Annotated in this window: 53 protein-coding genes (2 of these 53 only partly in view); 14 read left to right on the plus strand and 39 right to left on the minus strand. The window is 72.3% G+C overall.

The features are described from left to right. Window positions 1-502, plus strand: the 3' portion of a protein-coding gene (locus tag ACZ6TB_RS05400; protein WP_465550883.1) for an HD domain-containing protein. The gene continues 68 nt to the left of window position 1, outside the view; the window shows 502 of its 570 coding nt (coding positions 69-570); the start codon falls outside the window, past its left edge; it ends in the stop codon at window positions 500-502. A 433-nt stretch (window positions 503-935) separates the two neighbouring features. On the opposite strand, the gene ACZ6TB_RS05405 is transcribed toward ACZ6TB_RS05400, so the two are convergent. From ACZ6TB_RS05405 to ACZ6TB_RS05420, 4 genes are read right to left on the minus strand one after another with little or no spacing between them, the layout of a single operon-like run. After that, window positions 936-2,132, minus strand: a complete 1,197-nt coding sequence (locus ACZ6TB_RS05405) for an FAD-dependent oxidoreductase (RefSeq protein ID WP_465550885.1) — start codon at window positions 2,130-2,132, stop codon at window positions 936-938. Next, window positions 2,129-2,290: a hypothetical protein gene (locus ACZ6TB_RS05410; protein WP_465550887.1), complete on the minus strand. Its 162-nt coding sequence runs from the start codon at window positions 2,288-2,290 to the stop codon at window positions 2,129-2,131. The genes ACZ6TB_RS05405 and ACZ6TB_RS05410 overlap by 4 nt, the downstream gene beginning before the upstream one ends. Continuing rightward, window positions 2,284-3,087, minus strand: a complete 804-nt coding sequence (locus tag ACZ6TB_RS05415) for a fumarylacetoacetate hydrolase family protein (protein WP_465550889.1) — start codon at window positions 3,085-3,087, stop codon at window positions 2,284-2,286. The genes ACZ6TB_RS05410 and ACZ6TB_RS05415 overlap by 7 nt, the downstream gene beginning before the upstream one ends. Next, window positions 3,084-4,211 (minus strand): cupin domain-containing protein, encoded by a 1,128-nt coding sequence (locus tag ACZ6TB_RS05420; protein WP_465550891.1) that lies wholly within the window; start codon window positions 4,209-4,211, stop codon window positions 3,084-3,086. The genes ACZ6TB_RS05415 and ACZ6TB_RS05420 overlap by 4 nt, the downstream gene beginning before the upstream one ends. A gap of 48 nt (window positions 4,212-4,259) precedes the next feature. On the opposite strand from ACZ6TB_RS05420, the gene ACZ6TB_RS05425 reads away from it, so the two are divergent. Continuing rightward, on the plus strand, window positions 4,260-5,021 hold the full coding sequence (locus ACZ6TB_RS05425; protein ID WP_465550893.1) for an IclR family transcriptional regulator: 762 nt from the start codon (window positions 4,260-4,262) through the stop codon (window positions 5,019-5,021). On the opposite strand, the gene ACZ6TB_RS05430 is transcribed toward ACZ6TB_RS05425, so the two are convergent. Genes ACZ6TB_RS05430 through ACZ6TB_RS05475 form a run of 10 tightly spaced genes read right to left on the minus strand, consistent with a single transcriptional unit; the run spans window position 4,981 to window position 15,296 of the window. Next, window positions 4,981-6,015 (minus strand): NAD(P)/FAD-dependent oxidoreductase, encoded by a 1,035-nt coding sequence (locus ACZ6TB_RS05430; protein ID WP_465550895.1) that lies wholly within the window; start codon window positions 6,013-6,015, stop codon window positions 4,981-4,983. The genes ACZ6TB_RS05425 and ACZ6TB_RS05430 overlap by 41 nt on opposite strands. Further along, a complete protein-coding gene (locus ACZ6TB_RS05435) occupies window positions 6,012-6,200 on the minus strand; it encodes a ferredoxin (RefSeq protein ID WP_465550897.1) in 189 nt (62 codons plus the stop codon). The genes ACZ6TB_RS05430 and ACZ6TB_RS05435 overlap by 4 nt, the downstream gene beginning before the upstream one ends. Next, window positions 6,197-7,354: a cytochrome P450 gene (locus ACZ6TB_RS05440; RefSeq protein WP_465550899.1), complete on the minus strand. Its 1,158-nt coding sequence runs from the start codon at window positions 7,352-7,354 to the stop codon at window positions 6,197-6,199. The genes ACZ6TB_RS05435 and ACZ6TB_RS05440 overlap by 4 nt, the downstream gene beginning before the upstream one ends. Before the next feature lie 11 nt (window positions 7,355-7,365). Next, a complete protein-coding gene (locus ACZ6TB_RS05445) occupies window positions 7,366-9,033 on the minus strand; it encodes a CocE/NonD family hydrolase (protein ID WP_465550901.1) in 1,668 nt (555 codons plus the stop codon). Continuing rightward, complete coding sequence (locus ACZ6TB_RS05450) at window positions 9,030-9,890, minus strand: MBL fold metallo-hydrolase (RefSeq protein WP_465550904.1); 861 nt, start codon at window positions 9,888-9,890, stop codon at window positions 9,030-9,032. Before ACZ6TB_RS05450 ends, ACZ6TB_RS05445 begins: the two co-directional genes overlap by 4 nt. Further along, complete coding sequence (locus tag ACZ6TB_RS05455; protein ID WP_465550906.1) at window positions 9,887-10,660, minus strand: alpha/beta hydrolase; 774 nt, start codon at window positions 10,658-10,660, stop codon at window positions 9,887-9,889. Before ACZ6TB_RS05455 ends, ACZ6TB_RS05450 begins: the two co-directional genes overlap by 4 nt. 1 nt (window position 10,661) lies before the next feature. Beyond that, complete coding sequence (locus tag ACZ6TB_RS05460) at window positions 10,662-11,756, minus strand: FAD-dependent oxidoreductase (RefSeq protein WP_465550908.1); 1,095 nt, start codon at window positions 11,754-11,756, stop codon at window positions 10,662-10,664. An 11-nt stretch (window positions 11,757-11,767) separates the two neighbouring features. Beyond that, on the minus strand, window positions 11,768-12,721 hold the full coding sequence (locus tag ACZ6TB_RS05465) for a phosphotriesterase family protein (RefSeq protein WP_465550910.1): 954 nt from the start codon (window positions 12,719-12,721) through the stop codon (window positions 11,768-11,770). A 6-nt stretch (window positions 12,722-12,727) separates the two neighbouring features. After that, a complete protein-coding gene (locus tag ACZ6TB_RS05470; protein ID WP_465550913.1) occupies window positions 12,728-13,645 on the minus strand; it encodes a phosphotriesterase family protein in 918 nt (305 codons plus the stop codon). Between the two features lie 52 nt (window positions 13,646-13,697). Next, complete coding sequence (locus ACZ6TB_RS05475; protein WP_465550915.1) at window positions 13,698-15,296, minus strand: MFS transporter; 1,599 nt, start codon at window positions 15,294-15,296, stop codon at window positions 13,698-13,700. A 94-nt stretch (window positions 15,297-15,390) separates the two neighbouring features. Here ACZ6TB_RS05475 and ACZ6TB_RS05480 point away from each other — a divergent pair, with 94 nt between their 5' ends. After that, window positions 15,391-16,005, plus strand: coding sequence for a TetR/AcrR family transcriptional regulator (locus ACZ6TB_RS05480; protein ID WP_465550917.1), 615 nt, complete (start codon window positions 15,391-15,393; stop codon window positions 16,003-16,005). Here ACZ6TB_RS05480 and ACZ6TB_RS05485 read toward each other — a convergent pair. Both ACZ6TB_RS05485 and ACZ6TB_RS05490 read right to left on the minus strand, forming a co-directional pair. Then, window positions 15,967-18,165, minus strand: a complete 2,199-nt coding sequence (locus tag ACZ6TB_RS05485; protein ID WP_465551427.1) for a P-loop domain-containing protein — start codon at window positions 18,163-18,165, stop codon at window positions 15,967-15,969. The two genes, ACZ6TB_RS05480 and ACZ6TB_RS05485, sit on opposite strands and share 39 nt — an antisense overlap. Window positions 18,166-18,172: 7 nt before the next feature. Next, window positions 18,173-19,189, minus strand: coding sequence for a LacI family DNA-binding transcriptional regulator (locus tag ACZ6TB_RS05490; protein WP_465550919.1), 1,017 nt, complete (start codon window positions 19,187-19,189; stop codon window positions 18,173-18,175). A 130-nt stretch (window positions 19,190-19,319) separates the two neighbouring features. Between ACZ6TB_RS05490 and ACZ6TB_RS05495 the strand changes: the two genes are divergently transcribed. The 3 genes from ACZ6TB_RS05495 to ACZ6TB_RS05505 are packed head-to-tail and all read left to right on the plus strand — an operon-like array spanning window position 19,320 to window position 22,383. Further along, the gene (locus ACZ6TB_RS05495) at window positions 19,320-19,775 is read left to right on the plus strand and encodes a family 43 glycosylhydrolase (RefSeq protein ID WP_465550921.1); all 456 of its coding nucleotides are present in this window, start codon (window positions 19,320-19,322) and stop codon (window positions 19,773-19,775) included. Then, window positions 19,772-20,800 carry a glycoside hydrolase family 43 protein gene (locus ACZ6TB_RS05500; RefSeq protein WP_465550923.1) on the plus strand — a complete coding sequence of 343 codons (1,029 nt, stop codon included), beginning with the start codon at window positions 19,772-19,774 and terminating at the stop codon, window positions 20,798-20,800. The genes ACZ6TB_RS05495 and ACZ6TB_RS05500 overlap by 4 nt, the downstream gene beginning before the upstream one ends. Window positions 20,801-20,811: 11 nt before the next feature. Further along, complete coding sequence (locus ACZ6TB_RS05505) at window positions 20,812-22,383, plus strand: carbohydrate-binding domain-containing protein (RefSeq protein WP_465550925.1); 1,572 nt, start codon at window positions 20,812-20,814, stop codon at window positions 22,381-22,383. Window positions 22,384-22,448: 65 nt separating this feature from the next. Here ACZ6TB_RS05505 and ACZ6TB_RS05510 read toward each other — a convergent pair whose 3' ends face one another. From ACZ6TB_RS05510 to ACZ6TB_RS05525, 4 genes are read right to left on the minus strand one after another with little or no spacing between them, the layout of a single operon-like run. Beyond that, window positions 22,449-23,099: an SMI1/KNR4 family protein gene (locus ACZ6TB_RS05510; RefSeq protein WP_465550927.1), complete on the minus strand. Its 651-nt coding sequence runs from the start codon at window positions 23,097-23,099 to the stop codon at window positions 22,449-22,451. Window positions 23,100-23,110: 11 nt separating this feature from the next. Beyond that, window positions 23,111-23,776, minus strand: coding sequence for an SMI1/KNR4 family protein (locus ACZ6TB_RS05515; protein ID WP_465550929.1), 666 nt, complete (start codon window positions 23,774-23,776; stop codon window positions 23,111-23,113). Continuing rightward, window positions 23,773-24,615, minus strand: coding sequence for an ammonia-dependent NAD(+) synthetase (gene nadE, locus ACZ6TB_RS05520; RefSeq protein WP_465550931.1), 843 nt, complete (start codon window positions 24,613-24,615; stop codon window positions 23,773-23,775). Before nadE ends, ACZ6TB_RS05515 begins: the two co-directional genes overlap by 4 nt. Before the next feature lie 10 nt (window positions 24,616-24,625). Beyond that, window positions 24,626-25,225 (minus strand): hypothetical protein, encoded by a 600-nt coding sequence (locus tag ACZ6TB_RS05525; RefSeq protein ID WP_465550932.1) that lies wholly within the window; start codon window positions 25,223-25,225, stop codon window positions 24,626-24,628. 66 nt (window positions 25,226-25,291) lie between these two features. On the opposite strand from ACZ6TB_RS05525, the gene ACZ6TB_RS05530 reads away from it, so the two are divergent. Continuing rightward, window positions 25,292-26,050 carry a hypothetical protein gene (locus ACZ6TB_RS05530; protein WP_465550934.1) on the plus strand — a complete coding sequence of 253 codons (759 nt, stop codon included), beginning with the start codon at window positions 25,292-25,294 and terminating at the stop codon, window positions 26,048-26,050. Here the strand turns inward: ACZ6TB_RS05530 and ACZ6TB_RS05535 are convergent. The 7 genes from ACZ6TB_RS05535 to ACZ6TB_RS05565 form a co-directional block, all read right to left on the minus strand. After that, window positions 26,016-27,695: a caspase, EACC1-associated type gene (locus ACZ6TB_RS05535; protein WP_465550936.1), complete on the minus strand. Its 1,680-nt coding sequence runs from the start codon at window positions 27,693-27,695 to the stop codon at window positions 26,016-26,018. The two genes, ACZ6TB_RS05530 and ACZ6TB_RS05535, sit on opposite strands and share 35 nt — an antisense overlap. Beyond that, window positions 27,692-29,083: a hypothetical protein gene (locus tag ACZ6TB_RS05540; RefSeq protein WP_465550938.1), complete on the minus strand. Its 1,392-nt coding sequence runs from the start codon at window positions 29,081-29,083 to the stop codon at window positions 27,692-27,694. Before ACZ6TB_RS05540 ends, ACZ6TB_RS05535 begins: the two co-directional genes overlap by 4 nt. A 166-nt stretch (window positions 29,084-29,249) precedes the next feature. After that, on the minus strand, window positions 29,250-29,972 hold the full coding sequence (narI, locus tag ACZ6TB_RS05545) for a respiratory nitrate reductase subunit gamma (protein WP_465550940.1): 723 nt from the start codon (window positions 29,970-29,972) through the stop codon (window positions 29,250-29,252). Beyond that, window positions 29,969-30,565, minus strand: coding sequence for a nitrate reductase molybdenum cofactor assembly chaperone (narJ, locus tag ACZ6TB_RS05550; RefSeq protein WP_465550942.1), 597 nt, complete (start codon window positions 30,563-30,565; stop codon window positions 29,969-29,971). Before narJ ends, narI begins: the two co-directional genes overlap by 4 nt. Beyond that, window positions 30,562-32,217, minus strand: coding sequence for a nitrate reductase subunit beta (gene narH / locus ACZ6TB_RS05555; protein ID WP_465550944.1), 1,656 nt, complete (start codon window positions 32,215-32,217; stop codon window positions 30,562-30,564). The genes narJ and narH overlap by 4 nt, the downstream gene beginning before the upstream one ends. Then, window positions 32,217-35,852, minus strand: coding sequence for a nitrate reductase subunit alpha (locus ACZ6TB_RS05560; protein ID WP_465550946.1), 3,636 nt, complete (start codon window positions 35,850-35,852; stop codon window positions 32,217-32,219). Before ACZ6TB_RS05560 ends, narH begins: the two co-directional genes overlap by 1 nt. Further along, a complete protein-coding gene (locus tag ACZ6TB_RS05565) occupies window positions 35,852-37,051 on the minus strand; it encodes a nitrate/nitrite transporter (RefSeq protein ID WP_465550948.1) in 1,200 nt (399 codons plus the stop codon). The genes ACZ6TB_RS05560 and ACZ6TB_RS05565 overlap by 1 nt, the downstream gene beginning before the upstream one ends. Before the next feature lie 210 nt (window positions 37,052-37,261). Between ACZ6TB_RS05565 and ACZ6TB_RS05570 the strand changes: the two genes are divergently transcribed. The 5 genes from ACZ6TB_RS05570 to ACZ6TB_RS05590 all read left to right on the plus strand — a co-directional run bounded on the left by ACZ6TB_RS05570 (window position 37,262) and on the right by ACZ6TB_RS05590 (window position 42,206). After that, window positions 37,262-38,464 carry a chitinase gene (locus ACZ6TB_RS05570; RefSeq protein ID WP_465550950.1) on the plus strand — a complete coding sequence of 401 codons (1,203 nt, stop codon included), beginning with the start codon at window positions 37,262-37,264 and terminating at the stop codon, window positions 38,462-38,464. An 89-nt stretch (window positions 38,465-38,553) separates the two neighbouring features. Beyond that, window positions 38,554-39,120, plus strand: coding sequence for a TetR/AcrR family transcriptional regulator (locus ACZ6TB_RS05575; protein WP_465550952.1), 567 nt, complete (start codon window positions 38,554-38,556; stop codon window positions 39,118-39,120). A 102-nt stretch (window positions 39,121-39,222) separates the two neighbouring features. Then, window positions 39,223-40,800 carry an MDR family MFS transporter gene (locus ACZ6TB_RS05580; protein WP_465550954.1) on the plus strand — a complete coding sequence of 526 codons (1,578 nt, stop codon included), beginning with the start codon at window positions 39,223-39,225 and terminating at the stop codon, window positions 40,798-40,800. Between the two features lie 177 nt (window positions 40,801-40,977). Next, window positions 40,978-41,514 (plus strand): hypothetical protein, encoded by a 537-nt coding sequence (locus ACZ6TB_RS05585; RefSeq protein WP_465550956.1) that lies wholly within the window; start codon window positions 40,978-40,980, stop codon window positions 41,512-41,514. Between the two features lie 2 nt (window positions 41,515-41,516). After that, complete coding sequence (locus ACZ6TB_RS05590) at window positions 41,517-42,206, plus strand: hypothetical protein (protein WP_465550958.1); 690 nt, start codon at window positions 41,517-41,519, stop codon at window positions 42,204-42,206. A gap of 16 nt (window positions 42,207-42,222) precedes the next feature. On the opposite strand, the gene ACZ6TB_RS05595 is transcribed toward ACZ6TB_RS05590, so the two are convergent. From ACZ6TB_RS05595 to ACZ6TB_RS05630, 8 genes are all read right to left on the minus strand, one after another. Continuing rightward, entirely contained in the window at window positions 42,223-43,263 is a 1,041-nt protein-coding gene (locus ACZ6TB_RS05595; protein ID WP_465550960.1) for an LLM class flavin-dependent oxidoreductase, read from the minus strand. After that, window positions 43,260-44,549 carry an LLM class flavin-dependent oxidoreductase gene (locus ACZ6TB_RS05600; protein ID WP_465550962.1) on the minus strand — a complete coding sequence of 430 codons (1,290 nt, stop codon included), beginning with the start codon at window positions 44,547-44,549 and terminating at the stop codon, window positions 43,260-43,262. The genes ACZ6TB_RS05595 and ACZ6TB_RS05600 overlap by 4 nt, the downstream gene beginning before the upstream one ends. Then, complete coding sequence (locus tag ACZ6TB_RS05605) at window positions 44,546-45,241, minus strand: ABC transporter ATP-binding protein (RefSeq protein ID WP_465550964.1); 696 nt, start codon at window positions 45,239-45,241, stop codon at window positions 44,546-44,548. The genes ACZ6TB_RS05600 and ACZ6TB_RS05605 overlap by 4 nt, the downstream gene beginning before the upstream one ends. Further along, window positions 45,217-46,047, minus strand: coding sequence for an ABC transporter permease (locus ACZ6TB_RS05610; protein ID WP_465550966.1), 831 nt, complete (start codon window positions 46,045-46,047; stop codon window positions 45,217-45,219). The genes ACZ6TB_RS05605 and ACZ6TB_RS05610 overlap by 25 nt, the downstream gene beginning before the upstream one ends. Further along, window positions 46,044-47,090, minus strand: coding sequence for an ABC transporter substrate-binding protein (locus tag ACZ6TB_RS05615; protein ID WP_465550968.1), 1,047 nt, complete (start codon window positions 47,088-47,090; stop codon window positions 46,044-46,046). The genes ACZ6TB_RS05610 and ACZ6TB_RS05615 overlap by 4 nt, the downstream gene beginning before the upstream one ends. Before the next feature lie 10 nt (window positions 47,091-47,100). Next, on the minus strand, window positions 47,101-47,592 hold the full coding sequence (locus ACZ6TB_RS05620) for a flavin reductase family protein (protein WP_465550970.1): 492 nt from the start codon (window positions 47,590-47,592) through the stop codon (window positions 47,101-47,103). A 76-nt stretch (window positions 47,593-47,668) separates the two neighbouring features. Beyond that, window positions 47,669-48,907: an ROK family protein gene (locus ACZ6TB_RS05625; RefSeq protein ID WP_465550972.1), complete on the minus strand. Its 1,239-nt coding sequence runs from the start codon at window positions 48,905-48,907 to the stop codon at window positions 47,669-47,671. 74 nt (window positions 48,908-48,981) lie between these two features. Next, window positions 48,982-49,968 carry an aldo/keto reductase gene (locus ACZ6TB_RS05630; protein WP_465550974.1) on the minus strand — a complete coding sequence of 329 codons (987 nt, stop codon included), beginning with the start codon at window positions 49,966-49,968 and terminating at the stop codon, window positions 48,982-48,984. A gap of 102 nt (window positions 49,969-50,070) precedes the next feature. Between ACZ6TB_RS05630 and ACZ6TB_RS05635 the strand changes: the two genes are divergently transcribed. Next, the gene (locus ACZ6TB_RS05635; RefSeq protein WP_465550976.1) at window positions 50,071-50,913 is read left to right on the plus strand and encodes a helix-turn-helix transcriptional regulator; all 843 of its coding nucleotides are present in this window, start codon (window positions 50,071-50,073) and stop codon (window positions 50,911-50,913) included. Here ACZ6TB_RS05635 and ACZ6TB_RS05640 read toward each other — a convergent pair. From ACZ6TB_RS05640 to ACZ6TB_RS05655, 4 genes are all read right to left on the minus strand, one after another. Then, window positions 50,899-51,549: a hypothetical protein gene (locus tag ACZ6TB_RS05640; RefSeq protein ID WP_465550978.1), complete on the minus strand. Its 651-nt coding sequence runs from the start codon at window positions 51,547-51,549 to the stop codon at window positions 50,899-50,901. The genes ACZ6TB_RS05635 and ACZ6TB_RS05640 overlap by 15 nt on opposite strands. Window positions 51,550-51,620: 71 nt before the next feature. Continuing rightward, window positions 51,621-52,478: a tetratricopeptide repeat protein gene (locus tag ACZ6TB_RS05645; protein WP_465550980.1), complete on the minus strand. Its 858-nt coding sequence runs from the start codon at window positions 52,476-52,478 to the stop codon at window positions 51,621-51,623. Further along, window positions 52,475-52,906 (minus strand): hypothetical protein, encoded by a 432-nt coding sequence (locus ACZ6TB_RS05650; protein WP_465550982.1) that lies wholly within the window; start codon window positions 52,904-52,906, stop codon window positions 52,475-52,477. Before ACZ6TB_RS05650 ends, ACZ6TB_RS05645 begins: the two co-directional genes overlap by 4 nt. Continuing rightward, the gene (locus ACZ6TB_RS05655) at window positions 52,906-54,978 is read right to left on the minus strand and encodes an ATP-binding protein (RefSeq protein ID WP_465550984.1); all 2,073 of its coding nucleotides are present in this window, start codon (window positions 54,976-54,978) and stop codon (window positions 52,906-52,908) included. Before ACZ6TB_RS05655 ends, ACZ6TB_RS05650 begins: the two co-directional genes overlap by 1 nt. Before the next feature lie 166 nt (window positions 54,979-55,144). Here ACZ6TB_RS05655 and ACZ6TB_RS05660 point away from each other — a divergent pair, with 166 nt between their 5' ends. Beyond that, window positions 55,145-55,326, plus strand: the beginning of a protein-coding gene (locus tag ACZ6TB_RS05660; protein ID WP_465550985.1) for a carboxymuconolactone decarboxylase family protein. Its footprint extends 277 nt past the window's final position; the window shows 182 of its 459 coding nt (coding positions 1-182); it begins with the start codon at window positions 55,145-55,147; the stop codon falls past the right edge of the window.

Consider the following 55,326-nt stretch of genomic DNA (forward strand, 5'->3'; position numbering starts at 1 on the left):
CGAGCTCGTGCTCACCCACTGCGAGATCGTGGCCGGCATCGCGGCGCAGCTGCTGCGGCCGGGGCTGGACGCGGCGCTGGTGCGGGCCGGCTGCCTGCTGCACGACATCGGGGTATATCGGCTGCGGCCCGGGGACCCGTACATCCGGCATGGGATTCTCGGCCATGAGCTGCTCCGTGGGCTCGGTTATCCGGAGGAGCTCGCCCGCTTCTGCTCGTGCCACACCGGCGTCGGCATCACCCGCGACGACATCGAGCGGCAGGGGCTTCCGCTGCCGCCGGGCGACTACGTGCCGCGGACCGGCGAGGAACGCCTCGTCATGTATGCCGACAAGTTCCACAGCAAGACCACGCCGCCGGCGTTTCTCACCGCGGCGACCTACCGGGCCGAGGTGGGCCGGTTCGGAGCGGACAAGGCGGCCGCCTTCGCGGCCATGACCGAGGGCTACGGGGAGCCCGATCTCACCGCGCTGGCGGCGGCCAGTGGGCACCTCATCCGGTGATTGCGGCCGTACGCCCGACCACGAGATCCCGGCCCTGCTCGCCACCTGGCGGCTACCGTCTCCGGGATGTTCTAGGGCTCCCGCTGGCCGGCCATCCCGGTCCGGCGGCGGTGGCCGCGCCGCCCGCCGACGCGAAGGAAGCCCGGCCGGCAGCCCAGCGCGGGGTGCTCGAGCCCACGGGTCGCGAGGTGGCGGTGCCAGCCCACGGGCGCGGCTGACCGCCCGCAGCCCGGCGTGGTGCCGGGTGGCGTCGCTGGACAAGGACGGCTACCCGCGAATCGACCTGATCCGGCCCGACGGCGCCGACCGTCGCGAGCACGGTGGAGATCAGCCCCGACGCGACCAACGTCTTCTACCGCAACGGCGTCCTCTCCTGGGTCACCGGCACGACCGACGAGGACTTCGTGCGCCACGCCCTGGACCTGCGCACGGTCTAGGCCGGTCGGCCCGGGAACATCGGCGGTTCCTCGGCGGGGGTGCGGGCGGTCGGGCCGAACAGCCAGTCCACGTACGTGTAGTCGTAGACGTCGCGGGTGCGCAGGACCTCGTTTCGCCAGTCGCGCTTGTCGCCGGTGTGGTGCCACAGCTCGCCCCAGGAGCGGGCCGTGGTCAGGACGCGGCGGCAGTGCTCCGGGCGTACGGCGTTGTAGGCCGCGAGCATCGCGTCCCAGCCCTCGCCGGCGTGGGAGGCGAGCACCCAGGCGTCCTCGATCGCCATGATGGCGCCCTGGGCCAGGTACTGCAGCGGCGGGTGCGCGGCGTCGCCGGCCAATGCGATCCGGCCCCGGACCCAGTTCATCAGGGGATCGCGGTCGAACATGCGCCACCAACGATCCCGCCACATCAGCGGCAGGCCCGAGCGCACCTGGGCGCACGTGTCCTCGAAGGCGGCGTCCAGCTCGTCGGGGGTGCCCCAGTCGTCGAGGCCGGCAACCGCCTTCGGCGACTCGAAGACGGCCACCTGGTTGAACATCTCGCCGTGGCGCAGCGGGTACTGCACCAGATGGCAGCGCGGTCCGATGTAGACGACCACGTCCTTGAGGTGCACGTCGAGCTCGGCCACCCGGTCGATCGGCACGGCGCCGCGGTAGGCCACGTAGGCCGAGCTGACCGGCCGGTCGTCGCTGAACAGCTGGCGGGCGGTGGAGTGCAGGCCGTCGGCGGCGATGACGACGTGGCCGAACGAGGAGCCGCCCGCGTGCACCGCCACCGCGCCGTCGGGGGCCTGCTCGTAGCCGGTGACCTGCGCGTCGGTAACCAGCGAGACGCCCGCCCGCCGGCACGCCCGCAGCAGCGTGCCGTGCAGGTCGCTGCGATGGATGACCAGGTAGGGGAAGCCGTAGCGCCGTTCCACGTCCTGGAGGTCGAGGCTGCTCAGCACGCCGCCGTCGACGGCGTCCTTCATGACGATGCGCTGCGGCAGCACGCCGAGCGAGCGCACCTCGTCGAGCAGGCCCCACTCGTGCAGGATCCGGGTGCAGTTGGGGGCGATCTGCATGCCGGCGCCGACCTCGCCGAAGCGCGACGCCTGCTCGAGCACCTCGACCCGCAGTCCCCGGCGGGTCAGGGCGAGCGCGGCGGCCAGGCCGCCGATTCCGCCCCCGACCACGACGACGTCGGAAGTTGTCATGACAGTCCCTTCAGAGCCGGCGGGGAGGAGCAGGGGCGTTGACGGCGCCGCGCGTCGGCCGCGTGGATCATCACCTCGCGGGCCCGCAGCCAGGCGATCTCCGCGGCCGGCACGACGCGGCCGTGCGCAGTACTCACATGGGCCAGCAGACTCAGCATGCCTTGACTTCCGAGCGGCCGAGGCCCTCGATCTCGGTGACCAGCACGCTGCCGGCGGTCAGGTAGCGGGCCGGCTTGCGGGCGTGCCCGACTCCCCCGGGCGTGCCGGTGGCGATGACGTCGCCGGGGCGAAGCGTGAGGATCGTCGAGATGTAGCGCACCAGCGCGACCGGATCGAAGACCAGATCGGCGGTGCTCGCGCGCTGCACCACCTCGCCGTCGACCGAGGCGCTCAGCGTCAGCCGCGGCCGTACGCCGCCGGGCAGCTCGTCCGGCGTGACCAGGTACGGCCCGAACGGCGTGCTCGCCTCCCAGGTCTTGCCCTGCAACCACATCGGGGTGCGGTACTGCCAGTCGCGCATGGTCACGTCGTTGAGCACGGCGAACCCGGCGATGGCGGCCGCGGCCTCGTCCGGCGAGGCGCGCCGCACCGGCTTGCCGATGACCACCGCGAGCTCGGCCTCCCAGTCCACCGCGTCGGACTCCGGGGGCAGGACAATGTCGTCGTACGCCCCGACGAGCGCCTCCGGGTACTTGGCGAACAACGTCGGGTACTCCGGCAGCGGCCGCCCCATCTCGAGGATGTGGTTGCGGTAGTTCAGGCCGACGCAGACGATCTTGCCCGGGTTCGGGATGACCGGCGCGTAGCCGGCGGCCTCGACCACCGGGCCGTCCATCGATGAGGACGAGGCCAGCACGGCCCCGACGTCGGGCACGCCGAGGTCGATCAGGGTGTCGCCCTCGACCCGCACCGCCCGGGTCTCGCCGGAGTGCGTGCGAACGGTGGCCAGCTTCATGCGTCGGTTCCCTCGATCTGCGTACGGTCGAGGCCCAGCGCCTCGAAGATCGGTGCATCGCCGAACGTGAACAGGTCGAGCCCGCCGGCTTCGGCAAGAACCGAGAACGGCTCCCACGACGGCACCACGAACAGGTCGCCCCGCGCCACCGACCAGCTCCGGTCCCCCACCGTCACCCGGCCGCCGCCGTCGAACACCTGGTAGACCGACGATCCGGTCTGCCGGCGCGGCGCGGTCGAGACCCCGGCGCGGATCCGGTGCATCTCGGCCCGGATCGTCGGCAGCACGTCCCCGCCCGTGGTCGGGTTCGTGTAGCGGACCGCGGCGTGGCCCGGCTCGACGACGCCGGGATGGCCCTCGTCGTCCAGTGCGAGCTGGTCCGCCAGCGCCCGGTCGGTGTCCGCCCAGGCGTACCGCAGCAGCGGTGTTCCGTTTTGCGAGCCGGCAAAGGCGACCGGTCGCAGGCCCGGGTGTGCCCACAGGCGCTCGGATCGCGACCGGGACGGCGTGCCGTGCTCCTCGGGGCTGATGACGTCCCGGCCGAACTCGAAGAACTGCGCCTCGTTCGAGTACTGGAACGGGATGTCGAGGCCGTCGATCCAGGCCATCGGGCGGTCGGCGGCGTTGTGGTGGGCGTGCCAGTTCCAGCCGGCCTGGGGCAGGAAGTCGCCGCGGCTCATCGGCACCGGGTCGCGCCCGACCACGGTCCAGACGCCCTCGCCCTCGACGACGAAGCGGAACGCGTGCTGGGTGTGCCGGTGCTCGGGCGCGTCCTCGCCCGGCATCAGGTACTGGATCGCCGCCCACAGCGTCGGGGTGGCGAAGGGGCGGCCGCCGAGCGACGGGTTGGCCAGGGCGATGGCGCGGCGCTCGCCGCCGCGGCCGACCGGCACCAGATGCCCGGCGCGATCGGCCAGCCGCACCAGGTTGTCCCAGCGCCACAGGTGCGGCCGGGCCTTCGAGCGCGGGTGCGGCGGCATGAGGTCGCCGATCTCGGTCCACAGCGGCACGAGCAGCTCGCGCTCGAAGCCCCGGTACAGCTCGGCCAGGTCGTCGGAGGGTGCGGGCTGGCCGGGCGCGTCGACCATGCCGAGCCGGACCGGGCCGTCAGCGAGTTCAGACATGCTTCCAGCTTGTAGGCTGGGTGTGGAAATAGAACAGGAGATTCTGTTGTGAAGAATCCACCGAACTATTCGATCCGCAGCGTCGACCACGCCCTCCAGCTCGCGGTGCTGCTGCAGGTGGAGGGTCCGCTCAGCGTGGCCGAGGCGGCTGACCGGCTGGCGGTGGCGCCGTCGACCGCGCACCGGCTGCTGGCGATGCTGGTCTACCGGGATTTCGCGGTGCAGCGGGAGGATCGGCGTTATGCGGCCGGCCCGGTGCTCTCGCTGAGCGCGAGCTCGCAGTCGCGCACGGCGCTGCTGCGGACGGTCGCGATGCCGCACCTCGCGGCCCTGGTCGAGCGGCTGCGGGAGAGCGCGAACCTGCAGATCCTGAGCGGCGACCACGTGCGGTTCATCGGCTCGGTGGAGTGCACGCAGGCGCTGCGCGTGGGCAACCGCGAGGGCATGGTGTTCCCGGCGCACCTGGCGTCGGGCGGGAAGGTCCTGCTGGCCGGGCTGCCGCCGGAGAGCCTGGCCGCGCTCTACACGGACGAGCGGTGGGCCGGCCGCGAGGAACAGCGGCCGGCCCTCGCCTCGCTGCGGCGGGAGCTGCGAAACGTACGGGAACGCGGGTTTGCCATCAACGCCGGCAAGACCGAGTCGGGGGTGACCGCGGTGGGCCGTGCGATCCACGATGAGCAGGGCCGGGTCGAGGCCGCGGTCTCGGTGTCGATGCCGACCGCGCGCTTCTCGCAGCACCGCCTGCCCGAGATAGTCGCGGCCCTGGCCCTCACGGCCCGGGATGTGGAGGAGCAGATGCGGCCGCGCTGAGCTTGCGCAGGCGCGGGATCGGGATGCGGTAGTTGACCGCCGCGACCGTGCCCGATTCCCACCGCAGCAGGCCGTCACCGTCGAGCCGCGCCGGCGGACCGGCGGCCGGCAGCGGTCCGACCACCTTGATCGACAGCCCGAACTGCTCGGTCCAGAAGTACGGCCGGTGCTCGAACCTCGGGGCGGCGTCACCACGCAGCAGCGCCGTGGCCGCCACCCGGCTCTGCTCGATCGCGCTGGTCCACAACGGAATCCGGCGCACGCCGCCGGGAGTGGGCACGGCCGCGACATCGCCGGCGGCCACGATGCCGGGCGCCAGCCGACCCCGGTCGTCGACCTCGAGCGGCCCGGTCCGGCCGAGCCACTCGACGTTCGGGAGGTCGCCGACGGCCGCGACGACCAGGCCGGGCTCGGCCGGCACGGTGGTGGCGATGCGCAGGCCGCGTTCCCGGGCCGCCGCCACGACCAGGTCGGACAGATGGTCCCCGAGCTGCGCGAGCAGCGGGCGGCCACGCGCCACGAGGGTGACCTCGCAGCCGGCGGCCAGGCAGCCCGAGGCGATCTCCATGCCGAGCGGTCCCCCGCCCACGACCGTCACCGCGGGCCGCTCGGCGATCCGTTCGCGCAGGCGCAGGGCGTCGTCGAGGCCGCGCAGGGTCAGACCGCGGCCGAGCCGCCGGGCCCGGCACCCGGTCGCGACGACCAACCCGTCGTACGGCAGCCGGGTTGCGTCGTCGAGGTCGACCAGCCGCCGGTCGGCGTCGAGGCCGGTCGCCCGGACGCCGAGCAGCTCGGTCGCGTCGTGGGTCGGGGGCGGCAGCCGGTGGGCGTCCGGGTCGTCGCGCAGCAGCGCCTTGGAGAGCGCGGGCCGGCTGTAGGCGGCATGCGGCTCGTCCCCGACCAGCGTCAGCTCGCCGTCGAAACCCTGCGCCCGTAGCGTGTCGGCGGCGGTGAGACCGGCGATGCCGTTGCCGACGACGACGATCCGTCTCATTGCAGTCGCAGCGCGGCGACCGGGCAGACCCGCACCGCGGCGTTGGCGGCGGCCACCTCGTCGTCGCCGACCTCGTCCCGGTCGAGCACCAGCTCGCCGTCGTCGTCGAGGTGCATGAGCCGCGGCGCCGCCTCCTCGCACAGGCCGTGGCCCTCGCAGCGCGGCCGATCCAGCGTGATCCTCATGCCGGCACCACCTCCAGGACCGGGAGCCGGTCGATGCCGCGGGTGATGTTGGCGGGCAGCCGGGTCTCGGGGCCGACCACCAGCCGCTCGACCCGGCGGGCCAGCGCCCCGATGACGGCGTGCGCCTCGAGCCGGGCCAGGCCCTGACCGGCGCAGCCGTGCGGCCCGTAGCCGAACGACAGGTGGTCGACCGGGTTGCGCTCGACCCGGAAGGTGTCGGGGTCCTCGTAGTGGCGGGGGTCGCGGTTGCCGGCGCCGAAGAGGATGGCCACCTGGCTGCCGGCCGGCACCGTGACGCCGTCGATCTCGACGTCCCGGGTCACCCGCCGTCCCCAGGCGTGCACCGGCGCCCAGAAGCGCAGCACCTCGTTGAACGCGGCGGGCACGAGCGCGGGGTCGGCACGGACCCGGGCGAGCTGGTCGGGGTGGGCCGCGAACAGGGCGATGACGTTGCCGACGGCGGCGACGGTGGTGTCGAGGCCGGCGCCGAGGTACTGGTGGATGATGTGCCCGGCGGTGCCCGCGGGGATGTCGCCGCGGCCCTCGGCGTCGAAGATGCCCCGGCCCACCGACCCGGGCGCGAGGTCGGCGGCGGTGACGGTCGAGCACCAGCCGTAGAGCTCGCCGGCGATCGGGAAGTTCTCGGCCGTGCGCCGGTTCATCGGGCCGATCACCTCCATCGCGGCCTGGCCCCAGCGCAGCATGTTGGACCGGGCGTGGCCGGTGAAGCCGATGAGGTCGGCGACCACCTCCAGCGGCAGCGCGCGGGCCAGCGCGTCGATCGCCTCGAAGGATCCCCCGGCGACCAGACCGGCGACGAGAGCGTCGGCCTTGGCGTCGATCCCGGCCTTCATGCCGCGCAGCGCGCGCGGCGAGAGGTTCTCGGTGAGGGCGGCGCGCAGCCGGGTGTGGTCGGGCGGGTCGGAGGCGAGCGAGGTGCCGGTCAGCGCCTCGTTGACCGCCGGGTTGAAGCCGATCGACGCCGAGGAGAACGTCTCCCAGTCGGCGAGGGCGTCTCGGATGACGTCGTAACGGGTCAGCGCGTAGACGTCGTTCTTCGGCAGGTGGACCACGCGGGCCGTCTCGCGCAGCTCGGCGAAGGCCGGGTACGGGTCGAGCAGGACGTCGTCGGCGAACAGATCGAGGTCGGACATGGGCTCTCTCCCTACGGCCGGGTGGTGAAGGGCAGCACGAGCCGGGACGGGTGGGTCGCGTCCCGGTAGATCTTGTGGGTGACCGGGCGGCCCACCGGCAGGTGGAAGGCGTCCGGCGGGAGCAGCGCGTTGTGCGCGTCGGCGAGGGGCTCGTCGTTGGACAGCTCGACGACCAGGCGGTGCCCGGGCCGGAAGCTGGTGGCGAAGGGGTAGAGCCGGACGACGTACTCCTCGATCTTGCCGGGCTCGACCGGCACCGCCCGGGTGTGCGGGTGGTACGGGTTGCCCTCGGTCGTGCGGTCGTCGAGCTCGCGGTGCGAGGCCTTGAGGAAGCCGGTGGTGACGAGTTGCCGCTTCCCGTCCGGCGCGGCGTCCCAGAGCCGCAGGATGAGGTTGGTGTCCTCCTGGTCGATCTCGACGAACAGGTGCGCGGCGCCGGCCCCGATGAGCTCGGTGGCCCGCTCGAACGGCTCGCTGCTCCAGCTCACGACCTGGACGGTGTCGGTCACCGTCAGCGGCGCCTGGTAGAAGCCGTCGGGCGCGACGTCCATCAGCTCGGGAGACGGCGAGAGCTTGTGCCGCGGGCGGAGGTAGAGCGGCCGGTGGTCGACGGGACGGGGTGGCCACTGCGCGCCGGTCACCAGCGAGCGCGAGCCCTCGACGAAGACGCGTACGGCGGGCTCGTCCATGACGCCGTTGTCGATGCCCTTGAGCCAGTACTCGTACCAGCGGAACATCTTGTCGTGCTCCTCGACCCAGGGGCGCGACTGCATCGGCGGGTACGGGCCGATGTCCAGCTTCTTGGGGCCCGTCAGCACGTCGAACAGCTCGATGTGGCCGTCGACCGTCCATCCTCGACCCTGGTCGATCTGGAGGTAGACCGGGACGTCGATGTTCCGCGCCAGCGTGATCGGGTTGCGTTCCTCGTACCAGTCGCCGTCCAGCTCGTTCAGGACGATGTCGAACCAGAGCTCGCGGTTCTTCGGGTAGCGCAGCACGTGCACGAGGTTCGGCCAGGCCGCCACGTCCGGGTCCGCCAGCCGCCGGTCGACCAGCTCCTTCAGCACCTCCGGCGGATACTCGGCGACCATCCGGGATTTCACGTCGGTGTGGGCGATGCCGGAGTCGCCGCCTCGCCCCTCGCGAGCCGCGCGCGGCATGAACCAGAGGACGCCGCCGTGGTAGGTGGTCTCGTAGAAGTCGAAATGGCCGCCGCTCACGAAGATGGCCTTCAGGTGCGGCGGGCGCTCGGCGGCGGCGAGCACCTGCATCGACCCGAAGTAGGAGATGCCGATCATGCCGACGTTGCCGTCGCACCACGGCTGCGCGGCCACCCATTCGATGACGTCGTGCAGGTCCTGCCCCTGGGACACGCCGCCGAAGTTGTAGTTGCCGACCATCTCGCCGCCGGAGTCGCCGGTGCCCCGCATGTCGCCGATGACGTGGACGTAGCCCTCGGCGACCACGCGGGCGATGTCACCGGCTTCGATGCAGCCGTCCCACATCGGGCTCGGGCGGCGCTGCGGCGGCGTCGTGAGGGCCAGGGCCTGCAACTCTTTCCCGTACGCGCTCATGGCGACCAGTGCGGGACAGGGCTTCGCCTCTTCGCCGTGATAGGCGTCCACCACGAGCTCGACGCCGTCCCGCATCGGCACCCGCAGGTCCTTGCGGATCTTCATGCCCTGTCCTTCCGGTAGCCGTGCACGGTGGTGTAGAACGGCGACGGCTCCAGCGCCGGGTCGCCCCGGTAACCGAGGTCCGCGCCGGTCGCGACGGCGCCGGCGATCCGGGCCTCGATGTCGAGGCTCTCCTGGAGGGCCTGGCGCGCCTGGCCGGCATCAAGCTCGACGCCGTACGACTCGCCGTCCGCCCGCCGATAGGGATGGCCGAGGAAGAGCCGCCGCGGCCGGATGTCCCGCAGATACCGCAGGCTCGCCCGGTAGGCCGCGGGGTCCTCGTAGCCGGGAAAGCCGTTGGCCGCGCCGTGCATCTGCACGGCGTCCCCCACGAAGACGTCGTCCTGCCCCTCGACGACATAGGCGACGGATCCCTTGGTGTGGCCCGGAATCGCGTGCACCCCGACGGCGACGCCGCCGCCGAGCGACAGCGTCTCGCCGCCGCGCACGAGCCGGGTCGGCTCCATCTCGCCGGAGATGACCGCCGCCGCGGTGGCCGTCTGTTTCGCCTCGCCGTCGGGGTCGTTCAGGTAGCGGCCGCGCCCGTCGAGGTACTCGTCCACGTGCGCGCGCCGCGAGCGCAGCATCGGCGCGTCGGCCTCGTGGATGACGACCTCGGCGCGGCGGCCGGTGAGCTCCCACAGCGCGTACGCGCCGCCGACGTGGTCGATGTGGCCGTGGGTCAGCAGAATCCAGCGCACGTCCTCGATGCGGCGGCCGAGGGCGGCGAGCGCGGGCGCCATCCCCTCGGCCGGCGAGGTGGCGATGCCGGTGTCGACGATGGCCGGCTCGGGCGCGTCGAGGAAGAAGCTGTACAGCCCGAACCGGCCCCAGGGCGAGAACAGCGGGTGGACGTTCATGCGAGGAACTCCGCCGTCTCCGCGAACACCCTCTGGTACTCCGGAATCGACGAGAAGTGCTGCACGAATCCGTGGCCCGCGCCCGCGTACCGGCTCAGGGAAACCCGGACGCCCGCCTCGCGCAACCGCCGCCCGTAGCTCTCGCCCTCGTCGCGCAGCGGATCGAGCTCGGCGGTGACGATGAGCGCCGGCGGCAGGCCGGTGAGGTCGGCCCGTTTGATCGGCGAGACGCGGGGATCGGCCGGGTCGGCGCCGCTTTCGAGGTAGAAGGCGTTGAACGGCTTGAGCCCGGCCGTCTCCAGGCCGTGGCCGACGGCGTTCTCCCGCAGCGACGGGTAGCGGTCCTCGTCGAAGTCGAGGTCGAGCGACGGGTAGTAGAGAACCTGGTGGGAGACGAGTTCCGGCATGGTTGCCGCGATGACGGCGGCGAAGTTCCCGCCCGAGCTGTCCCCCGCGACCGCGACCGGGCCGTCCGCGGCCGCCCATCGCGCGACGCGGAAACAGTCGTCGAGGCCGGCCGGGAAGGCGTGTTCCGGAGCGAGCCGGTAGCCGACGGCGATGACCTGCCGGCCGGTGGCCTCGGCCAGGGACCGGCAGACGTGGTCGTGGGTGTTGAGGCTGCCGAGGAAGAACGCGCCGCCGTGGAGGTAGACGAGCTTGCGGCTCGACACACCGTAGGTGCGGATGGGGACGCCGCCGACGGTCGTGTCCAGGGGTCCCTCGGCGGCGCGCATCGCCACCGGATCGAGCGTTTCGGGGTGCAGCGACATGTCAGCCTCGCCTCTGGCCGGTTTTCTGGCCCGGGAAGACGTCGTCGAGCTCGGCCTCGGTCCAGCCGTGCCGCGAGATGCGCTGGAGCTCGTCGGTGACCGGCTTGCGGGCGGCCTGGAACGCGGCCAGCGCGGCCGGCACGGAATCGGCCTCCCGCAACGCGTCGGCCAGCGCGCCGGCGTCGAGGATCGCGGAGTTCGCGCCCTGTCCCTGGTGATGCAGCATCGAATGGGCCGCATCGCCGACCAGGACGACGGCATCCGAGTGCCAGCGGTCGACCGGGTCGATGTCGTAGACCGCGCGGACGTTCACCGCGTCGAGGTCGAGGTCGCGGGTGATGCGGACGATCCGCTCGTCGAAGCCCTCGACGGTGGCGAGCAGGTCGTCCCTGGCGACCCGCGGCGCCCAGGTCGGGTCCGGGCAGAGGGCGGTGATGTCGAACGAGACCTGGTCGCGGTGGCGCAGCGGGAGCAGGTAGACCTTGGTGCCGCGGCCGATGTACATGCGCAGGTTGTCGTCGACGCACAGCCCGTAGGCGGCGTCGGCGTCGATGACCGCGCGGTAGGCGTGCTCGCCGGCGAAGACCGGCTCGTTCGCCGAGAACAGCGCCCGGCGGACGACCGACTTGATGCCGTCGGCGCCGACGACCAGGTCGGCTTTGACGGTCCGGCCGCCGGCGAAGGTGAGCACGCCGTCGTCGTCGACGCTCTCCAGCTTGTGGCCGAGCCGCACCATGCCCGCGGGCAGCTCGCCGACGAGGGCCTCGATGAAGTCGCCGCGGTGGATGAGGTGGGTCTTCGCGCCGTACGCGTCGATCTCCGGCCAGGCCTCCTTGGCGATCGGCTCGCCGGTCGCGGTCAGGATCTCGAAGTAGTCGCTCGGCGAGCTCACCCGCGCGATCGCGTCGAAGATGCCCCACTGGCGAAATCGGTCCATCGTGGACGGCCGGAGGCCGATGCCGGCGCCCACCTCGCGGATCCGGGTCGCCTGCTCGTAGACCGTGACGTCGGCGCCGAGCCGGCCGAGGGCCTTGGCCGCCGCCGCGCCGCCGTATCCCGCACCGACGATGGCGATTCTCAGGCCGTTGATGTCCATGGTCGCTTCTCTCAGTTCTGGATGGTCAGGAAGGCGGCGGGGTTGCCGACGAAGATGGTGTCGATCGCGGCGTCGTCGAGGCCGGCCGCGCGCAGGTCCGGGATGAGGTCGGTGAACAGGTAGCTGACCGTGTGCCCCCGCACGCCCGGCCAGCCGAGCGGGCTGCAGTTGGCGTCGGCCGACGCGAGCACCTGGTGGAGGCGGCCCCCGCCGATGAAGCGCAGGAAGTGGTCGAGCCGCTCCTTGCGCGGCCGGGCCCAGAACGGCGGGTCGGGCAGCTCGGTCTCGTAGCCGAAGGTGTCGAAGCCGATTCGGCCGCCCTGCTCGGCGATCCACGTGTCGCGGGTCTTGTCCGCGTTGACGCCGTCGTCCACGTGCCCGAACAGCACGCGGTCGAGCGGCAGCCCCTCCTCGCGGAAGATGGCGATCGCGTTCTCGGCGTCGATGGCGAGGTGGGTCAGCACCGGCACGCCGGTCCGCAAGGCGGCCCGCGCGGCGGCCCGGTAGATGCGCTTGTCGAGCTCGGTCATCCGGCCGCCGCGGCTCACGCCGACCTTGATGATGCCGGCCCGGCCGCCGGAGCTGCCGATGCCGGCGGTGATCTCGTGGACGAAATGCCGGGCCAGGTAGTCGACGGTGGCCCGGGCGAAGAACGGGAGCGCGGTGTCGCCGCCGACGAATCCCGTGCTGGCCACGATGTGGACGCCGGTCTTGGCCGACAGCGAGCGGTAGTAGTCGATGTCGCGGCCGTTGCAGATGCCGGTCGCGTCGACGAACGTGCCGCCACCGTGCTCGCGGAAGTCACGCAGCTTCGGGACGGTTTCCGCGTACCGCTGCTCGGGGGTCTTCCACCATTTGTCGTCGAGCTCCGAGCCCGGCATGCCGTAGCCGATGTGCTCGTGCACCGCGACGAATCCCAGTTCCTCGGGCGCGATCGGGCCGAGGACGGTGTTCACCTTCGCCACGACGTTCTATCCCTTCACGGTCAGCAGGTCGCGCGGGTTCTCCACCAGGAGCTGCCGCTGGGGGAAGACCGCGAGCACGTGCTCGAACGGCAGCTCGCGCGCCGGATGTCCCTTGGCCACGCCGATCGCGTTGCCGGACACCAGAACCCGGTTCCCGAGCCCCTTCCCGGCGAGGTCGGCCACCAGGTCGGCGCGCTCCGGGTCGGTCAGGTAGGCGTCGTCGTCGTTCCACCCGACGTGGTCGAGCGCGACGTAGGCGCCACGCCGGGCGATCTCCTCGGCGTTCGCGCCCCGGCGGTCCAACCCGCCGACGACCACCCGTTCCGGCGGAAGGCCTTCTTCGACAACGACTTCCAGCTCCCGTACGGCGTCCTTGCCGTACCGGAGAGAGAGCGGGACCCCGGTGTTCAGCGCGGCCCGCGCGGCGCCCCGGAACAGGCTCTCGTCGGTGGCCGTCAGGCCGGCGCGGGTCGCGGCGGTGGCGATCAGGCCGGCCGGGCCGCGGCGCTCGAGGCGCGGGACGACCATGCCGTCGGTGACCTCCCGGGCGAACAGGCCGAGGAACCTCTCGGCCGGCCACGGCGTCGGCGGGTTGGTCTGCGGCGTCAGGAAGTAGCCGCCGAGCATCTCCTCCGGGCCCATGCCGGTCGACGCCACGATGTGCACGCCGGTCGACCGGGAGAGCGCCTCGTAGAGCCGCACATCGCGCCCGTGGAACATGCCGGCACTGTCGACGATCGTGCCGCCGCCCGCGTCGCGGAAGGCCGTCAGCTTCCCGGCCAGGGTCTCGAAGATCTCGGCCCGGTCGATCGCGATGTCGTACGCGTGCTCGGCGCCCGGGACCACCGACAGCAGCGCCTCGTGCACCGCGACGACGCCCAGCTCATCGGCCGGAACCGGCCCGAGGACGGTGTTGACGGTCATGTGGCCTCCTTCGCTTTACAGTGTGTCAAGCAAATAGCCAGAATGTAAAGAGTCAGGCCGTCGCCGGTTCCGGCTCGCCGCTCTCCACCCGAGCCGACGGCTCGCGGTGGCCGACCAGGCCGACCAGCGTGAGCAGGGCGGCGGCGGCCGCGCAGACGCCCGCGACCAGGAACGCCGTGTTGCAGGCGCTGCCCAGCGACTCGAACGCGAGCTGGTGCAGCGCGGCCGGCATCGGCACCGGCGGCATGGCCGGGCCGGCGCCCGGCACGACCGGCATCGAGTTGATCGCCATGGCGCCACCGTCGTGCGCGATGCCGGCGGCGATCTGCGAGTACGGGGGCTGGAGCGCCGCGGTGGCCGGACCGAGCTTGCCGAGCATCGCGTCGTTGGCCCGGGTGATGGCCAGCGCGCCGATCAGCACCGGGCCGAGCGCGAAGCCGAAGTCGCGCAGCAGGTTGGTCGTGGCGCTGGCCATGCCGGCCAGCCGCACCGGGACCGTGTTGATCGCCACGGCGGTGATCGAGCCGACGGTCAGCGCGAAGCCGCAGCCGAAGATGAGCATCGGGAGCATGAACCGCGTCCAGCTCGGGTCGTTGATGTCGAACGTCGAGCACCAGATCCCGGCGACGGCCATGAGCGCGAAGCCACCGGTCAGGATCCGGCGCGCGGGCACCGTACGGATCAAATGGGAAACGACCGGCGCGAGCACGAAGGCCGGACCCTGGATGAAGACGAACAGCACGCCGATCTTGAGGGCGCTCTGGTGCTGGACCGCGCCGAGCCAGATGCTCATCGAGTAGCAGATCGCGAGGAACGCGAACATGCCGACGACGGTGGCGATCGCGACGACGGCGTAGGCGCGGTTCGCGAACAGGCGCAGGTGCAGCAGCGGCACCTCGGTGCGCAGCTCGATCACGACGAACGCGGCGAGCAGCACGACGCCGGTCACGAACGCGCCGATGATCTCGGGTTGGCCGAAGCCGGCCTCCGAGCCCTGGGTGGCGGCGTACAGGATCGCGATCAGGCCGAGGGCGAGCGTGATCTGGCCGGGGATGTCGAGCTTGCGGCCCTCGGGCGCGGACGAGTCGGTGGCCCGGGTGGTGATCACGATCGAGACGAGGGCGGCGGCGATCACCACGGCGTACGCGCCGCGCCAGCTGCCGCCCGCGGCGAAGGCGCCGCCGAGCAGCGGCGAGATGGCCGCGCCGATGGAGAGGAAGCCGGCCCAGAGGGCGATCGCCCGGGCGCGGGCCTCGGTGGTCGGGGCGAGCGCCGCGATCATCGCGAGTGAGATCGGGTAGAGGATCGCGGCGCCGAGGCCGGCCACGACCTGACCGACCCACAGCACCTGGACGGTGCCGGCGACGCAGCAGATCAGCGAGCCGGCGACGGTGAGGACGGCGCCGGCCTGGAGCAGCCGCTTGCGGCCGAAGAGGTCGCCGATCACGCCGGTGGTCAGCTCGAAGACCACCATCGGGATGGCGAACGCGGCGGTGATCCAGGTCAGCTGCGCGCCGGTGGTCTGGAACTCCTGCTGGAACGTGCCGTTGAGCGCGCCCGGCAGCGAATACGCCACCTGCGCGAGGAGGACGGCGAAGCAGCCGGCCACCACCGTCGCCGTGTAGCCGGCGGGCTTTCGTACGGGGGTCATCTGCACTCCCTCTCGATCGGGGTGTGCAACGTGTCACGTCGGTTAACATGGTGTCAAGAGTTTGAACCTCATGTACGGTGAGTATGGTGAGCGGGTGGCGAGCCTGCGTGAAGCACAGAAGGAGATGACCCGGCGCCTGCTTCTCGAGGCCGGGTTGAGCCTGTTCACCGAGAAGGGCTACGCCGCGACGACCGTCGACGACATAGCCACGGCCGCCGGCACGACGCGGGTGACCTTCTACGCGTACTTCCCGTCCCGCGGCGAGCTGATGAAGGCGCTGATCGACGAGAAGCTGAACGAGCGTCTCCAGCGGATCCGCTCCCCCGAGCACGGTTCCACGGCCCTGTCGCTGGTGGCCGTGGTCGCCGACGGCACGCCGGCGGCCATCGGCGCCTGGATCCGCGAGACGGCCGAGCGCTGGCCCGACATCCGCCCGATAATCCAGATCGGCCGCGACGCGGCGGCCGTCGAGCCCGACCTGCGCAACCTGGTCGAGCTGTGGCTCGACGAGGCGATCAGCGACGTCGAGGACGGCCTCAACCGGGCGGGTCGTTTCGCCCCCGAAGTACGCCATTTCCGCGGCGTGCTGGCGATGGCCGAGCTCGACTACGTGGCCCAGCACTGGGGCGACCGGGACTGGAAGCTCGACCAGGACCGCATGCTGGACGAGCTATCCGCCAGTTGGTCCCGCCTGCTCGGCGCCTCCTGAGTCACGCCCGAGGAAATCGCGCAACGACTCGTGAAAGAGGCGGACGCGCCCGTCCTCCTCGCGGATCAGGTCGGCGGCGGCGGTCAGGTTCGCGTCGACGGTGGCGGCATCGGTGTCGACGATCTCGGCGAGTTCCGCCCTGGTCAAACCGTTCTGCGGTCCCACGGCCAGCGCGCGCAGCAGCGGACGGGCCTGCGGGGAGAGCCGCGATTCGTAGTACTCGCCCAGGCTGGTGGCGAGCGGCGCCTCCAGGCTTCGCGGGCTCAGCCCTCCCGCCAGTAGTTGCCGCACCACGAAGGTCGCGTAGAGCGGATTCCCCTCCGACCGGTCGGCGATGACTCTGGCCCAGTCGCCGACCGGCGCCACCCCGGCGTCTCGCAAGCGCGCGGTGACGAACTCCTCGATGTCGGCGCGCGATGCCGGACCGTCGGCGTCCAGATCCATGACCGTGACGTCTACGGCCGAGAACCGCCACGGCCCGGCCCGAGTGGTGGCGATGACCCGAGCATCGGTCATGCGGTGGACCCGGTCCATGACCGCGCGCGGATCGTGCGCCTCGTCGATCCCGTCGACCACGATGAAGGCCGGGCGGGCGTCGCCGACGGGCCGGATGTCGTCGTCCCGCCATGCGCCACGGGCCGACGCGAAGGCGATGGCAGCGGGCGTGAACGGGCTCTCGCCCGCCGCGATCATGCGGGTCAGCCGGGCCACGAGCGTCGACTTGCCGCTTCCCGGCGCCCCGGTGTAGAGGAGAACGTGCTGGTCGGCACGTTCGAACCAGTCGGCGGCCACGCTGATGGCCCGCGCCTGGCCGACGGCGCCCCGGGCCCGGTCGGCCAGTTCGGCGGCCAGGCGGAAGACTGGATCGTTCCAGGGCTCGACCGCCAGATGGCCCTCGGTCACGTGCAACCGGATCGCCGACAGCACCCGCTCGGGCGCGGCCAGCCACCGGCCGTCCCACCGGTCCAGCAGGTAGCGGGCCACCCGGGCGTGCTGCGGGGCGGCCTCGAGCCAGTAGTCCTCGGCCCGCGACTCGTCGACCAGCAGATCGGCGAACGAGCGGTGGAAGAAGCTGTAGCGAGGCGGTTCCCCGGCGAATTCGAGCAACTGGGCCGTACGGGCGAGGATGCGGCGCGTCTGCGGCCGGCTCACCCCGGAGATCGCCGCGAGCTCCTCCTCGGTCAGGCCGAACTGGGCCACGGTCAGCGCGCCGAGGACCGGCTCGTAGACGTCCGCCCATTTGGTGCGGTCGTTGTCGACGAAGCGGTCGAGGTAGGTGCGGTACAACGCGTCCAGTCCGCGCGGGAATCGGTCCAGGACCTCCGGGGTGAGGGGACCGGGCTCGTCCCCCAGCATGGCGACGAGATAGCGGAGGTAGAGGAAGTTGCCCTCGCTCTTGCGCGCGGCCGCCCGGGCCAGCGACGGCGACGGCAGCTCGCGCTCGGCGTACTCCTCGAGGTCCTCGGACTCGTCGGCGAGGTCGAACCGTAATGGGCCGTAGGAGTCGAACTGCCGCAGCACGGCCTGGTCGGGCCGGGTGGTCAGCAGCAGGCGCACGCCGGCCGGCAGCTCGTCGGCCCGCGCCAGCAGGCCGACGATGGTGGGCGGCCGCGGGCCCATGGCCTCGTCGAGCGCGTCGACCGCGATCAGCACCGGCTCGCCGGGTGGGGCGTCGCGGAACACAGCCTCCAGCGGCTCGCGGACGGCCTGGCCGAACGCCTCCTCGCCGCTCACACCGCGGATGGTGACGGCGACCCCGATGACCTCCCCGGCCGCCTGCCCGATCTGCTGGGTGACGGTGATGGTGGGCGGCGCATTGCCGGCGCGCCGGGCGGCCTGGGCGCGGAGGGCCTCGCCGAAGGCCGGATAGCGGCCGGCGAGCTGCGTCGACAGGGACTCGGCGAAGGCAACGGGGTCGATCCGGCGGAGGTCGGACCAGCGGCAGAAGTGCACGGCGGCGGGTCGTACGGCCTCGGTGAGGTGGGCCAGCGCGACCGTCTTGCCGCTGCCGGGCTCGCCGGTGACGAGGAAGGCGCGGGAGCCGCCGGGGTCGGCCAGCCACCGGTCGACCGCCCGCGAGAGCCGGCGGCGGCCGACGAAACTGACGGGCCTCGGATTGTCGATGGCTCGAGTCTGGCACGCCGGGGCCCCGCCCGGCAGGGTGGGCTCAACGACTCGGCGGCGCCGTGCTCTCCCGGACGACCAGCTCGGTGGCCAGCTCGATGCGGGTCGATTCCAGGCGCTCGCCGTTGATGAGCCGCAGCAGCGTGCGCGCCGCCGCCACGCCCATCTCGTGCAGCGGCTGGCGGACCGTGGTCAGCGGCGGCGCCGTCCACTCGGCGAAGTTCAGCCCGTCGAAGCCGACCACGCTGATGTCGGCCGGGATCGCCAGACCGGCCTGCCGCACCGCCTCGTAGACGCCGGTGGCCTGCTGGTCGCTGCCGGCGAAGATGGCCGTCGGCGGCTCGGCCAGGGCCAGCAGCGAGGCGGCCGCGCGCAGCCCGCCGTCGTGCTGGAAGTTGCTGTGCCGCACCAGGCCGCGGTCGGCGGGCAGGCCCGCCGAGTCGAGCGCGGCGCGGTAGCCGGCGATGCGGGCGCGCGTGCACTGCAACGGCTCGGGGCCGCCGATGGCGCCGATCCGGCGGTGTCCCAGCTGGATCAGGTGCTCGGTCGCCGCGTACCCACCGGAGAAGTTCGTCGTGCCGATCGACGGAACGTCCGGCGGAGGCTGGCTCACGCCGTCGACCACGACGAACGGGAGGTCCCGCCGGGTGAGGTCGGCCCGCTGCTGCTCGGTGAGCTCGGAGAGAACCAGGATCGCGCCGGCCGAGCCGCGCGCGGGCAGCGACTCGAGCCAGCGCCGGGTGAGCGAGTGCCGGTTGTGGGTCGAGGACACCACGAGGCTGAAGCCGGCCTCCTCGAGCACGTCCTCGACGCCGGTCAGGATCGACAGGCCCCAGACGCTGTCGAGCTGGTTGAACACCAGGTCGATCAGGTCGGTGCGGCGGGTCGCGCGCCGGCCGCCGGGCGGGCGCCGGTAGCCGCGCTCGGCCAGCAGCCGCTCGATGGCGCGGCGGGTCGACGCCGAGATGTCGGTGTGCCCGTTCAGCACCTTGGAGACCGTCGAGACCGCGACGTTCGCCTCGCGGGCGATCTCGGTGAGCGTGGGCCGATCGCCGGTCATGGCCCACCCCATGTTTCGAAAAGTGTTGCCCCGGACCGATCCATGGCTTGTGATCGGCACGCTACACCGCCGCACCTGGCCCGACCAGAACGCGATCCGAAAGGTTTTCGAAAATGCGCGGATCCGGCTCGTGAGCGCGGGCGTCATCCGGAACCCCGTCCTGCCCGGCTTCCATCCGGACCCGTCGATCCTGCGGGTGGACGCGGACTACTACCTGGCGACCTCCACGTTCGAGTGGTACCCGGGCGTCCGCCTGCACCACTCGCGGGATCTGGTGCATTGGCGGCCGCTGGGCGGCGCGCTGACGGCCGGGCTCGACCTGACCGGGAACCCGGACTCCGGCGGGGTGTGGGCGCCGTGCCTGTCCTACGTGGACGGCCTGTTCCACCTCGTCTACACCGACGTGAAGTCGTACGCCGGCGGCTTCTGGGACGTGCCGAACCATCTCGTGACGGCGCCGTCGGTCGAGGGACCGTGGTCGGATCCGGTGCCGCTGCACGCCCGCGGTTTCGACCCGTCGCTGTTCCACGACGACGACGGCGCCAGCTGGCTGCTCACCAACCGCACGGACTGGCGGCCGGGATGACCGAGGGTCCCCGCCTCTACCGGCGCGACGGCTGGTACTACCTGGTCACGGCCGAGGGCGGCACCGAGTGGTTCCACCAGGTGACCGTGGCCCGGTCGCGGTCGCTGCTCGGGCCGTACACATCCGCGCCGGCGCCGCTGCTCACCTCGGTCGGGCGGCCGGACCTGGCGCTCCAGAAGGCCGGGCACGGCAGCCTGGTCGCGACGCCGGACGGGGAATGGTTCCTGGCGCATCTCGCCGCGCGGCCGCTGGGCACACGCGGACGGTGTGTTCTCGGGCGGGAGACGGCGATCCAGCGGGTCACGTGGACGGCGGACGGGTGGCCGTCGATTGCCGGCGGAGTGCCGCACGACACCGTCGACGGGCCGGCCCTGCCCGCGCATCCGTGGCCGTCGCCGCCCGAGACCGACGACTTCGCGACGACCGACGACTTCGCGACGCTCGGCCCGGAGTGGAGCTTCCTGCGCCGGCCGCCGTCACCGTCCTGGGTCTCGGTCGCCGAGCGGCCGGGGCACCTGCGGATCCGGGGCGGGCGGTCGGCCGGGGCCCGGTCGGGGCAGAGCCTCGTGGGGCGCCGGGTCCAGCACCGGCGGGCGACCTTCGAGGCGACCGTCGACTTCCGGCCCGGATCGTTCCAGCAGATGGCCGGGATCACGGCCTATTACAACGGGCGCAACTGGTATCTGCTGCGGGTCGGATGGGACGAGGAGCGCGGGGCCGGCATCGATGTCGTGTCGTGCGACCGGGGTCGCGTACGGCTGCATGGGCCCTTTGTTCCGCTTTCCGGGCCGGCGCGGTTGCGTTTCGAGTTGGACGGCGGGCTGCTGCGGGCGTCATTCGGCGAGACCGAGTGGGAGCCGCTGGACGCGAGCATCCTGTCCGACGAATACGCCGCGGAGTCCGACGGGGGCATTCCGCGGATCTGGGGATTCACTGGGGCCTTCTTCGGCCTCTGGGTGCAGGACCTCACGGGGCAGGAACTGGCGGCCGACTTCTCGGCCGTCACCTACAAACCGCACAACTGAAGGGAGCTGACATGTTCCTCCGCCTTTCTTTGATGGCCGCGGTGGCCACCGTGGTCGTCGTCGGCGTGGCGGGCGCTCCGGCCTCGGCCGCCCGCGGGCCGGATGCCCGGAACCTTCCCGCGGACGGCCGGGTGCTGTTCTATCTCGGGCAGGACAGCACGACGCTCAACGATTTCCGGAACGACGTGCACGGCTTTCCCGAGCCGGCCGGCGTCACCCTTTACACCAATCTCGTCGGGGCGCCGATGAGCGGCATGTTCCAGCCGACCGACTACGGCGCCGGCGAGAACGACTTCCCGGCCACCATCAACCAATACGGCGGCGGGCTGGCGGTGGGGCTCTACCTCTCCGACCCGGCGCAGACCCCGCTCAAGGCGTACGCCGGCACGGCCGACGCGGCCACGGTGGCGCGCTATCGCCAATGGCTCGACGAGTTCATCACGTATCTTTCGGCGACCGGGCGGGACGTCTTCGTCCGGATCGGATACGAGTTCGACGGGTCGTGGAACGCGTACGATCAGGCGCTCTACAAGGAGGCGTACCGGTACATCGCCCGGCGCATTCACAGCGTCGGCTCGCGGCGCATCGCCACCGTTTGGCAGACCGCCGCCTGGCCGCGGGTCGAGAATGCGCCGTACGCCGCGACCGCCCCCGGCCACTGGGATGATTGGTATCCCGGCGACGCCTACGTCGACTGGGCGGGCATGTCCTACTTCTACGGAACGAACTTCCGGAAGTACCAATGGTCGTGTGAGCAGCCGTCGAACATCGCCGCCACGGCCACGCAGGTGCAGAACTCGTTCCTCGATTTCGCGCGGGCGCACCGCAAGCCGGTCTTCGTCTCGGAGTCGGCGCCGCAGGGCTTCGACAACGGCGCGCTGACCGCGAAATGCATCTTCGCGGGCGGCCCCGCCGCCGTTCCGGTCACCGCGCAGCAGATCTGGGACACCTGGTACGCGCCCTATTTCCGCTTCATCGCCACCAACCGCGACATCATCCGCGGGGTCTCGTACATCAACACCAACTGGAACAGCCAGTCGATGTGGAACTGCACGGCGGCCGCCTGCCCGAACGGCTATTGGGGCGACAGCCGCATCCAGGCCAACCCACTGATCATGGCCAGGTTCAAGGCCGAGATCACCAAGCGGATGTACGCCCACGGCCCGCGCCGCCCGGCGTGCGGCTTCGAGCCGCCCGACTTCTCCGGCCCCGGCCGCTCCGAGGGCGAGTTCGCCGACCTGCCCCAGGGCGGCACCACCGGCATCGCCATCGCCGACCCGACCGCCTCCGACAACCGAACCGCCCTGGTCTACGCCAACGGCGCCGCGCTGGAGTTCGACCACGTGGCCGCGGGCCGCTCGCTGGGCCTGCGCTACGCCACCACGACCGGCAACGTCCGGCTGACCGTCCTCATCGACGGAAAGCCCGCACCGACGGTCGCCCTGCCGAACCAGGGCAGCGCGACCGCCTGGGCCGACGCCACCGTGCCCGTCGCCGTCCCCCGCAACGCCCGGGTGACCCTCCGCCTGGACAGCGGTGACGTGGTCTGGATCGACTACATAACGCCCGGCCAGTCCCGCTGAGAACCGCACGGCCCGTGGCGCCGCTACGCCGCGGGCCGTGCGCGCCCCTGGCGCACGCGCCGCGATCAGGCGTCGCGGAGCCAGGCCGGGCGCACTCCCCACAACTCCGGGGAGGTGCCCCACTCGCACGCCGGGCCCGAGCCCTCCTCGATCTCGACCGCCGAGCGCTCCAGATCGTCCGCGTAGCGGTTCAGCAGGGCGGTCCACGAGGGGGCCAGCACCTCCCACGTGCCGCACTCGATGTCGGCCCGCACCACCTGGCCGGGGGTTCCGCCGGGCGGCGGGTCGAGGTCGAGCAACCAGTGCACGTCGCCGTTCATGTCGCCCACGACCAGCGTGCTCGGGAGGCCGACCACCGGGCGCACCGGGCCGCCCAGGAGCAGGTGCTGGGAGTCGACCAGGGCCGCCCAGGAATCCGGCGCGTCGTCGGGGTCGTCGTAGTAGTTGTCGCGCCACATGCGGGTGTACTCGACCAACTGGGCCGTCTCGTAGAGCCAGTGCAGCGGCACGGGACTGGGGTCGCCCCACTTGGTGCCGTCGTGCAATCGCAGACTCGCGCGGAAGTCGGGGGGCAGCTTCAGGCCCAGCGCGGCCTCGGCCGCGTCGATGGCGGCCGGCGACGCCGGGCCGGCCAGAAGCGGCAGGGACTCCGGCAACACCCGGCTCAGCGCGCCCTCGACCCGGGACCACGCCGCCGCGACCAACTCGTCCGTCACGCCGCCGGAGTCTAGGCGAAGCGGGCCTCGTAGATGGGGCAGCGGATCTCGTGCGCGAGCAGCGTCGTGCGCCCGGCGGCCAGCAGCTGCTCGGCCGCGTCGAGCCAGTCGAGGTAGAGGTCGGTGAAGGTGGCGGGGGTGCCGTCGGAGCGCAGCAGCGGGATGATCGACTCGGTGGTCGGGCGGCGGTCGAACCAGACGTTGCCCCGCTCGGGGCCGGAGACGACGAGCAGCAGCGAGAAGTTGTGGCCCTCGGCGCCGAGGAACACGACGCCCTGGGTCTGCTCGCGCAGCAGCTCCTCCTCGCGGTCGAACCAGGCGGCCTCCGCATGCGACTCCGGCGACTCGTAGAGCGCCTCGAAGCGCGAGTCGCACGTCATCTGGTCGGGGAACGGCCGGTCCAGCGCCGCCAGCTCGGTGTCGCGGTCGTCCTGCCAGCCCCAGCCGTCCTCGCCGCGGGTCAGGCGCCGGAGGAACACCGGGCCGGGACCGCCCGAGTCGACCTCGGTGAGGAACTCCCGGTAGCCGGCGGGCAGGGTCACGCCGAACTGCGCCTCGGCCTCGGCGAGAGACGCGTGCGGCAGCGGCGAGAGCGGCTCGCCGGCCCCGGCGGCGCGGACCCGCAGCGTACGCGAGCGGATGTCGGCCCAATCGAGGGAGCGCGAAGGGGAGGTCATGTCCGCCACCACGAATCCAGCGGGGTCACCGGTAGGGCTCGCTTGTGGCGGGTGGCGAGGAAGACCGACTCGACCCTCCCGGCCAGGGCCGGCGTGACCTCCACCCCCTCGAGGTAGTCGTCGATCTCGCGGTAGGTCAGGCCCAGCGCCACCTCGTCGGGAAGCGCCGGGCGCTCGTCCTCGAGGTCGGCCGTGGGCACCTTCTCCCAGACGCTGGCGGGGGCGCCCAGCTCCCGCAGCAGGGCGGCGCCCTGGCGCTTGGTCAGGCCGGTGAGCGGGGTGATGTCCACGCCGCCGTCGCCGTACTTGGTGAAGAAGCCGGTCACCGCCTCGGCCGCGTGATCGGTGCCGGCCACCAGCAGGTTGAGCTGGCCGGCGATCGAGTACTGGATCACCATGCGCTCGCGGGCCTTGATGTTGCCGCGCACGAAATCACGCAGGTGCGGCTCGCCGCCGAGCAGCTCCTGCAGGCCCAGGGCGGACTCGGCCGCGACCGCGTCGGCGCTGGGCTTCACGTTGACCGCGACGGCGCGATCGGGACGGATGAAATCCAGCGCCGTCCGGGCATCGGCCTCGTCGGCCTGCACCCCGTACGGCAGCCGCACCGCAACGAAGATCGAAGCGCGACCCTCCGCGCGCAGTTCCTCCACCGCGAGCTGGCACAGCTTGCCGGCCAGCGTGCTGTCCTGGCCACCGCTGATGCCGAGCACATAGCCCTCGGCCCCGGACGCCCGCAGGTAGTCCTTCAGGAAGTCGACGCGGTGGCGGATCTCCGCCTTGGGCTCGATGCGCGGGTTGACGCCGAGCTCGGCGAGGATCCGCTGCCGTAGGTCCGTCATGTCCCGCACTTTATCCGGCATGGGTGCATTGCTCGTCCTGGTCGGCCAGGGTGAGCAGGATGATCTGCACCTTGGCCGGCTGCGGACCGCCGCCGCCGAGCAGGTGGAAGATGAAGATGTACTTGGCCTTCGCGTTGCCGGGCACCGGCGCCGAAAGGTAGCCGATAAGTCGTTCCTGCTCCTCGGGCGTGCCCAATTCGGAGTGCCGCACGCCGGGATAGGCGGCGGCCACCTGCGCGACGCTCGCGCCCATCCCGATGCCCTCGGGCGTCCACGCGTCCTTCGCCACCGTGATGACGGCGAGGCCGTGGTCACGCGAGAAGTGGACGCTTGTCCCCCGGTCGAGGGACATGATCGAGCACGTCGAGGTGCTCTTCTTCTGCCAGCCGGGCGTGATGCTGACCTGACCGGTGGCGTTGGCCTCCTCCTCGGTCATCCCGAGCCGCAGCTTTCCGATCCCCTGCGGGCCGAGGACGAGCCGGCCGCCGAGGCTCTCGAGCTTGGCCGGGCCGGTCCGGGGCGCGGTCTGGTTACGGTACGCGCTGTAGCCGAGGACGCCGAGCAGCACGACGAGCGCGACCTGCAGGCCTCGGATGAGAATCGTTCGCATTGACCGGCATCGTAATCAGCAAGAGGCACTTCCGATAAACGGACATATCTGTCATATCGTGGCCCGATGCATCTCGTGCTCGCCGCCGCCCTCGTCGCGGCCACGCTCCCGGCGCCGACCGGGCTCACCTCGACCGGCGCCGGCCTGGTGAAACAGACGGTGAGTGTGGACGTGCCGGCCGGCTGGCGGATGACCCTCGACGGCCGGGATCCGCGCTACGCCGAGACGGTGCTGGTGCCGCAGGGCTTCTACAGCCGCGACGCGCCCGGCGAGGTCACCTTCACCCCGAAGCTCGGTTTCGTCGGCGCGGCCTCCCCGGTGACGATCCGGCTGGCCGGCCCACAGGATCAAACACGATTGCTGACGTACGCGGCGACGGTCACCCGCCCGGCCGCACCGGGCGCGCCGGACATCGCCTCGACCGGCCCCCGCGGCGCTCAACAGTCGGTGACGTTCACCGTGCCGGCCGGCGGCACGATCGGCTACCTCGATCCCCCGGAGACGCCGCGGGGCACGTTCGCCCTGGCGATGGCCTCGTCGATCGCGATCATGCCGGGCCACCCGCAGGACGACACCCTGATCGGCGTCAGCGGCACGGTGTTCTTCACGCCGGCGCGCGGCGTCTCGGGCCCGATCCCGCCGATCCGCTACCGCGTCACCGACGCGTACGGCCAGACCTCGGTGGGCCACTACGCGCCGGTCGTCGCCGGCTACCGCGAACGGGAGCCGGCGTTCCCGGCCAGGAACCGGCCGAGCGCGGCGGTCCCGCTCATCACCGCGCCGACCGGCCTCAGGGCAGGACCGGGGCGACCAAGGCGAGGCTGAACAGACCGCCCGCCGCGACCGACAGCAGGCCGCCGAGGCCGCGAGGGACGAGACATTGCTCGTACGTGTTGTCGCCCCACGCGTGGACGATGCCGTCGCGGCCGAGGGCCAGGCAGTGCGACTCCCCCGCGGACAGCCACGCGGCGCCGCCGGGCAGCCCGCGAGGCGCCCCGGCCGGCGCCCGGCCCCAGGAGAGGACCGTCCCGTCCCCGCGGACCGCCACGCTGTACGAGGCGCCGGCCGCGATCGCCACCACCCCCACCGCCTCGCGCGGCACGGTCGACTGCCCGTAGTCGTCGCGGCCCCACGCCGAGACCATCCCGCCGGCCTGCAGGGCCAGGCTGTGCGCGTCCCCGGCGGCGATCGCCATGACCTCGCGCAGGCCGCGCGGAACTCGAGCCTGGCCGTAGCGGTCGTCACCCCAGGCCGCGACCGTTCCGTCCGGGAGCAGCGCGAGGCTGTGCCACCCGCCCGCCGCCACCGCGAGGGCCCCGATCGGCCCCTTCGGCGGCCGCGCCTGGCCGTCGTTGTTGTTGCCCCACCCGGCGATCGAGCCGTCGTCGCGGATCGCCAGGCTGTGCGCGCCGCCCGCCGCGACGGCCCGTGCCCGGCCGAGACGCCGCGGCACGCGGGATTGGCCGAACGCGTTGTCGCCCCACGCGATGACCTCGCCGCCGGCGGTGCGCGCGAGCCCGTGGCGGTCGCCGGCCGCGATCTCCCGCACGCCGGAGAGCCCGGCCGGCACCGCCAGGCGGCCGAAGTCGACGGCCGACGCGAGCGCGAGCGCGATGCTCGGGTTGCGGCCGCCCCACCCGACGACGGTGCCGGAGGTGGGCACGGGCGGCGAGGGTGGCGGCGCGGGGACGGGCATCGGCACGTACGGCGGCGGGGCCGGCCGCGTCCGGGGCGTGGTCGCCGTGCGCGCGAGCCAGATCTGCCCCTCGACGCCGTAGCTCCACTGTTGCGGGGTCTGGTTGACGTCGTGCCGGCGGACGAAGTCGCACGCATAGCGGAAGGCGTCGTCGACCGAGATGCGCCCCGCGCCGTGCACATCCGCCGCGCCCGAGCGGATGCCGTCGATCAGCCCGGCCGTGAACACCGAGCCGGCGATGGCCGCGCCCGGCACCGCCCGGCCTTCGAACGAGTATTCGGTGGCGCGCGAGGCGGTCAGGACCACGCGGCCGCGGCCGGACAGCTCGGCCAGGCTGGCCGACACGTCCTCGCCGCCGCCCTTCGCCCCGTACGCGAACGCGCCGCTGTAGCAGCAGTCGAGCACCACCACCTGCTGCCGGGCCCGGCACTCCTCGAGCCGGTCCAGCAGCCAGGCCGCCTCGACGCCGGTCGCGGCGAGACGCGCGTGCATGGTGTCCGCGACCGCGAAGTGGAGCCGCCCCCGGGCGTCCCGCACCCCGTGACCCGAGAGGTAGACGACCAGCGTGTCGAGGCCGGGCCGGGCCAGGTGCTCATCGATGGCGAGCTTGCATTCCGGGCCGGTCGGGTCGGTGACCGACGTGACTTCGAAGCCGCCGATCGCGGGGTCGCCCAGCACCGCGGCCAGTTCGGTCGCGTCCCGGCCGGGCGACCGCAGGCGCCGGAAGCTCACGTCCCGGTACGCCGACGTGGCGACGATGAGGGCCGACCTCATGGGACGGCCGGCGCCGCCGCGAACCTCGTGCGCAGCCGGCGGCCCACGACGATCAGGGCGATCAGCGCCGTGCAGCCGATCGTCGCGACGCCGACGTGGTACATGCCGTACCCGAGCCAGCCGAGCGCCCCGAACAGCCAGCCGCCGAGGAAGACGCCGACCAGCGCGACGGCCAGCGTGTGCGAGGTGAGGTCGACGACGGTCTCGGCCAGCTCGGCGACCCGGAACGCGGACAGGGCCGTCCAGGCGAGCGTCAGCAGCCCGTACGCCACCGCGGCGTAGCCGGCCAGCCGCCCGAGGCCGGCGAGCGATCCGGCCTCCACGTAATCGACCTGCGCGCCGGAGAACCGCAGCACCAGCACCGCCCCGAGGAGCAGGCCGGCCGCCGGCGCAAGGATCATGCGCGTCGCGTTGAGGACGGACCGGAACAGCAACCGGGCCGCCCGCCGCGCGATTCCCCGAATGGCCGCGAACCACTTGATCAACCAATTCGCGATCGCGACCAGGATTCGCAGCGTCCAGTAGTAGAGCACATAGATCAATAAATCCGCGACGGTGAGAACGAGTTGCGTGGCGGTGTGCGAGAGGCCGTCGAGAAGGCGGTCGAGGGCCGACCGGCTGTGCGCCGTGGAACGGCCGCGATTGTCCCAGGAGGCCATTCTCGCCGGTCGCGCCGGCGGCCGGATCAGCCGGGACGCACGGTTCGACCAGCGCTCGGTGCCGAGGACGGCGGCGAACCCGCCCAGCGCGAGGGCGGCGAGGATGACGGCGAGCCCGGCGATCCAGGCCAGCGGCGTCGCGAGCCCGTGCGGGAGGCGCATCTCAGGGTGACCGCCGTACCCGGAGGCGGCGAGCCGGAGAACGCCGGTCGCGGCCGCGACGCCGAGCAGCGTCGCGATCAGGGCCGCCCCGCCGACGCCGCCCCCGGAGTCGGCCTTGCGGTTGGTCTCGGCCGCGAACCGCCCGAGCCGCACCGCCCAGCCCAGCGCCACCAGCAGCGCGAGGGCGGTGACGACCGGCTGGAAGGCGCCGCCGTGCGGGTGGTTCAGGACGAAGGCCAGCGCGCACGAGACGACCCAGCCCGCGGCGGCCGACCGCCCGGCAACCGGGAACGACCGCAGCGGCAGGACGACGACGGCCAGCCCGGCGGCGGCGAGCACCAGGAAGATCGGCAGCGGGCTGTCGAGCGAAGGGGCGACGAAGAAGCCGAGCGCCGTCACCACGCAGATCGCGGCCCCGAGAAGGTAGCGCGAACGGGGCGGGAGGCCGGCGAGGACGAGCAGTGCGCCGTGCGTACGGCAGAGCACACCGACGCCGGCGATCTTCGAAGTGTCGCAGTCGTCGCGGCCGCAGCCGCGCGTTTCCCGGGGGAAAGAAGAGGCGGTCATGGATTCCACCACCGATCAGGGGTGATTCGTAATGCGCCTCACTGTCCCAGCGGTTCGGTACCCGAGGTACGCCCATTCGGCCGAGCGTCCACAATCGATCGGCCGACCCCGGAGAGCGATGAAGGCAGCCATTCACCCGTTGGAGTGAATGGCCGCGAGAAAGGGACTATCGGATGCGTTCCCAGCCGCGGCGGGCGGGGCGGGCGCCGAGTTGGGCGTCGCGGCTGCGGTAGACGATGTAGGGGCGGGTCAGGTAGCCGAGCGGGGCCGAGAAGACGTGGACGAGGCGGCTGAACGGCCAGAAGGCGAAGAGCGCCCAGGCGGCCAGGACGTGCAGCCGGAAGCCGATCGGGGCGGCCTCGATGAGGCTCGTGTCGGGGCGCAGGTAGAAGATCGAGCGGAACCACGGCGCCACCGTCAGGCGGTAGTCGTGCGGATGGCCGGTGAGGTTGCCGAGGACGGTGGTGCCGAGGCCGAGCAGGATCGTGCCGATCAGCAGGACGTACATCGCCTTGTCGTTGGTGGTGGTCGCGGAGAAGACCGGGCCGACCGTGCGCCGGCGGTAGATCAGAATGGCGGCGCCGGCCAGGGTGCAGAAGCCGGCCACGGTGCCGAGCGTGACGGCGACGGCGTGGTACGCGGTCTCGCTGATCCCCACGGCATCGGTCCACGACTCGGGGATGAGCAGGCCGCCGACGTGGCCGAGGGCGACCAGCAGGATGCCGAAGTGGAACAGCGGGCTGCCGACCCGCAGCAGGCGGCGCTCGTAGAGCTGGGACGAGCGGGTGGTCCAGCCGAACTTGTCGTAGCGGTACCGCCAGATGTGACCGCCGATGAAGATCGCGATGCTCAGGTACGGGACGACGACGAACAGCAGCGTGGAGGTCACCGTGACGCTCCTTGGGAGTAGGGGGCCAGGCCGACCTTCTCGGCGGGCGGGCCCTGGGCGGCGAGCCGGGCCACGGCCGTGCGCTGGTCGCCGGCCAGGGCCGGGAGCGTTGCCGCGACCGAGTCGATGACGGCGGCCCACGGCGAGGCGGCGTCGTGCAGGGCCAGCCGCAGCAGTTCCAGCCCGGCCCGGTGCTCGGCCAGCAGCTGGGCGCCCGAGGCCGGGACGGCGGCGGCGTATTCGAGGACGACGGCGAGGTGATCGGGAAGCTCGTCGTCGGTGAGGGACAGGCCGGCCGCCGCGTACGTCTGCTTCAGCCCCAGCAGCGCCATGCCCCGATTGCGGGTGTCGCCGTGTGCGTAGTACGTGAGGAAGAGGCAGCAGCGCTTGCGATGGTCGAAAGTGGACACGTAGTCGGCGGTCAGCCGGGCCGCCGGCGTGGCCCGGGCGTGCGCGATGAAACGCAGCAGCGGCTCGCCGACCGGCTCCGGCAGCGTCCGGGCCGCCGACGAGAGCAGATCCAACCGGTCGTAGAGCACCGCGTCGGGGTAGCCGATCAGCAGGGACTGGCACTGCCAGGCGCGGGCGCTCACGAGTCGCGCCGGGGCGGGAAGAGGCCCTTGGGGCGGCCCTTGCCGTCCCAGTTCAGCAGGTTCACCCGTAGCTCCTTCTCGCCGGGGTCGACGACGGTGTCGCTGGTCTGGCGCTCGACCAGCATGTGGAAGTTCTCCACCGCGATCGGCGTCGTGCCGCCGGACGCCTCGCCGAACGGTCCCGATCCGCCCATGCCCGGGCCGCCCTCGTAGTCGAGGCTGCACTCGGTGGCCAGTTCCTCGAGCGAGTGGGCCTGCTCGGCGTGTGCGGGCGGGATGACGTAGCGCTCGTCGTACTTGGCCAGCGCCAGGAGGCGGTACATCTCGTACATCTGCTCGCCGGTCAAGCCGACCGCGGCCGGGATCGACTCGTCCGGGTCGCGCCCGAGGTTGATGTCGCGCATGTACGAGCGCATCGCCGCGAGCCGCCGCAGGACCGCGTCGACCGGCCCGGGATCGCCGGCCGTGAACAGCTGGGCCAGGTAGTCGACCGGGATGCGCAACGCCTCGATGGCGGCGAACAGGTTGCCGCGGTCCTCGGCGTCGTAGCCGGTGTCGCGCACGACGTCGACGACCGGGGACAGCGGCGGGATGTACCAGACCATCGGCATCGTGCGGTATTCCGGGTGCAGCGGGAGCGCCACCCGGTACTTGGTGATCAGCGCGTGCACCGGCGAGCGCTGCGCCGCCTCGATCCAGTCGCGGGGGATGCCGGCCCGCTCGGCCGCCGCCACCACGGCCGGGTCGCCGGGGTCGAGGAAGACCCCGCGCTGCGCCTCGTAGAGGTCCCGGTCGGACGGGACCGATGCGGCGGCGAGCACGGCATCCGCGTCGTACAGCATCAATCCGATGTAGCGCAGGCGGCCCACGCAGGTCTCCGAGCACACGGTGGGAATGCCGACCTCGATGCGCGGGAAGCAGAACGTGCATTTCTCGGCCTTGCCGGTGCGGTGATTGAAGTACACCTTCTTGTACGGGCAGCCGGAGACGCACATCCGCCAGCCCCGGCACTTGTCCTGGTCGACCAGCACGATGCCGTCCTCGGTGCGCTTGTAGATGGCGCCGGACGGGCAGGAGGCCGCGCAGGACGGGTTGAGGCAGTGCTCGCAGATCCGCGGCAGGTAGAACATGAAGGTTCGCTCGAACTCGAACTTCACCTTGCCGGCGATGGATTTCAGCAGCACGTCCTTGTCGCCGTGGTCGGGCGAGCCGCCGAGGTTGTCGTCCCAGTTCGCCGACCACGAGATCTTCATGTCCTGCCCGGAGAGCAGCGACTTGGGCCGGGCGACGGGCGTGTGCTCCTGCAGCGGCGCGTTGGTGAGCGTCTCGTAGTCGTACGTCCAGGGCTCGTAGTAGTCCTGGATGGCCGGCAGCTTCGGGTTGGAGAAGATGTGCAGCAGCTTGGAAAAACGTCCGCCGCCCTTGAGCGTGAGCCGGCCGCGCCGGTTCAGCGTCCAGCCGCCGCGCCACGTCTCCTGGTCCTCGTAGCGGCGCGGATAGCCCTGGCCGGGCCGGGTCTCGACGTTGTTGAACCAGACGTACTCGACGCCGCTGCGGTTGGTCCACGCCTGCTTGCAGGTGACCGAGCAGGTGTGGCAGCCGATGCACTTGTCGAGGTTCATCACCATCGCCATCTGGGCCATGACGCGCATCAGTACTCGACCTCCTGCGAACGGCGGCGGATGACGGTGACCTCGTCGCGCTGGTTGCCGGTGGGCCCGAGGTAGTTGAACGCGAACGACAGCTGGGCGTACCCGCCGATCAGGTGCGACGGCTTGATGAGCAGCCGGGTCAGCGAATTGTGGATGCCGCCGCGGCGGCCGTTGGTCTCGGTGCGCGGCACGTCGATCAGCCGGTCCTGGGCGTGGTGCATGTAGACCGTGCCCTCGGGCATCCGGTGCGAGACGACGGCGCGGGCGACCACCACGCCGTTGCGGTTGACCGCTTCGATCCAGTCGTTGTCGTGCACGCCGATCTTCGCGGCGTCCTCCTTGGACATCCAGATGAGCTGACCGCCGCGGGACAGCGACAACATGAACAGGTTGTCCTGATACTCGGAGTGGATGGACCACTTGTTGTGCGGCGTCAGATAGCGCACCGTGATGCCGAGCGCACCCTGGTCGCCGACCGCCGGCTCGCCGAACAGGGCGTGCATGTTCAGCGGCGGCCGGTACGTCGGCAGCCACTCCCCCAGCTCGGCCATCCAGTCGTGGTCGAGGTAGAAGGACTGCCGGCCGGTGAGCGTGTGCCACGGTTTGAGGCGCTCGACGTTGATGACGAACGGCGAGTAGCGCCGTCCCCCGGACTCGGAGCCGGACCACTCCGGCGACGTGATGACGGGCGTGGGCCGCGACTGGGTGTCGGCGAAGGTGATCTGCTTGCCCTCGTGCTCGGCCGCCAGGTCGGCCAGCTCCACCCCGGTCAGTTTCTCCAGGGTGCGGAAGCCCTGGGTCGCGAGCCGCCCGTTCGTGGTGCCGGAGAGCGCGAGGATCGCCTCGCACGCCTGCACGTCGCGGGCGATCGACGGCCGGCCGTTCGCCGCGACGCCGTTCTTCCGCCGCAGGTAGTCCAGTTCCTTGCCGACGTCGAAGGTGACGCCCTTGGTGCTGGCGCCGAGCGTGTCGAGCAACGGTCCCAGCGACGCCATCTTGTCGGCGATCGCGGTGTAGTCGCGCTCCACGGCGACGAGCTTCGGCATGGTCCGGCCGGGAATCGGCTCGCACTCGCCCCGTTTCCAGTCGGCGACCCGGCCGTACGGGTTGGCCATCTCGTCCGGGGTGTCGTGCAGCAGCGGCGCGGCGACCACGTCGGTCCGCGTGCCGAGGTGGTCCTGGGCGAGGGCGCTGAACGCGCGTGCGATGGTCATGAACGCGTCCCAGTCGGTACGGGTCTGCCAGGGCGGCGCGATCGCGGGGTTGAACGAGTGCACGAACGGGTGCATGTCGGTGGTGTTGAGGTCGTGCTTCTCGTACCAGGTGGCGGCCGGCAGCACGATGTCGGAGTAGATGGTGGTCGAGGTCATCCGGAAGTCGAGGGTCAGCAGCAGGTCGAGCTTCCCGGTCGGCGCCGGCTCCGGGAAATCCGGGGACTCGGTCGCGCGTACGGCGTTGTCCGTCCCCAGCAGATGGCGCAGGAAGTACTCGTTGCCCTTCGCCGACGAGCCGAGCAGGTTCGCCCGCCAGATGGTCAGCACCCGCGGGAAGTTCTCCGGGGCGTCCGGGTCCTCGCAGGCGAAGCGCAGGCTGCCGTCCTTCAGCCCGGCCACGATGTGGTCGGCGACCGGCTTGCCCGCCGCCTGCGCCTCGCCGGCGAGCTCGAGCGGGTTGCGATTGAAGTGCGGCACCGACGGCATCCAGCCCATCCGCGCCGACGAGGCGATCAGGTCGGCCGTGCTGCGCCCCGCGAAGGCGCCCTCCGGGCCGGTGGCCGAGAGGGTCGCGGCCGAGAACGGGTCGTACCGGTACTGGTCGGTGTGCAGATACCAGTACGCGGTCTGGATCATCTGGCGGCCCGGGCGCACCCAGTCGGAGGCGGTGCCGAGCACGCTGTAGCCGGTGATCGGGCGAACTTTCTCCTGCCCGACGTAGTGGCCCCAGCCGCCGCCGTTGACGCCCTGGCACCCGGTCAGCGTCGTGAGCGTGAGGAACGCCCGGTAGATCGTGTCGGAGTGGAACCAGTGGTTGGTCCCCGCCCCCATGATGATCATCGACCGGCCGCGGGACTCCTCGGCGTTGGTCGCGAACTCGCGGGCGATCCGCGCGGCGGCCGGGCCCGGCACGCCGGTGATCGTCTCCTGCCAGGCCGGGGTGTAGGGCTCGGCGGCGTCGTCGTACCCGCTCGGCCATTGTCCCGGGAGGCCGGGCCGGGACACGCCGTACTGGGCCAGCAGCAGGTCGTAGACCGTCGTGACCAGGTGCTCGCCGATGCGCCGCACCGGGACGCCCCGGCGCATCGTCGTCGCGTCCCCGTGGGCGGTGTCGAAGCGGGGCAGCACAACCGTGACCGCCGGTTCCCGGCCGCCGTCCGCGGAGAGCAGCGGTTCCACCGAGCCGAGGTCAAGGTTCCACGAGCCGGGTTTGCCGTACCGGTGGCCCAGCGAGCCGTTCGGCACCACCGGCATTCCGTCGCTGTCCAGCAGCACCGTCTTGAAGGCGGCGTTCTCGGCGCCGGCGAGCGCGCCCGGCAGCTGGGCCGCGGTCAGCATCTTGCCCGGCCGGTACGTCCCGTCCCCCGCGTCGTCCAGCGTCACCAGGAACGGCAGGTCGGTGTACTTGCCGACGTAGTCGGTGAAGTAGCTCGTCCGCCGGTCGACGAAGAACTCCTTGAGGATGACGTGTCCCATGGCCATCGCGAGCGCCCCGTCGGTGCCCGGCGCGGGCGCCAGCCACTCGTCGGCGAACTTCACGTTGTCGGCATAGTCCGGCGCGACGGCGATGACCTTCTGCCCCCGGTAGCGCGCCTCGGCCATCCAGTGCGCGTCCGGCGTCCGGGTGACCGGCAGGTTCGAGCCCCACATGATCAGGTAGCCGGCGTCCCACCAGTCCCCCGACTCGGGCACGTCGGTCTGGTCGCCGAACACCTGTGGCGAGGCAACCGGCAGGTCGGCGTACCAGTCGTAGAACGACAGCATCGCGCCGCCGATCATGTTGTAGAAGCGGGCGCCGGCCGCGTGCGACACCATCGACATCGCCGGGATCGGCGAGAAGCCGGCGAGCCGGTCCGGTCCGTACGCCTTGATCGTGTGCACGTGCGCGGCCGCGATCATCTCGGTCGCCTCGTCCCAGCTCGCGCGCACGAGCCCACCCCGGCCGCGCGCCGACTTGTAGCGCCGGGCCTTCTCCGGATCGCCGGTGATCTCCGCCCATGCGGCCACCGGATCACCCAGCCGCTGCCGCGACTCGCGGTACATCTCGAGCAGAATCCCGCGCACGTACGGGTACCGCACGCGCGTCGGCGAGTAGGTGTACCAGGAGAAGGCCGCCCCGCGCGGGCAGCCCCGCGGCTCGTACTCCGGCCGGTCCGGGCCGACGCTCGGGTAGTCGGTCTGCTGCGCCTCCCAGGTGATGATGCCGTCCTTGACGTACACCTTCCAGGAGCACGAACCGGTGCAGTTCACGCCGTGGGTCGAGCGCACCACCTTGTCGTGCGACCACCGGTCCCGGTAGAAGACGTCCGCCTGCCGGCCACCGATCTGGAACAGCGTCCGCCGGTCCTCCGACACCTCGCCCCGGGTGAAGAACCGGCGGGTGCCCACCAGCGCCTCGGTCAGCGGATCGTCGAGGCTCATCAGGCCACCGCCTTCACGTCGCGTCCACGCCCGACGGACAGGATGTCCAGCAGCAGCGCGGCGAACGCGACCACCGCCAGCAGCGCCAGGCCGAGCGCATAGTTGCTGTACTGCCCGTAGATGACGCCCATGACCAGCGGCGGCACGAAGCCACCGAGGCCGCCGGCCGCGCCGACCACGCCGGTGACCGAGCCGACCTGCTGGGCCGGGGCGCGCTGGGCGACGAGCGCGAACGTGGCGCCGCTGCCGATGCCGAGCGCGGCCGCCATGCCCAGGAACGCGATCGTCCCCAGGGGCGCCAGGTCGGGCGTGAACGACTGCACAATGGCGCCGGCCACGACGGTGGCGAGCGCGGCGCCGAGGACGCGGGCCGGCGGGGTCCGGTCGGAGAGCCAGCCGCCGACGGGCCGCATGATCACGGCGAGCAGCACGAAGCCGGCCATCCGGTTCGCGGCGTCGGCCTGGGTCAGCCCGTACGCGGTCTTCAGATAGGACGGAAGGTAGACGCTGAACGCGACGTATCCGCCGAAGGCGACCGCATACAGCGCCGAGGCCTGCCAGGTGATGCGCAGCCGCAGCGCCGAGGCGAGCCGGGCGGCCAGCGGCGCGGTCGGCACCGGGCGGTCCGGGGCGTCGCGCAGCACCAGGAAGGCGACCACGGCATAGCCGGCCAGGACGATGGCGGTCAGCACGAAGGGCGTCGCGGTGCCGTACGCGTTGACCAGCTTCACCGTGGTCAGCGCGCTGATCGCGGTGCCGCCCATGCCGGCGCCGAAGATGCCGACCGCGGTGCCGCGCCGCTCGGGCGGGAACCAGGCGTTCACGAACGGCACGCCGACGGCGAACGCGGTGCCGCCGATGCCGAGGAAGAACCCGCCGACCAGCAGCGCCGCCAGCGAGTCGTGCCCGAACAGCCCGAGGAACAGCACCGGCACGATGGTCGCCGCCGAGACCAGCGGAAACATGATCCGTCCGCCGAACCGGTCGGTGAGCGCCCCGACCGGGATGCGCCCCAGCGAGCCCACGATCACCGGCACCGCGACCAGCAGCGCCTGCTGGAACGAGCTCAGGTGCAGCGCCGTCGTGAACTTCACCGCCAGCGGGCTGAGCAGCGCCCAGGCCCAGAAGTTGACGGCGAAGCCGACCGTCGCGAGGGCGAGCATCAAGCCCGGCCGACCGGGCTGCCTACCAGCGTTCATCGACTCTTCCATCCGCGCCCGAGTCCGGCCCGCGGCCGGACTTCGTAGCTCAGGGTCTCGGGTCGAGTGGCGTCCGCGACAGGGACTTTGTACCCCAACCGGAGAGCCCCGGGACCCGATCAGGAAGACCGGGTGGACAGAACCGGTAAAGAATAAGAAACTTTGTTAAAGATTTTACCGCGGTCTATCCCCCTTCAACCGGGAGCACCCATGAAGAGACTGCTCATCGCCGGGGCCGGCGCCCTGGCCCTCGCCGCGACCGGCGTCGCGGTGGCCACCCAGGCCGACGCCGCCACCCTCACCAGCAACTGGTACGCCTCGGCGCCGTACCTGATGCCGTTCGACAACAGCCCGCCGGACCCGGTCGAGGTCATGAACGCGACCGGGCAGAAGGCCTTCCAGCTGGCGTTCATCCTCGCCCCCAACGGCGGCGGCTGCTCGCCGACCTGGGACGGCACCCGCGCCGTCTCCTCGGACACCGAGGCCGCCGCGATGATCAGCCGGATCCGGTCGAACGGCGGCGACGTCAGCGTCTCGATCGGCGGCTACGGCGGCACCAAGCTCGGTCAGACCTGCGGCAGCCCGGAGGCGACCGCCGCCGCGTACCAGCAAGTGGTTTCGAAATATGCCCTCAAGGCGATGGACTTCGACCTCGAGGAGCCCGAGTACGAGAACACCGCGGCCGTGCACAACGAGATCGGCGCGGCGCGGATCCTCCAGGCCGACAACCCGGGCCTGTACGTGTCGATCACCACCGCGGGAACGGCGGCCGGCACCGGCTGGTTCGGCACGCAGATGCTGAACGAGGCCAAGTCGCAGGGCTTCACGCCGGCGAACTTCTCGATCATGCCGTTCGACGGCGGCTTCAACGGCGGCGGCTCGCAGGTGTCGGCGCTCGAGGCGTTCCACACCATCCTGATGAACACCTTCGGCTGGGACAGCGCCACCGCGTACGCCCATGAAGGCATTTCTCAGATGAACGGCCGCAGCGACGCCGGCGAGTACTTCCGGCAGGCCGACTTCCAGACGACGCTCGACTACGCCACCAGTCACAAGCTCGCCCGCTACACGAACTGGTCGGTGAACCGCGACCGGCAGTGCGCCGACCCCAACCAGAGCACGACCTCGGGCACGTGCAGCAGCGTGCCGCAGACGCCGTGGGAGTTCACGAAGTACTCGGCGCGCTTCGCCGGCGCCACCCCGCCGACCACGATCCCGACGACGACGCCCACCACGCCGGGCGGGGGCGGCACCTGCACGATCGCCGCGTGGAGCGCCACCGCGGTCTACACCCAGGGCAACCAGGTGAGCCAGAACGGCCACAAGTACACCGCGAAGTGGTGGACGCAGAACGAGTCGCCCGCCACCCACAGCGGTCAATGGGACGTCTGGGCCGACAACGGCGCCTGCTGATCCCGTACGAGATGAGGGGCGCGCCGGTTTTCCGACCGGCGCGCCTTCACTGTTGGCTAGCCCGCCGTCAAGCTATCTAGAATGGCGGCATGGAACGCGTGGACCACCGGCGCACCGACACCCGCGACCGGATCCTCTCCGTCGCGCTGCGCCTGTTCGTCGAGCAGGGGTACGCGAACACGTCCCTGCGCGAGATCGCCGAGGAGCTCGGCGTGACCAAGGCCGCGCTCTACTTCCACTACAAGACCAAGGAAGACATCATCTCGGCCATCCTCCGCGGCTGGCTCGACGGCCTCGATGTCCTCCTCGACCAGGCGGAGCTCACCCCGTCCGGGCGTGAAGATCTCCTGCGACGGTACGCCGAGCACCAGGCCGCCTGGGGCCGAGAGCTGACCGAGCTGGTCCGGCAGAACCACACCGAGATCCTCGGCCTGCCGATCGGCACCGACATGCGCGCGGCGCAGGTTCGCCTGGTCACCGCCCTCGCCGGCGACGACCCGAGCGTCCTCGACTACACCCGGGCGATCACCGCGATCTCGACCGTCCAGCACATCAACGCCGCGGTGAAGCTCGGCATCGCCGACGACCAGGAAGCCCGGGCGGCCGCCCTCGTCGTGGCGCTCGAGGTACTGCGAGCCGGATCACCTTCCCGGTAATTAGCTTGACGGCTGGCTAGCTATATTTCTAAGCTTTTTACCTAGCCGGTCGATTAGCTAGTTCGCAAGGTGCCGGTAGTTCCGAGACGAGAGGCCGTTCCCATGGCCAAGCAAGAAAACGCTCCCGCCGGGCTGGGCTTCAGCCACCGCGAGATCCTGGTGACGATGAGCGGCCTGGTGATCGCCATGCTGCTCGCGATGCTCGACAACATGATCGTCGCACCGGCGCTGCCGACCATCGTCGGCGACCTCGGCGGGCTCGAGCACCTGGCCTGGGTGACGACCGGCTACATCCTGGCGACCACGATCGCCACGCCGATCTGGGGCAAGCTCGGCGACCTGTACGGGCGGCGGATCACCTTCGTCGCGGCGGTCTCGCTGTTCCTCGTCGGCTCGGCGCTCTGCGGCATGGCGCAGAACATGGCCGAGCTGGTCGCCTTCCGGGCCGTCCAGGGTCTCGGCGCCGGCGGCCTCGTGGTCGGCGTGCTGTCGATCATCGGCGAGATGATCCCGCCCCGCGACCGCAGCCGCTACCAGGGCGTCATGATGGCGGTCATGCCGGTCGCGCTGATCGGCGGCCCGCTGATCGGCGGCTTCATCACCGACCACCTGTCGTGGCGCTGGGCCTTCTACGTGAACCTGCCGCTCGGCGCCGTCGCGCTGGTGGTCGCCTGGATCACCCTGGCCCGCCTGCCCCGCGGCACCGGCCACGCCCGCATCGACTGGCTCGGCACCGGCCTGCTCACCGTCTGGATCACCTCGCTCGTCCTGATCGCCACCTGGGGCGGCACCCAGTACGACTGGACGTCGCCGCAGATCCTCGGCCTCGGCGCGCTGACCGTCGGCGGCCTGATCGCCTTCATCGCCGTCGAGCGCCGCCGCCCCGAGCCGATCATGCCGTTGCGCGTCTTCAAGAACCGCAACTTCGCCCTGGCCGGCGGCATCGCCTTCATCTCCGGCTTCGCCCTGTTCGGCGCGATCGGCTACCTCCCGCAGTACCAGCAGTTCGTGCAGGGCGCGTCGGCCACCAACAGCGGCCTGCTCCTGATGCCGATGATGATCGCGGTGATGGTCGTGAGCATCCTGGTCGGCAACGTGATCAGCCGCACCGGCCGCTACCGCATCTACCCGATCGCCGGCGCCGTCCTGGTGGCCATCGGCATGTTCCTGTTCACCACCGTCGGCCTCGGCACGTCCCAGACGACCACCGCGATCTACATGGTCATCCTCGGCGCCGGCATGGGCGGCATCATGCAGACCAGCACGCTGATCGCCCAGAACAGCCTGGACCCGCGCGACATGGGCGCCGGCACCGGCGCCTCGACCTTCCTGCGCAACATGGGAAGCTCGCTGGGCGTCTCCATCCTCGGCGCCATCTACGCCCACCACCTGACCGACACCATCGCCCAGTCCGGCGCCGCCGGCTCCGGCGCGGTCTCGACGTCGTCGATCACCCCCGCCGCCCTGCGCAACCTCCCCGAGGCCGCGCAGCACCTGTTCCAGCAGGCGGTCACCAACGGCATCACGAGCCTGTTCCTCTGGGGCAGCGCCGTGGCCGCCCTCGGCTTCGTGGTCGCCCTGTTCGTGAAGCATGTCCCGCTGCGCGGCAGCAAGCCCGCCGCCGGCGAGACCGCCCCCGCCACGGCCGCCGCCGCCCCGGTCGAGCAGCCGGTCGGCTGACCCACCCGCACCACCGCGCCGGGCGTCACCTCCTTCGGGGTGGCGCCCGGCGTCGTCATGTCCGTCTCCCCCGCCCGGCTCCCTCCTCGATGTCCCGGCCGGCCGGGAGAATCGCCCGCGGTGGTGGGGACACCCGCCTCATGCGGCGCGGCCCGCGGGCGGCCAAGGCTCGTTCCCATGACACGCACACGCCCGTTGTTGATCGCAGTGATGGCTTCGACCCTGCTCCTGCCGGCGTGCGGGAGCGACGGGTCCGGCGATTACCCGCCGGTCCGTCCCACCGTCCAGCCGCCCACCTCTCCCCGCGTGCCGGCAACCGAGCCCACCACGGCCGCCCCCGCCTCCCCGGCCGCCCCCGCCTCCCCGGCCGCCCCCGCCGCACCGGCCGCCCCGGCCGCGCCGGCCGCCCCCGCCGCGCCGCCGCGTTCGCGGGTGCCGCGGCAACTGGTCGGCACGTGGGGCGGCGGCTCGTGGAACGACTCGACCGGCGGCCGGAGCTACCGCTTCACCGCCGACGGCACGGTCACGTTCGCCTTCAACGGCGCCGAGATCACCGGCACCGTCGTCGTCGAGGAGACGACCATGACCCTCCATCTGGGCGCGCAGGACCTGACGATGAGCTGGTCATACGTCGACTGCGACGACCCGGCCGGCTACGGCTTCGCGTACAAGACCCTGATCCTCGACGGGCTGTCGTATGACCAGGACTGCTGACCATGACCGCGAAAGGCATCTTCGGCACGAGGTCGGTCGCGGTCGCCACCGTGGTCGGGCTCCCGGTGGCGGCGCTGTCGCTGTTCGTGGCGGTCTATCAGGCCGCCGGCGAGGGAAGCGCTACGCCGTCCACGACGATCACGTCCGCTTTGTCCCCGCCAACTCGGACCACGCCGGGATCGGCCTCGTCCCGGACGGCCGGGTCCCGATCGGCGTCGCCCGGCTCGCCGTCGCCCTCTTCGTCCACCTCGCCACGGAGCGTCAAGGCGACGCCGGTGACGCCGGTGACGCCGGTGACGCCGGTGACGCCGGTGACGCCGGTGACACCGGTGACACCGGTGACACCGAAGGTCCGCTGGACCGGCGACTCCTGGCTGAGCAGCGGCGGCCTGGATGTCGACACCCGGCCGCCGCAGCGCAAGGATGCGGGCTCGGATCTCCGCAAGGACTACTACACCGAGGTCACCCCCGGCGGCGGCGCCCGGCTGGAGCGCCGGCTCGGCGACGGGGAGCCGGGCTATCAGCAGTGCCGTACCGCCGCCGAGGCCGACCCGGGACTGCCGCTGTTCGACCTGCCCGAGGGCGGCTGGTTCTGCGTCTTCAGCACGGAGGGCCGCGTCGCCGCCGCGCGTTTCCTCGGCCTCGACGACGCGGGCCGATCCGGATTTCGCATCACCGTCTGGGAGCGATGACCGGCCCGCGGCGCGGTCAATGCAGGACGGGGGTGAGGCGGTCGATCAGGGCGTCGCCGACGCGGGCCGTCTCCTGCTTGTAGGGGGTGTCGGACAGGACGAAGTGGGTGACGCCGAGGTCCGCGTAGCGGCGCAGCGCGGCGGCCACGTCGTCGGGCGAGCCGACCAGCCAGGTGGTGCCCGCTCCCCCGCCGCCGTGCCGGGCCGGCGCGGTGTAGAGACACGTGTCGAGCACGTCGCCGCGGGCGGTCAGGTCGAGCAGGCGCTGCTGGCCCACGGCCGGGCCGCGCAGCTGTTCGGTTCGTGGCGCCATCGCGGACACCTTCGCCTCGGCGTCACGCCAGGCCTCCTCGGTGGTGGCGCGGACCAGCGTGGTGACGCGCAGGCCGAACTCCAGCGGCGGCAGGTCGCGGCCCAGCGTCCCGGCCAGGCCGCGCAGCCGGTCGATGCGCTCGGCGATGCCGTCCAGGGGCTCGCCCCAGAACAGCTGCACATCGGCCTCGGTGGCGGCGACCCGCTCGGCCGCCGCCGACGCGCCGCCGAAGTAGAGGCGCGGGCCGGTTCCGCGGGGCCGGGGCACGACGGTCGAGTCCGTCACGTGGAAGTGCTCACCGGCGAAGGTGACGCTCTCCTCGGTCCACAAGCGACGGACCAGGCGCATGAACTCCTTGGTGCGCGCGTACCGCTGGGCCTGGTCGCCCTCGGCGTCGCCGTATGCGGCCAGGTTGTCCTGCCCGCTCACGATGTTGACGAGCAGCCGGCCGCCGCTGAGGTGGTCGAGGGTCGCGGCCGCGCCGGCGAAGTGGGCCGGCTGCCAGTAGCCGGGCCGGATCGCCGCCAGCGGCCGGAAGGTGGTGGTGCGCGCGGCGATCGCGGTGGCCACCGTGAACGTGTCCGGCCGCCCCCAGCCGGTGCCGATCAGCGCGCCCTGCCAGCCGTGCTCCTCGGCGGTGCGGGCGAGCTCGACCGAGTGCTCGAGCGTCCCGTAGCCGGCCACCGCGTCGTCCCCGCGATGCCCGGGCTCGACCGTGTTGGGGATGTACCAGAGAAAGGTCATGGCCGCGCCAGCCCGTAGTGGTCGCGCAGGGTGGTGCCGGTGTATTCGGTGCGGAAGAGGCCTCGCTCCTGGAGGATCGGGACCACCTTGTCGACGAAAGCCGACAGGCCCGACGGCAGCACGGCGGGCATGATGTTGAAGCCGTCGGCGGCGCCGTTGTCGTACCAGTCCTCGATGGCATCGGCGACCTGGACCGGGGTGCCGGTGAAGGTGCGGTGGCCGCGTCCGCCGCCGAGCCGGGCAATGAGCTGCCGCACGGTCAGGTGCTCGCGGCGGGCCAGGTCGACGATCAGCGTGTACCGGCTCTTCGCGCCCTCGATCTCGGCCTCGGCGGGCAGGTCGTCCGGCAGCGGCGCGTCGAGATCGAGTCGCGTCCGGAACAGCTCTTCGAGGTGCCGCAGCGCGTACGCCGGACTGATCAGCCGTTCCAGCTCGGCCTCGAGCTCGCGCGCCTCGGCCTCGGTGTCGCCGATGACCGGCACGATGCCAGGCAGGATCTTGACGCCGGACGGGTCGCGGCCCAGGTCGGCGGCGCGCTTCTTGAGGTCCTGGTAGAACGCCTGGGCTTCGTCCAGGGTCTGCTGCGCGGTGAAGACGGCCTCGGCGTGCCGGGCCGCGAACTGCTTGCCGTCCTCCGACGAGCCGGCCTGCACCAGCAGCGGATGGCCCTGCGGTGAGCGCGGTACGTTGAGCGGTCCGTCGACCCGGAAGAACCGGCCGCGATGGTTGACGGCCCGCACCTTGGCGGCGTCGGCGTGAACGCCGGCCGCCTTGTCGGCGAGGATCGCGTCGTCGGCCCAGCTGTCCCACAGCCGGGTGGAGACCTCGACGAACTCGGCCGCCCGCTCGTAGCGCTCGCGGTGCAGGGGCACGTCGTCGAGGCCGAAGTTGCGGGCCGCGTCGGCGCCCGCGGTGGTGACGATGTTCCAGCCGGCCCGGCCGTGCGAGACGTGGTCGAGCGAGGCGAACCGGCGGGCCAGGTTGTAGGGCTCGTTGTACGACGTCGACGCCGTCGCGATCAGTCCGATGTGCTCGGTCACGCCGGCCAGCGCGGTCAGCAGGATGGTGGGCTCGAGCTTACCGGCCGGCCGCCGCCCGGGATCGCCCATCTGCACGGGGCTGTCGGCGAGGAAGACCGAGTCGAGCTTGCCGCGCTCGGCGATCCGGGCCAGGTTCTGGAAGTGCTTCACGTCCCAGCTCGCGTACGGGTCGCTCTCCGGCAGCCGCCACGACGCCTCGTGGTGGCCGACGCCCATGAGGAAGGCGTTGAGGTGCAGCGTGGTCACTGGTGTACCCCCAGACCGTCGAGAAGGAAGGCGCGCAGCTCGGCCGGGGACCGGTCGACGCGTACGTCCGCATGAATGACGCCGTGGTCGAGCAGGATCACCCGGTCGGCGAGCGCGATCGCTTCGTCGACGTCGTGGGTGACCAGCAGCACCGCCGGCTTGTGCGTCGCGCAGAGCTTCCGTAGCAGCGCGTGCATCTTGAGGCGGGTCAGCGCGTCCAGCGCCCCGAACGGCTCGTCGGCCAGCAGGAGCTGGGGCTCGCGGACCAGCGACCGGGCCAGTGCGGCTCGCTGCTGCTCGCCGCCGGAGAGCTGATGGGGCCAGGCCCGCTCGCGGCCGGCCAGCCCGGCCTCGGCCAGCGCCTGCCGGCCTCGTGCATCGGCGTCGGCGCCCCGCAGGCCGAACACGACGTTGTCCAGCACCCGCTTCCAGGGCAGCAGGCGGGAGTCCTGGAACACCACCGAGACGGCGTCGGGGACGGCGATCCGGCCGTGCCCGGCGACGTCGCGGTCGAGGCCGGCCAAGGCCCGCAGCAGGGTGCTTTTGCCGGTGCCGGAGCGGCCGATCAGGGCCACGAACTCGCCGGGCGCGATGTCCAGGTCGAGTCCGTTCAGCACGCCACCGTTGCGGCTGAAGGAGCGGTGCAGATCGCGTACGCGAACCGCGGTCAGCTCTCCAGTGTCCGTCGCCATGACAATGCCCTCCTCTCGGTGAGGCGCACCGCGGTGTCGGCCAGGAAGCCGAAGATGCCGTAGATGACCAGGCCGACGACGATGACGTCGGTCTGCCCGTACTCGCCGGCGAGGGTCATCATGTGGCCGATGCCGGCGGTGGCGTTGTACTGCTCGACGACGACCAGGCCGAGCAGCGACGAGGTGACGGCGAAGCGCAGCCCGAGCAGGAAACCGGGCAATGCGCCGGGCAACACCACGTGCCGGACGAACTCGCCGCGCGAGATGCCGATGGTCTCGGCCAGCTCGGCGTAGCGGCCGTCGATGCCGCGCAGGCCGTTGTGAGTGTTGATGTAGATCGGGATCAGCGTGATGAGGGCGATGGTGACGACCTTCATCTCCTGGCCGATGCCGAACCACGCGATGAACAGTGGGATGAGCGCGAGCGTCGGGATCGACCGCTTGATCTGGATCGGGCCGTCCACCAGGGATTCGCCGATCCGGGAGAGGCCGGAGACAACGGCGAGAAGCGTTCCCCCGAGTACGCCGAGGGCGAGCCCGAGCACGGCCCGGTGCAGTGACGAGAGGATGTCGCCGAGCAGGTCGTGCTCGACCCATTGGGTGCGGAACGCCTCGACCACGTCCCAGGGCGCGGTCAGGATCGCGGGGCTGACCAGCCCGGTGGCCGATCCGGCGGCCCAGGCGGCGAGCAGGACGACCGGGCCGACCCAGAAGGCGAACCGGATCCGCGGTCCCGGGCCCAGCCGGCGGCGTACGACTCTGGCATCCGCCTTGTCGTTGATCTTCGTGACGAGGACGGTGGTCATGCCGCATCACCGCTGACTACCTTGCCGGCGGCGGCGTCCGCCTCGACCTTCTCGAAACGGCGGTCGACCAGCGTACGTACGTCGAGCTTGTCGTGTTTCTGCTCGGTGGCCAGCAGGTCGGCGGTCTCCTGGAGCCGGGTCTGCGCGTTGTCCCAGGTGGCCGGGATGCCCTTGTCGCCGCCCACGTCGAGGTAGGCCTTCGCATCGGCCGCGCTGAGCCCCTGAACGGCCTGGAGGTAGGCCTTCGCGTACTCGTCGGGGTGGTCGTTCTGCCAGAGCAGCGCCCTGGCCCGCACGGCGACGTACGCCTTGAGCGCCGCGGCTTTCCCGGCGTCCCGCACCGACTTGGTCAGGCAGTAGAGCGTGGACGCGTCGTCCCGGATGCCGGTCCTGATCGAGCCGGCGCCGGGGTACTTGCCCTGGTATCGGGCCAGGATCGAGGAGCCGAGCGGGGCGACGTCGACCGCCCTGCTGCCCAGCGCCGTCGGGTAGGAGTCGCCGTTGCTGGTCAGGTCGACCAGGGTCACGTCCTTCTGGGTGAGCCCGGCCTTCTGCAGCACGCGCAGGACCAGCGCGCCTTGCGCCTGACCGGCGCTGTAGGCGATATTCTTGCCGCGGAGATCGGCCAGGGAGGCGACCCTCACCCCGGGCGCGATTCCCAGCTCGTACGTCGGATGCTGTAGCGGGTCGAGAGTGACCGACTGGAAGACGATCCTCGTCGAGGTGCCCGTCCAGGCGGCGAACAGTGACGGGATGTCGGCGACCGCGCTGCAGTCGAGCTTGTCGCCGCGGAACGCCTGGATGCTCTGCGGGCCGCCGCTGATGTTGGCCCACTCGACGGTCACGCCCGCGCCGGCCAGTTCCCGGTCGAGCCCGGAGGCGGTGAGGATGGCCTGGATCGACGGGTCGCCGATCCGGAGCTCAGTGCCGCTGGGGATCTGTTCCGGCAGCGCCGCCGTCAGTTCCAGGGTCGCCGCGGAGCTCGTGCCGCCGCAGGCGGATATGACGAACAGGGCCGTCAGGGCGGCCAGGGCCTTTTTCATGACCGTCCTCTCACAGGGCGTGGTAGCTGCCGTCGTGGTAGAGCAGCGGGGGGTGGTGGCCGGCGAGCTCGGCCTCCTCGACGCGGCCGATGACCAGGTGCGAGCCGCCGGCCGGGAGGCGGTGCTCGATCGCGATCCGCAGCCAGGCGGCTACGTCGTCGAGAACGGGCTCGCCGGTGGGCAGCCGGCGCCAGCGGGTGGGCGCCGCGAACCGGTCGATGCCGCTGGTGGCGAACGTGCGGGCGGTGACCGCGTGCGCGGCGCCGAGGAGGTGCACGACGGCGGTGCGGGCGTCGCGCAGGTGCGGCCAGATGGATGCGGTCGCGTTGATGCCGAACGACAGCAGCGCCGGATCGGCGGACAGCGAGGCGAGCGACGTGACGGTGACGCCGGCGGCGCCGCGTCCCGCGTCGGTGGTCACGACCGCGACGCCGGCCGGGTGCCGGCGGAAGACCTGCCGGAACAGCGTGGCGTCGACCTGGGCGGGGGTTACGGTGGTCATGAATTCATAGTATGGCTATAGGATTAGTAGGCAAGTTTGCGCCGAGCTGAATTAACGGTCATCCATGTGAGCCGGGTCACTCGAGGGGATGCGCATAGACCCCGTCGAGCGCGACGGCGCCGCCCGCCACGGCCAGGACGTCGCCCGGAAAGCTGGTGCGGCGCACGATCCGCGCCGCGTCGGCGCCGGCCGCCGACCAGGCCGCGGTCTCGGCGCGCAGGGTGGCGAGGCAGGAGTCGAGCCGGTTCACGCCGGCCTCGGCGACGACCAGGACCTCGGGGTCGAAGAGATCGAGCAGCAGCGCGGCGGCGCGCCCGACGAGGCGGGCACGCTCCTCGAGGAGCGCGAGGGCCGCGGCGGCTGCGCTCCGGGCCGGGTCTCCACCCGGCGCGGGGATTCCACCCGGCGCGGGGATTCCGCTTCGGGCCAGGTCGATCAGGGCGCGCAGCTCGGGGCGGTCGATCAGGCCGGCGGCGACGGCACGGCGGACCAGGGTGCGTTCGGAGACGGCGGCCTGCAGGCAACCGGTGCGGCCGCAGGCGCAGAGCTCGGCGCAACCCTCGACCGGGAGGTGCGCGACCGCGCCGGCGGCGGAGCGTGGTCCCTGATGGACGGCGCCGCCGGTGGCGAAGGCGACGTCGACCACGTTGCCGACGAAGAGGTGGACGGCGCTTCCTCGTACGCGCCGGGTGGTCGCTCCGAAGAGCTGCTCGGCGCGCAGCAGCGCGCGCGAGTTGCAGTCGGCCCGCACCGGCAGGCCGGTGGCGGCGGCCAGCGTGGCGGCGACCGGCACGTGCTGCCAGCCCAGGATGTTGTGGTCGACGACCGTGCCGTTGGCGGCGTCCACCCAGCCGCCGGTGGCCAGCCCGAGGCCGAGGATCGTGCGGCCGGCGGCGTGCTCCCGGCGCAGCGCGCCGACCCGGGCGGCGAGCGCGGCCAGAACGCTGCGCGGGTCGCGGGCGCCGTGCGGGTCCTGGCGCTGGGCGATAACCCGGCCGCGCAGATCGAGCAGCGCCACCGTGGTGCGCGGGACGGCGATGTGCGCGCCGATGACGGCGACGCCGTCCGGCTCGATGTCCAGCGGCACGTGCGGACGGCCGTTGCCGGGCGGGCCGGCCGCCTCCGGGACCTCGCGCACCAGGCCGGCGTCCACCAGGGACGCCACGATGCCGGTCACCGAGGCGGCCGAGAGCCGGGACGCCCGTGCCACCGAGCTGCGGGCGATCGGGCCGTGGTCGAGGATCGCCCGCAGCACCGCCGCCGCCGAGTCCCGGGTCGGCCGGGACTCGGCCACCGGGAGATCGCGCCGGATCATGCGCCGAGGCTAGCGTCGATTTCCCCGCGGTACCGCGTTCTGTCACGACACGTTTTACGGTCGGTAACGTCCGCTCAATTCCCGACGCCGAGGCTCGCCATGAACGCCGCCGGGTAGCGGTCGCCGCGGGCCGAGCCGGCCGGGATCGCCTTCTCGATCTCGGCGCGGTCGTCGGGCGAGAGCCGCACGTCGAGCGCGGGCAGGGCCTCCGCCAGCCGGGCCCGGGTGCGGGCGCCGACCAGCGGCACGATGTCGTCGCCCCGGGCGGCCACCCAGGCGATGGCCAGCTGGGCGACGGTGCAGCCCCTCGCCTCGGCGACCCGGCCCAGCGCCTCGACCAGGGCGAGGTTGTGCTCGACGTTGCCGGCCGAGAACCGGGGGCTGCGGTTGCGCGGGTCGTCCGGGCGGCCCGGACGCCAGGTGCCGGAGATCAGGCCACGGCCCAGGACCCCGTACGCGGTCAGGCCGATGCCCAGCTCCCGCAGGGTGGGCAGCACCTCGGCCTCGACCGCCCGGGAGAGCAGCGAGTACTCGATCTGAAGGTCGGCGATCGGGTGCACGGCGTGCGCCCGCCGGATGGTCTCCGCGCCCACCTCGGAGAGGCCCACGTAGCGCACGTAGCCCGCGTCGATCATCTCCTTGATCGCGCCGACCGTGTCCTCGATCGGCACCCGCGGGTCCAGCCGCGCGGGACGGTAGATGTCGATGTGGTCGACGCCGAGCCGGGTCAGTGAGTACGCGAGGAAGTTGCGCACCGACTCGGGCCGGCCGTCCTGCCCGGCGAAGCGCATGCCCGGGCCGACCTGCTGGCCGAACTTGACGCTCAGCAGGTAGTCGTCGCGGTTCCGGCCGTGCAGCGCCTCGGCCAGGAGGAGCTCGTTGTGGCCCATGCCGTAGAAGTCGCCGGTGTCGATCAACGTGATCCCGGCGTCCAGCGCGGCGCGCACGGTGGCGATGCTCTCGTCGCGGTCGGCCGGCCCGTACGCACCCGACATGCTCATCGCGCCGAGGCCGAGGGCGGAGACGGCCCGGCCGGTGGTTCCCAGAGTTCGTGTCTGCATGTCACCACCGTGCCGCCGTTGCGGGCGGCGCGGGAGCGGAGCGCTCATCGTGGGAGAGCCACTCCCTGGCTGGGCGACCGGGCCGCGAGGCAGCATGGAGACATGCAGCGTGACCAGCTCGCGGACTTCCTGCGCCGGCGCCGCGAGGCGATCCGGCCGGCCGAGGTCGGCCTTCCCGACGGCCCCCGCCGCCGCACCACCGGCCTGCGCCGCGAGGAGGTGGCGATGCTCGCGGGCATGTCGGTCGACTACGTCGTCCGGCTCGAGCAGGGCCGCAGCAGCCAGCCGTCGACCCAGCTGATCGGCGCCCTGGCCCGCGCGCTGCGGCTCTCCGACGACGAGCGCGACCACCTGTTCCACCTGGCCGGGCATCGGCCGCCGCCGGCCGACGGGGTCGCCCGGCTGGCCCGCGCCGGCCTGCTGCGGGTGCTCGACCTGCTCGGCGACACCCCGGCGATGGTGATCTCCGACCTCGGCGAGGTGCTCGCCCAGAACCGGGCCTCGGTCCTGCTCAGCGGCGACCACATGGGCTTCGCCGGCGATCGGCGCTATCTCGCGTACCGGTTCTTCACCGAGCCCGGCGTACGCGAGGCGCACCCGCCCGAGCAGCGCGAGCACCAGGCCCGGCAGCTCGTGGCCGACCTGCGCGCGGTCGCCGGCCGCCGCTCGGGCGATCCGGTGGTGGACGGGCTCGTCGAGCGGCTGCGCACGGCCAGCGCGGACTTCCGGCGGCTGTGGGCCGACCACGAGGTGGCGGTGCGGCGCGCCGACCGCAAGACGTTCACGAACCCGCGGGTCGGCCCGCTGACCATGGACTGCGAGACGCTCATGACGCCGGACCAGGGTCAGCAACTGCTGGTGCTCACCCCGGCCGACGCCGAGACCCGCGAACGGCTGGACCTGCTCCGCGTACTGGGAATGGAGGAATTCTCAGGCAGCCGGTGAGCCGCAGCCCGTGCAGAACATCGCGTTCGCGCCGAACTTGGCGCCGCACTGGCCGCAGAACTTGCTCGCCTCGGGCGCGGCCGCGAGCGGGGTGCCGCAATGCTGGCAGTACTTCCCGCCGCCGGAGTCGCCGGCGCAGGACGGGCACCGGCCGACGGCCGCCTGGCCGTAGACGGTTCCCTCGGTCCAGTCGACCTGTCGGATGCGGTCGTTGAGCTGCTCGACCTGGGCGCGTGCCTGCATGCCCACGATCTCCTGGTCGAGCTTGGGCGCGCAGCTCACGCAGACACCGCGCTGGTCGTTCCAGCAGACCTGGCCGCAGACCCACTCGCCGCAGCGGTGGCACTGGTGGAAGTGCGGCCGGATCTCCTCGACCGCGCTCTCCAGCGCCTTGTCCCAGGCCGGGCCGCGGGTGCCGTCCCGCACCCAGGTGGCGTCCCATCCGATCTCGGACGCCTTGCGGCCCCACTCGCCCCCGAGCAGGTCGCCGCCCATCCGCAGCAGCTTGCCGCCGAAGTTCATGGCGGACCGCTTGAACGACGACGAATAGCCGTTCCCGCAGCGCTCGCAGAAGAACTCGAACTGATAGCCCTCGTGCGTCGACCGGTCCTGGTAATTGTCCGTGAACCCGATCATGCCCATTTTCCCGCGCCCCCTCATGTCGCCGAGCAGACGTTACTTGAAGCCGTCCAGCGTCTCCTGCTCGCCTACGGCCACTGGCGGCGGAGGCGCCACCTCAGCACGGGCGGGACGACCCAGGAGTAGACGCAGTAGGCGAACCAGGCCACGGCGATCGGGAAGGCCACCGGCGGCGAGGCCACGAAGCGCAGGGCGGAGATCGTGGCCACCGCGACCAGCCAGACCTTGAGCGGGCCGAAACGCAGGATCGGGCGCAGCGGGAACATCAGCGGGTGGCTCGCTATCCGCATCTCGAGGGCGGACTCCGCGTACACCTGCTCGGTGGGCATCTCGGCGACGGCCCGGCGGAGGCCCGCGTAGGCCTCCCCCACCTGGCCCCGCGCCGCGCTCGTGCTGCCCAGCAACGCGTTCGCGACCGGATCGGCGGGATGGGCGCCCACGTACTCGCGGCTGATGCGCTGGGCCTCCCGGTCGTCGCCGCGGGCGTAGGCCACCTTGACCCGGGTCGCGTAGACCATCGGCGCCTGGGGGTTCCGGGCGGCGGCGAGGGCGACCAGCCGGGCCGCCTTGTCGACCTGGCCCTCGGCGGCGCAGAGGTCCGCGTACGCGCAGAGCAGGTCGACGTCCTCGGGAGCGATCGCCAGCCCGGCCAGCAGCAACCGCTCGGCCACCTCGGCGTGCCCGGCCTGGTGCTCGGCGCGGGCCAGCCAGTACAGCAGGTCGGGATCGGGCCCGTTCTCGGCCAGCCCGGCCCGGGCCGCGTCGCCCGCCTCGGCCCAGCGGTCGAGCTGGGCGAGCGCCGCACAGCGCAGCTTGGCCGCGACCGGATCCATCACCTCGGCGGCCGGCAGCGTGGCCAGCGCGGTGAGGGCATCCTCGGGGCGCCCGGCGTCGAGCATCGCGTAGGCGCGGGCCAGCGCCGTCATCGGATCACCAGGACGATGACGACGGCCTCGACGAGGCCGCAGCCGATGGCGGTCAGCAGGCCCGGCCAGAACAGCCGGTCCGGCTCGCCGCCGCGGTAAAGGAATGCCCGGAACGCGCGGCGCTCGACGATCCCGACCACCAGGGCGGCCAGCACCCCGGAGATCGCGCCGGCCAGCCGGAGGGCCGACCCGCCGCCGTAGATCGCGCTCACCACGACGCGGGCGGCGAAGCAGACCGCGCCGGCCGCGGCGATCACGAGCAGCCGGTCCCGGGCCAGGCCGAGCCGCCGCCCGTTGAGCAGGCCGAGCGCGGTGGCGGTGAGCGGGCCGCCGAAGAACGCCGGATAGAAGATCGAGTCGGGCCGCCAGGGTGGCGGGCCGGCGGCGGGCCGCTCCTTGATGGTCGGCCGGAACAGCTCGTCCCGCATCAGTCCCCGTTCCCGGTGAGGGCCAGCGTCTCCGCGTAGTCGCGCCGGCAGTCGATCTCGAGCTGCGCCTCGGCCAGTGGTTCGAGCAGCTCGAGGGCGCGCCGATGATGCTCCAGCGCCTCGTCGAGCCGGCCACCGGTGCGCAACGCCACGCCGAGGCTGCTGTGGCACCACGCCCGGTGGTGCTGGAGGTTGGCCCGCTCGGCCAGGCTCAGCGCCTCGTGCAGCGCGCGCAGCGCCTCGTCGAGATCGGTCGCGGCCAGCGCGAGCCCGAGCGTCACCAGGCCGGTCACCCGCGCCGGGCCCTGCGCGAGCGCGAGGGACGCCCGGGCCAGCGCGACGGCCTCGGCCGGCTCGCCGAGCCGCAGCGTCACCCAGCCGTCGAAGGCCAGCGCCTGCGACTGCCCGCCGGCCTGGCCCAGCGCCTCGAACAGCTTCGCCGCCCGGCGGAAGTGCGCCCGCGCGGCCGGATAGTCGCCGAGGTCGCGGCAGACGAAGCCGGTGCGCAGCGCGAGCCCGGCGGCCAGCTCGTCCGCCGGTTCGAGCGCGGCGGCCCGGGAGTAGGCGGCGAGCGCCTCGTCGAGCCGGCCGGCCGCGGCGTGCACGAAGCCGAGGTCGGCCAGCGGCGCGGACCGGTCGCGGCCCAGCCGCCCGGCCGCGTCGGCCGCGGCCGCCAGCATGCGGGCCTGGTCGTCGGTGCCGCGGTGGCGGAAGAACCAGACCCGCATCGCCCCCGGCAGCTCGGCGACCACCTCGTCGGCGCCGAGGCGGACGGCGGCGTCGAAGGCGGCGACCAGGTTCACGTACTCCAGGTCGAACCAGGCCGGATCGTCGGTGGCGGCGGTGGCCCGGGCCAGGTAGTGAGCCAGCACCCGGCGGACGGCGTCGTCGGCGCGCGGCTCCTCCTCGGCCGCGAGGTCCGACGCGTACCGGCGGATCAGGTCGTGCATGTGATAGCGGCCGGGCGACGTCTCCCGCACCAGGTGCGCGTCGACCAGCTCCTCGAGAAGCGCGTCGGCCGGGCCGCCGATGAGGGCGGCCGCCACCCCGGCGTCGAAATCCTCGCCCGGCAGCACCCCGAGCAGCCGGAACAGGCGGCGCTGACCGGCGTCGAGCTGCTGGATCGACATGCCGAAGACGGCGTCGAACCGGCCGGCGTTGTCGCGCAGGCGCTCGGCCAGCACCGCGACCGTCCATCCCGGACGGTGACGCAGGCGCGCGCCGGCCATGCGCAGGGCCAGCGGGAGGCCGCCGCACTCGCGCAGCACCTGGCCGACCGCGTCGTCGCCGTCGAGGGTGAGCCCGGCCGCCCGCCCGAACAGCCGGGCGGCGTCGCCGTCGGCCAAGGGCTCGAGCGACACCGGCGGCGCGCCGTCCAGGCCGACCAGGCGGTTGCGGCTGGTCACCAGCACCGCCGACCGCCCGGCGCCGGGCAGCAGCGGGAGCACCTGCTCGGCGTCGGCCGCGTTGTCGAGTACGACCAGCGCGCGGCGGCGGGACAGCTCGGAGCGCCACAGCGCGGCCCGCTCGGCCGCGCCCGCCGGCGGGTGCGTGACGTCGAGCCCGGCCAGCAGCTGGGCGAGCGCGGCCGGCGGCGCCAGCGGCTCCCGGCCGGGCGTGAAGCCGTGCAGGTCGAGATAGAGGCCGCCGTCGGGATAGGCGGCGGCCAGCCGGTGAGCCACGTGCAGGGCGAGGCTGGTCTTGCCGACCCCGCCCATGCCGTCGATCGTGGCCGCGCCGGCCGTCCGCAGCAGTTCCTCGACCCGGGCCGCCTCCGCCTCGCGGCCGGTGAAGTCGAACAGATCGGCCGGCAGGTCGTTGCGGCGCGGCGGGGCGGCGGGCCCGGCCTGGGACGCCTCGGACCACATGCCGCGCAGCGGCCGCGGGTCGCGCCTGACCGCCCGGCACAGCGCCACGACCGCGTCCCACGGCGGCACCAGCCGGCCGGTCAGGTAGCGGGAGAGCGACGAGCTGCTGAGGCCGGCCTCGGCGGCCAGCGCGCGCAGGCTCAGGCCGCTCAGCTCCTTGATCTGGGCGAGCTGAGCCACCAGTCGCTCCTGGGGTCCGGACACGTGCAACACCGTATCGTCCCGGCCCACGCGACCGGATCGGAGAAGCATCGGCCCTGGTCACGGCCGTTTCCGGTGTCCCACGGTGTCCCACGGCGCGAGCGGCGGCGCACGCCGCGGTGGTCCGATGAGTCCCGTCAGAGCGACGACGGCGAAGGGGGACGAAGCGATGCCGACCGAACGGATGCCGCACCCGGCGGCGCTGGTCCCCGGGGCGATCGAGGCGCTGGGCGCGGTCGACGCCGCGGTCGACGCCGCCGGGCTGGACGGCCGGCTGCTGGCGCTCGTCCGACTGCGGGCCAGCCAGATCAACGGCTCCGCCCCCTGCGTACGCGGCGGCGTCGACCGGGC

This window comes from Actinoplanes sp. NPDC051537, from assembly GCF_055586105.1.

Bases quoted from the DNA above. Each gene is read 5' to 3' on its own strand.
- ACZ6TB_RS05560 (WP_465550946.1), bottom strand. From the start codon at position 35,852: ATGAGCCTCGACGATCCGCTGACCGAGGCGCTGGTGGGCACCCGCCGG.
- ACZ6TB_RS05630 (WP_465550974.1), bottom strand. From the start codon at position 49,968: ATGCAGACACGAACTCTGGGAACCACCGGCCGGGCCGTCTCCGCCCTC.
- ACZ6TB_RS05575 (WP_465550952.1), top strand. From the start codon at position 38,554: ATGGAACGCGTGGACCACCGGCGCACCGACACCCGCGACCGGATCCTC.
- ACZ6TB_RS05570 (WP_465550950.1), top strand. From the start codon at position 37,262: ATGAAGAGACTGCTCATCGCCGGGGCCGGCGCCCTGGCCCTCGCCGCG.
- ACZ6TB_RS05650 (WP_465550982.1), bottom strand. From the start codon at position 52,906: ATGCGGGACGAGCTGTTCCGGCCGACCATCAAGGAGCGGCCCGCCGCC.
- ACZ6TB_RS05620 (WP_465550970.1), bottom strand. From the start codon at position 47,592: ATGACCACCGTAACCCCCGCCCAGGTCGACGCCACGCTGTTCCGGCAG.
- ACZ6TB_RS05635 (WP_465550976.1), top strand. From the start codon at position 50,071: ATGCAGCGTGACCAGCTCGCGGACTTCCTGCGCCGGCGCCGCGAGGCG.
- ACZ6TB_RS05450 (WP_465550904.1), bottom strand. From the start codon at position 9,890: ATGAACGTCCACCCGCTGTTCTCGCCCTGGGGCCGGTTCGGGCTGTAC.
- ACZ6TB_RS05470 (WP_465550913.1), bottom strand. From the start codon at position 13,645: ATGACCGTCAACACCGTCCTCGGGCCGGTTCCGGCCGATGAGCTGGGC.
- ACZ6TB_RS05640 (WP_465550978.1), bottom strand. From the start codon at position 51,549: ATGATCGGGTTCACGGACAATTACCAGGACCGGTCGACGCACGAGGGC.
- ACZ6TB_RS05455 (WP_465550906.1), bottom strand. From the start codon at position 10,660: ATGTCGCTGCACCCCGAAACGCTCGATCCGGTGGCGATGCGCGCCGCC.
- ACZ6TB_RS05405 (WP_465550885.1), bottom strand. From the start codon at position 2,132: ATGACAACTTCCGACGTCGTCGTGGTCGGGGGCGGAATCGGCGGCCTG.
- ACZ6TB_RS05505 (WP_465550925.1), top strand. From the start codon at position 20,812: ATGTTCCTCCGCCTTTCTTTGATGGCCGCGGTGGCCACCGTGGTCGTC.
- ACZ6TB_RS05645 (WP_465550980.1), bottom strand. From the start codon at position 52,478: ATGACGGCGCTGGCCCGCGCCTACGCGATGCTCGACGCCGGGCGCCCC.
- ACZ6TB_RS05515 (WP_465550929.1), bottom strand. From the start codon at position 23,776: ATGACCTCCCCTTCGCGCTCCCTCGATTGGGCCGACATCCGCTCGCGT.
- ACZ6TB_RS05445 (WP_465550901.1), bottom strand. From the start codon at position 9,033: ATGAAGATCCGCAAGGACCTGCGGGTGCCGATGCGGGACGGCGTCGAG.
- nadE (WP_465550931.1), bottom strand. From the start codon at position 24,615: ATGACGGACCTACGGCAGCGGATCCTCGCCGAGCTCGGCGTCAACCCG.
- ACZ6TB_RS05580 (WP_465550954.1), top strand. From the start codon at position 39,223: ATGGCCAAGCAAGAAAACGCTCCCGCCGGGCTGGGCTTCAGCCACCGC.
- ACZ6TB_RS05530 (WP_465550934.1), top strand. From the start codon at position 25,292: ATGCATCTCGTGCTCGCCGCCGCCCTCGTCGCGGCCACGCTCCCGGCG.
- ACZ6TB_RS05595 (WP_465550960.1), bottom strand. From the start codon at position 43,263: ATGACCTTTCTCTGGTACATCCCCAACACGGTCGAGCCCGGGCATCGC.
- ACZ6TB_RS05590 (WP_465550958.1), top strand. From the start codon at position 41,517: ATGACCGCGAAAGGCATCTTCGGCACGAGGTCGGTCGCGGTCGCCACC.
- ACZ6TB_RS05410 (WP_465550887.1), bottom strand. From the start codon at position 2,290: ATGCTGAGTCTGCTGGCCCATGTGAGTACTGCGCACGGCCGCGTCGTG.
- ACZ6TB_RS05475 (WP_465550915.1), bottom strand. From the start codon at position 15,296: ATGACCCCCGTACGAAAGCCCGCCGGCTACACGGCGACGGTGGTGGCC.
- ACZ6TB_RS05535 (WP_465550936.1), bottom strand. From the start codon at position 27,695: ATGAGGTCGGCCCTCATCGTCGCCACGTCGGCGTACCGGGACGTGAGC.
- ACZ6TB_RS05525 (WP_465550932.1), bottom strand. From the start codon at position 25,225: ATGCGAACGATTCTCATCCGAGGCCTGCAGGTCGCGCTCGTCGTGCTG.
- ACZ6TB_RS05490 (WP_465550919.1), bottom strand. From the start codon at position 19,189: ATGACCGGCGATCGGCCCACGCTCACCGAGATCGCCCGCGAGGCGAAC.
- ACZ6TB_RS05435 (WP_465550897.1), bottom strand. From the start codon at position 6,200: ATGAGGATCACGCTGGATCGGCCGCGCTGCGAGGGCCACGGCCTGTGC.
- ACZ6TB_RS05615 (WP_465550968.1), bottom strand. From the start codon at position 47,090: ATGAAAAAGGCCCTGGCCGCCCTGACGGCCCTGTTCGTCATATCCGCC.
- ACZ6TB_RS05605 (WP_465550964.1), bottom strand. From the start codon at position 45,241: ATGGCGACGGACACTGGAGAGCTGACCGCGGTTCGCGTACGCGATCTG.
- ACZ6TB_RS05500 (WP_465550923.1), top strand. From the start codon at position 19,772: ATGACCGAGGGTCCCCGCCTCTACCGGCGCGACGGCTGGTACTACCTG.
- ACZ6TB_RS05625 (WP_465550972.1), bottom strand. From the start codon at position 48,907: ATGATCCGGCGCGATCTCCCGGTGGCCGAGTCCCGGCCGACCCGGGAC.
- ACZ6TB_RS05610 (WP_465550966.1), bottom strand. From the start codon at position 46,047: ATGACCACCGTCCTCGTCACGAAGATCAACGACAAGGCGGATGCCAGA.
- ACZ6TB_RS05430 (WP_465550895.1), bottom strand. From the start codon at position 6,015: ATGAGACGGATCGTCGTCGTCGGCAACGGCATCGCCGGTCTCACCGCC.
- ACZ6TB_RS05420 (WP_465550891.1), bottom strand. From the start codon at position 4,211: ATGTCTGAACTCGCTGACGGCCCGGTCCGGCTCGGCATGGTCGACGCG.
- ACZ6TB_RS05585 (WP_465550956.1), top strand. From the start codon at position 40,978: ATGACACGCACACGCCCGTTGTTGATCGCAGTGATGGCTTCGACCCTG.
- narH (WP_465550944.1), bottom strand. From the start codon at position 32,217: ATGCGCGTCATGGCCCAGATGGCGATGGTGATGAACCTCGACAAGTGC.
- ACZ6TB_RS05415 (WP_465550889.1), bottom strand. From the start codon at position 3,087: ATGAAGCTGGCCACCGTTCGCACGCACTCCGGCGAGACCCGGGCGGTG.
- ACZ6TB_RS05540 (WP_465550938.1), bottom strand. From the start codon at position 29,083: ATGACCGCCTCTTCTTTCCCCCGGGAAACGCGCGGCTGCGGCCGCGAC.
- ACZ6TB_RS05460 (WP_465550908.1), bottom strand. From the start codon at position 11,756: ATGGACATCAACGGCCTGAGAATCGCCATCGTCGGTGCGGGATACGGC.
- ACZ6TB_RS05440 (WP_465550899.1), bottom strand. From the start codon at position 7,354: ATGTCCGACCTCGATCTGTTCGCCGACGACGTCCTGCTCGACCCGTAC.
- ACZ6TB_RS05565 (WP_465550948.1), bottom strand. From the start codon at position 37,051: ATGAACGCTGGTAGGCAGCCCGGTCGGCCGGGCTTGATGCTCGCCCTC.